42 protein-coding genes (2 of these 42 only partly in view) are annotated in these 57,671 nt (G+C 71.1%); 20 read left to right on the top strand and 22 right to left on the bottom strand.

Features of this window, described 5'->3' with window-relative positions:
* The 9 genes in view from ACFQVD_RS00735 to ACFQVD_RS00695 are tightly spaced (at most 59 nt apart) and all read right to left on the bottom strand, a layout consistent with a single transcriptional unit that may run on beyond the window.
* Nucleotides 1–1,724, bottom strand: partial view of an amino acid adenylation domain-containing protein gene (locus ACFQVD_RS00735; protein WP_343962129.1) — the 5' portion only. 1,414 nt of this gene lie to the left of the window's left edge; the window shows 1,724 of its 3,138 coding nt (coding positions 1–1,724); its start codon is at nt 1,722–1,724; its stop codon lies off the left edge, out of view.
* Nucleotides 1,721–3,565, bottom strand: coding sequence for a non-ribosomal peptide synthetase (locus ACFQVD_RS00730; protein ID WP_343962127.1), 1,845 nt, complete (start codon nt 3,563–3,565; stop codon nt 1,721–1,723). The genes ACFQVD_RS00735 and ACFQVD_RS00730 overlap by 4 nt, the downstream gene beginning before the upstream one ends.
* 59 nt (nt 3,566–3,624) lie before the next feature.
* Complete coding sequence (locus ACFQVD_RS00725) at nt 3,625–5,121, bottom strand: condensation domain-containing protein (protein WP_343962125.1); 1,497 nt, start codon at nt 5,119–5,121, stop codon at nt 3,625–3,627.
* The gene (locus ACFQVD_RS00720; RefSeq protein WP_386274118.1) at nt 5,108–6,622 is read right to left on the bottom strand and encodes a condensation domain-containing protein; all 1,515 of its coding nucleotides are present in this window, start codon (nt 6,620–6,622) and stop codon (nt 5,108–5,110) included. The genes ACFQVD_RS00725 and ACFQVD_RS00720 overlap by 14 nt, the downstream gene beginning before the upstream one ends.
* Nucleotides 6,619–8,217 carry a condensation domain-containing protein gene (locus ACFQVD_RS00715; protein ID WP_343962120.1) on the bottom strand — a complete coding sequence of 533 codons (1,599 nt, stop codon included), beginning with the start codon at nt 8,215–8,217 and terminating at the stop codon, nt 6,619–6,621. Before ACFQVD_RS00715 ends, ACFQVD_RS00720 begins: the two co-directional genes overlap by 4 nt.
* A gap of 8 nt (nt 8,218–8,225) precedes the next feature.
* Entirely contained in the window at nt 8,226–9,719 is a 1,494-nt protein-coding gene (locus tag ACFQVD_RS00710; protein ID WP_343962118.1) for a class I adenylate-forming enzyme family protein, read from the bottom strand.
* Entirely contained in the window at nt 9,716–9,964 is a 249-nt protein-coding gene (locus tag ACFQVD_RS00705) for an acyl carrier protein (protein WP_343962116.1), read from the bottom strand. The genes ACFQVD_RS00710 and ACFQVD_RS00705 overlap by 4 nt, the downstream gene beginning before the upstream one ends.
* Nucleotides 9,961–10,140 (bottom strand): MbtH family protein, encoded by a 180-nt coding sequence (locus ACFQVD_RS00700; RefSeq protein ID WP_030918650.1) that lies wholly within the window; start codon nt 10,138–10,140, stop codon nt 9,961–9,963. The genes ACFQVD_RS00705 and ACFQVD_RS00700 overlap by 4 nt, the downstream gene beginning before the upstream one ends.
* The gene (locus ACFQVD_RS00695) at nt 10,137–15,743 is read right to left on the bottom strand and encodes a non-ribosomal peptide synthetase/MFS transporter (protein ID WP_343962113.1); all 5,607 of its coding nucleotides are present in this window, start codon (nt 15,741–15,743) and stop codon (nt 10,137–10,139) included. Before ACFQVD_RS00695 ends, ACFQVD_RS00700 begins: the two co-directional genes overlap by 4 nt.
* Before the next feature lie 493 nt (nt 15,744–16,236).
* Between ACFQVD_RS00695 and ACFQVD_RS00690 the strand changes: the two genes are divergently transcribed.
* The 5 genes from ACFQVD_RS00690 (at nt 16,237) to ACFQVD_RS00670 (ending at nt 21,047) form a co-directional block, all read left to right on the top strand.
* Nucleotides 16,237–17,166 carry a thiamine pyrophosphate-dependent dehydrogenase E1 component subunit alpha gene (locus ACFQVD_RS00690; protein ID WP_343962111.1) on the top strand — a complete coding sequence of 310 codons (930 nt, stop codon included), beginning with the start codon at nt 16,237–16,239 and terminating at the stop codon, nt 17,164–17,166.
* Nucleotides 17,163–18,149 carry an alpha-ketoacid dehydrogenase subunit beta gene (locus ACFQVD_RS00685; protein WP_343962109.1) on the top strand — a complete coding sequence of 329 codons (987 nt, stop codon included), beginning with the start codon at nt 17,163–17,165 and terminating at the stop codon, nt 18,147–18,149. The genes ACFQVD_RS00690 and ACFQVD_RS00685 overlap by 4 nt, the downstream gene beginning before the upstream one ends.
* The gene (locus tag ACFQVD_RS00680) at nt 18,146–19,333 is read left to right on the top strand and encodes a 2-oxo acid dehydrogenase subunit E2 (RefSeq protein WP_343962107.1); all 1,188 of its coding nucleotides are present in this window, start codon (nt 18,146–18,148) and stop codon (nt 19,331–19,333) included. Before ACFQVD_RS00685 ends, ACFQVD_RS00680 begins: the two co-directional genes overlap by 4 nt.
* 98 nt (nt 19,334–19,431) lie before the next feature.
* Complete coding sequence (locus tag ACFQVD_RS00675) at nt 19,432–20,019, top strand: copper resistance CopC family protein (protein WP_343962105.1); 588 nt, start codon at nt 19,432–19,434, stop codon at nt 20,017–20,019.
* Complete coding sequence (locus ACFQVD_RS00670) at nt 20,016–21,047, top strand: copper resistance D family protein (protein ID WP_343962103.1); 1,032 nt, start codon at nt 20,016–20,018, stop codon at nt 21,045–21,047. Before ACFQVD_RS00675 ends, ACFQVD_RS00670 begins: the two co-directional genes overlap by 4 nt.
* On the opposite strand, the gene ACFQVD_RS00665 is transcribed toward ACFQVD_RS00670, so the two are convergent.
* Nucleotides 21,005–22,165, bottom strand: coding sequence for a hypothetical protein (locus ACFQVD_RS00665; RefSeq protein ID WP_343962100.1), 1,161 nt, complete (start codon nt 22,163–22,165; stop codon nt 21,005–21,007). The genes ACFQVD_RS00670 and ACFQVD_RS00665 overlap by 43 nt on opposite strands.
* Before the next feature lie 227 nt (nt 22,166–22,392).
* On the opposite strand from ACFQVD_RS00665, the gene ACFQVD_RS00660 reads away from it, so the two are divergent.
* Both ACFQVD_RS00660 and ACFQVD_RS00655 read left to right on the top strand, forming a co-directional pair.
* Nucleotides 22,393–24,999, top strand: coding sequence for an alpha/beta fold hydrolase (locus ACFQVD_RS00660; RefSeq protein WP_386274113.1), 2,607 nt, complete (start codon nt 22,393–22,395; stop codon nt 24,997–24,999).
* On the top strand, nt 24,996–25,904 hold the full coding sequence (locus ACFQVD_RS00655; protein WP_343962093.1) for an ABC transporter permease: 909 nt from the start codon (nt 24,996–24,998) through the stop codon (nt 25,902–25,904). Before ACFQVD_RS00660 ends, ACFQVD_RS00655 begins: the two co-directional genes overlap by 4 nt.
* A gap of 86 nt (nt 25,905–25,990) precedes the next feature.
* On the opposite strand, the gene ACFQVD_RS00650 is transcribed toward ACFQVD_RS00655, so the two are convergent.
* Nucleotides 25,991–26,173, bottom strand: a complete 183-nt coding sequence (locus ACFQVD_RS00650) for a hypothetical protein (protein WP_030918684.1) — start codon at nt 26,171–26,173, stop codon at nt 25,991–25,993.
* Between the two features lie 506 nt (nt 26,174–26,679).
* On the opposite strand from ACFQVD_RS00650, the gene iscB reads away from it, so the two are divergent.
* Both iscB and ACFQVD_RS00640 read left to right on the top strand, forming a co-directional pair.
* Nucleotides 26,680–28,035, top strand: coding sequence for an RNA-guided endonuclease IscB (iscB, locus tag ACFQVD_RS00645; protein WP_343962088.1), 1,356 nt, complete (start codon nt 26,680–26,682; stop codon nt 28,033–28,035).
* Nucleotides 28,035–30,149 (top strand): ATP-binding protein, encoded by a 2,115-nt coding sequence (locus tag ACFQVD_RS00640; protein ID WP_343962086.1) that lies wholly within the window; start codon nt 28,035–28,037, stop codon nt 30,147–30,149. The genes iscB and ACFQVD_RS00640 overlap by 1 nt, the downstream gene beginning before the upstream one ends.
* Before the next feature lies 1 nt (nt 30,150).
* Here the strand turns inward: ACFQVD_RS00640 and ACFQVD_RS00635 are convergent, their stop codons facing one another.
* Entirely contained in the window at nt 30,151–31,140 is a 990-nt protein-coding gene (locus ACFQVD_RS00635; RefSeq protein ID WP_343962083.1) for a 4-epi-cubebol synthase, read from the bottom strand.
* 372 nt (nt 31,141–31,512) lie between these two features.
* Between ACFQVD_RS00635 and ACFQVD_RS00630 the strand changes: the two genes are divergently transcribed.
* Nucleotides 31,513–32,421, top strand: a complete 909-nt coding sequence (locus ACFQVD_RS00630; protein ID WP_343962082.1) for a proteasome assembly chaperone family protein — start codon at nt 31,513–31,515, stop codon at nt 32,419–32,421.
* The gene (locus ACFQVD_RS00625) at nt 32,414–33,460 is read left to right on the top strand and encodes a Gfo/Idh/MocA family oxidoreductase (RefSeq protein WP_386274109.1); all 1,047 of its coding nucleotides are present in this window, start codon (nt 32,414–32,416) and stop codon (nt 33,458–33,460) included. Before ACFQVD_RS00630 ends, ACFQVD_RS00625 begins: the two co-directional genes overlap by 8 nt.
* Nucleotides 33,461–33,550: 90 nt before the next feature.
* Here ACFQVD_RS00625 and ACFQVD_RS00620 read toward each other — a convergent pair whose 3' ends face one another.
* Nucleotides 33,551–34,348 carry a tyrosine-protein phosphatase gene (locus ACFQVD_RS00620; RefSeq protein WP_343962078.1) on the bottom strand — a complete coding sequence of 266 codons (798 nt, stop codon included), beginning with the start codon at nt 34,346–34,348 and terminating at the stop codon, nt 33,551–33,553.
* A 160-nt stretch (nt 34,349–34,508) separates the two neighbouring features.
* Between ACFQVD_RS00620 and ACFQVD_RS00615 the strand changes: the two genes are divergently transcribed.
* The gene (locus ACFQVD_RS00615) at nt 34,509–35,381 is read left to right on the top strand and encodes a hypothetical protein (protein ID WP_343962076.1); all 873 of its coding nucleotides are present in this window, start codon (nt 34,509–34,511) and stop codon (nt 35,379–35,381) included.
* Between the two features lie 92 nt (nt 35,382–35,473).
* On the opposite strand, the gene ACFQVD_RS00610 is transcribed toward ACFQVD_RS00615, so the two are convergent.
* Nucleotides 35,474–38,038 (bottom strand): tetratricopeptide repeat protein, encoded by a 2,565-nt coding sequence (locus ACFQVD_RS00610; protein WP_343962074.1) that lies wholly within the window; start codon nt 38,036–38,038, stop codon nt 35,474–35,476.
* 171 nt (nt 38,039–38,209) lie between these two features.
* Nucleotides 38,210–40,258 carry a M6 family metalloprotease domain-containing protein gene (locus ACFQVD_RS00605; RefSeq protein ID WP_343962072.1) on the bottom strand — a complete coding sequence of 683 codons (2,049 nt, stop codon included), beginning with the start codon at nt 40,256–40,258 and terminating at the stop codon, nt 38,210–38,212.
* A 342-nt stretch (nt 40,259–40,600) separates the two neighbouring features.
* Here ACFQVD_RS00605 and ACFQVD_RS00600 point away from each other — a divergent pair, with 342 nt between their 5' ends.
* The 3 genes from ACFQVD_RS00600 (at nt 40,601) to ACFQVD_RS00590 (ending at nt 43,708) form a co-directional block, all read left to right on the top strand.
* Nucleotides 40,601–42,424 carry an ABC transporter ATP-binding protein gene (locus ACFQVD_RS00600; RefSeq protein ID WP_343962070.1) on the top strand — a complete coding sequence of 608 codons (1,824 nt, stop codon included), beginning with the start codon at nt 40,601–40,603 and terminating at the stop codon, nt 42,422–42,424.
* A gap of 82 nt (nt 42,425–42,506) precedes the next feature.
* Nucleotides 42,507–43,052, top strand: coding sequence for a GNAT family N-acetyltransferase (locus ACFQVD_RS00595; protein ID WP_343962068.1), 546 nt, complete (start codon nt 42,507–42,509; stop codon nt 43,050–43,052).
* Between the two features lie 179 nt (nt 43,053–43,231).
* The gene (locus ACFQVD_RS00590; protein ID WP_343962065.1) at nt 43,232–43,708 is read left to right on the top strand and encodes an NUDIX hydrolase; all 477 of its coding nucleotides are present in this window, start codon (nt 43,232–43,234) and stop codon (nt 43,706–43,708) included.
* Between the two features lie 47 nt (nt 43,709–43,755).
* Here ACFQVD_RS00590 and ACFQVD_RS00585 read toward each other — a convergent pair whose 3' ends face one another.
* Both ACFQVD_RS00585 and ACFQVD_RS00580 read right to left on the bottom strand, forming a co-directional pair.
* Entirely contained in the window at nt 43,756–44,004 is a 249-nt protein-coding gene (locus ACFQVD_RS00585) for a DUF397 domain-containing protein (protein ID WP_343962167.1), read from the bottom strand.
* A gap of 5 nt (nt 44,005–44,009) precedes the next feature.
* Complete coding sequence (locus ACFQVD_RS00580; RefSeq protein WP_343962063.1) at nt 44,010–44,864, bottom strand: helix-turn-helix domain-containing protein; 855 nt, start codon at nt 44,862–44,864, stop codon at nt 44,010–44,012.
* A 252-nt stretch (nt 44,865–45,116) separates the two neighbouring features.
* On the opposite strand from ACFQVD_RS00580, the gene ACFQVD_RS00575 reads away from it, so the two are divergent.
* Nucleotides 45,117–45,464 (top strand): hypothetical protein, encoded by a 348-nt coding sequence (locus ACFQVD_RS00575; protein WP_343962061.1) that lies wholly within the window; start codon nt 45,117–45,119, stop codon nt 45,462–45,464.
* A gap of 94 nt (nt 45,465–45,558) precedes the next feature.
* Nucleotides 45,559–45,864 (top strand): DUF5709 domain-containing protein, encoded by a 306-nt coding sequence (locus ACFQVD_RS00570; protein ID WP_343962059.1) that lies wholly within the window; start codon nt 45,559–45,561, stop codon nt 45,862–45,864.
* Between the two features lie 277 nt (nt 45,865–46,141).
* On the opposite strand, the gene ACFQVD_RS00565 is transcribed toward ACFQVD_RS00570, so the two are convergent.
* The gene (locus ACFQVD_RS00565) at nt 46,142–46,801 is read right to left on the bottom strand and encodes an HAD family hydrolase (RefSeq protein WP_343962057.1); all 660 of its coding nucleotides are present in this window, start codon (nt 46,799–46,801) and stop codon (nt 46,142–46,144) included.
* A gap of 164 nt (nt 46,802–46,965) precedes the next feature.
* On the opposite strand from ACFQVD_RS00565, the gene ACFQVD_RS00560 reads away from it, so the two are divergent.
* Nucleotides 46,966–47,649 (top strand): Uma2 family endonuclease, encoded by a 684-nt coding sequence (locus ACFQVD_RS00560; RefSeq protein WP_386368344.1) that lies wholly within the window; start codon nt 46,966–46,968, stop codon nt 47,647–47,649.
* A gap of 112 nt (nt 47,650–47,761) precedes the next feature.
* Here the strand turns inward: ACFQVD_RS00560 and ACFQVD_RS00555 are convergent, their stop codons facing one another.
* Together ACFQVD_RS00555 and ACFQVD_RS00550 are read right to left on the bottom strand one after the other, a co-directional pair.
* Nucleotides 47,762–48,793 carry a sensor histidine kinase gene (locus ACFQVD_RS00555; RefSeq protein WP_343962052.1) on the bottom strand — a complete coding sequence of 344 codons (1,032 nt, stop codon included), beginning with the start codon at nt 48,791–48,793 and terminating at the stop codon, nt 47,762–47,764.
* Between the two features lie 55 nt (nt 48,794–48,848).
* The gene (locus ACFQVD_RS00550; RefSeq protein WP_343962050.1) at nt 48,849–49,523 is read right to left on the bottom strand and encodes a response regulator transcription factor; all 675 of its coding nucleotides are present in this window, start codon (nt 49,521–49,523) and stop codon (nt 48,849–48,851) included.
* A gap of 181 nt (nt 49,524–49,704) precedes the next feature.
* Between ACFQVD_RS00550 and ACFQVD_RS00545 the strand changes: the two genes are divergently transcribed.
* On the top strand, nt 49,705–50,409 hold the full coding sequence (locus tag ACFQVD_RS00545; RefSeq protein WP_343962047.1) for an ABC transporter ATP-binding protein: 705 nt from the start codon (nt 49,705–49,707) through the stop codon (nt 50,407–50,409).
* Nucleotides 50,409–52,820 carry an ABC transporter permease gene (locus ACFQVD_RS00540; RefSeq protein ID WP_343962045.1) on the top strand — a complete coding sequence of 804 codons (2,412 nt, stop codon included), beginning with the start codon at nt 50,409–50,411 and terminating at the stop codon, nt 52,818–52,820. The genes ACFQVD_RS00545 and ACFQVD_RS00540 overlap by 1 nt, the downstream gene beginning before the upstream one ends.
* Nucleotides 52,821–53,006: 186 nt before the next feature.
* Here ACFQVD_RS00540 and hrpA read toward each other — a convergent pair whose 3' ends face one another.
* Both hrpA and ACFQVD_RS00530 read right to left on the bottom strand, forming a co-directional pair.
* Complete coding sequence (gene hrpA, locus ACFQVD_RS00535) at nt 53,007–56,900, bottom strand: ATP-dependent RNA helicase HrpA (protein WP_343962042.1); 3,894 nt, start codon at nt 56,898–56,900, stop codon at nt 53,007–53,009.
* A 219-nt stretch (nt 56,901–57,119) separates the two neighbouring features.
* A protein-coding gene (locus ACFQVD_RS00530) for a glycoside hydrolase family 6 protein (RefSeq protein WP_343962040.1) crosses the window boundary here: on the bottom strand, nt 57,120–57,671 show its 3' portion. 1,752 nt of this gene lie beyond the right edge of the window; 552 of the gene's 2,304 nt are visible here — the last part of the coding sequence; the start codon falls outside the window, past its right edge; it ends in the stop codon at nt 57,120–57,122.

Raw genomic sequence — 57,671 nt, 5'->3', positions numbered from 1 at the left:
GGGGTCGTGGGAGCGACGGCGACGCGGCCCGGCGGCGGTTCGCGCAGGGTGATCAGGTGGGTGGCCGAGCTGTCCGCCATCGAGAAGGCCAGCCGCTCGTCCGGGACGTCGGGGTCGAACGGCAGGTAGGCGGCACCCGCCCACCAGACGGCGAGCAGCGCGGTGATCGCCTCGATCGAGCGGGGCAGGCAGACCCCGACGACGTCGCCACGCCCGACCCCGCCCTCGCGGAGGACCCCGGCGAGCGCGCCCGCGCGGGCCAGCAGCTCGCCGTACGTGACGCTCTCCCGCCCGCAGACCACGGCGACGGCCTCGGGCGTCCGCCGCGCGGCCCGGCGGATCATCTCGGGAACCAGGATGTCCCCGGCGCTCCCGGCTGCCCCGGCGGGCAGGGCGCGGGGATCGGACGGCTCGCGGCCGCCGGAGCGGGACGGCCCGGCCGACAGGGTGCGGATGTCGGCGCGGTCGGCGTCGGTCCAGATCGGCAGCGCGGAGAGCGGGGTGTCGGGGCGGGCCGCGACGGATTCCAGGAGCAGGGCGAACCTGGCGGCCAGGCGGCCGACCTCCGCCGCCTCGAACAGGCCCGTGTCGTGGCAGAGGGAGAGCCCGAGCCCGTTCTCGTCGGACCACACCTCGACGAGGAGGTCCACCTTGGCCTGCCGGAACCCGGCGTCGATGTCGGTCACGGTCAGCTCGCCGAACGCCCGCCGGGGACCGGCGTCCTGGTTGTGCAGGATGAGCATGGAGGACAGCAGCGACTCCGCCGGGTGGCCGAGTTGCTCGAAGGGGACCGAGAAGTTGCCCAGCGCGGCGAGGACCTCGCCACGGCTGCGGCCAATCAGGTCGGTGAACGGCGGGTCTCCCGACAGGTCCCCGCGGAGGATCACCGTCTGGGAGACGTATCCGACCATCGGTTCCAGCTCGACCCGGTCCCGGCCCGCGACGACGGTGCCGACCAGGACGTCGGTCTGCCCGGTGTGCCGCAGCAGCAACGTCTGGTAGGCGGCGACCAGCACGGTGAACAGGGTGGTGCGCTGCTCGGCGGCCAGCCGTTCCAGCCTCCGCGCCGTCTCGGGCGACAACCGGACGCTCTGGAACTCGCCCCGCCCGCTCCCCGCCCCCTCCCGGCGGAACGGCAGCTCGACCGGGGGCGGCGCGGCGAGCCTCTCCCGCCAGTACGGCACGGCCCGCTCGGCCCTGCGCCGCTGCCAGCGCGCGTAGTCGCCCGCCTGGACCGGCAACGGGCGGAGCCGGGGTTCGGCCCCGGCGAGGCGCGCGGTGTAGCAGTCGGCCAGGTCGTCCAGGATGACGTTGAGCGACCAGCCGTCCGAGATGATGTGGTGCATCGTGACGCAGAGCACGTGCCGGTCGTCGGTCATCCGGATCACCGCCACCCGCAGCGGAGGCCCGGCCTCCAGGTCGAACGGCTCGTTGGTCCGCTCGGCCACCAGGCGTTCCGCGTCCTCGCGGCTCCCGGAGCGCAGCCACTCGATGCCGGGCGCCCCGGCCTCCACCACGGCCCAGGGGACGCCGTCCTCCTCGGTGAACCTGGTGCGCAGGCTCTCGTGGCGGGCCAGCACGTCGGTGAGCGCCCAGATCAGCGCGGCCTGGTCGAGGGGGCCGCGAAGCAGGCGTACCAGATACATGTTGTAGGAGGCGTCGTCCGGATCGACGCGCTGCAGGATCCAGAGCCGCTCCTGCGCCGGGGACAGGGGCGCCCTCATGCGCCCGGCCCCAGCTCGTCGAAGAGCGCCGCGAGCTCCTCGGCACCGAGGCCGTCGAGCCGCTCGCGCAGCGCGGCGATCTCGACGAGGTCCAGGTCGTCGTCCAGGCGGTCCAGCTGCCGGGCGAGCCCGGCGACGGTCGGATGCTCGAAGAACGCCACCAGCGGCACGGCGACGCCGAAGCGCGACCAGACCCTGGCGATGATCTGGGCGGCCGTCAGCGAGTGCCCGCCGAGCTCGAAGAAGTCGTCGTCGACCCCGACCGGCCGCTCGATTCCCAGCACCTCCTCCCACATCGCGGCGAGCTCGTCCTCCGCCGCACTCGACGGCGCCCGGTAGGGGGTCGTCGACGCCCGTGCCCTGTCGGGGGCCGGCAGCGCCGCGCGGTCGAGCTTGCCGTTGGGGGTGAGCGGCAGGGCGTCGAGGGTGACGAGGTGCGCGGGCACCATGTACTCGGGCAGGCTCGCCCCGAGCCGGGTGCGCAGCGCCTCCCACGCCCCTTCCGGTGCCGCTCCCTCCGTACCGGCCAGGTACGCCACCAGCGTGGGCAGACCGTCCGCTCCCCGATGGACGCCGACGGCGGCCTGGCGCACCCACTCCACCGAGCGCAGGACCGTCTCGATCTCCTCCAGCTCGATGCGGAACCCCCGCACCTTGACCTGGCCGTCGGCCCTGCCCAGGTACTCCAGGCGGCCGTCCGGGGTGCGCCGGACGAGGTCGCCGGTCGCGTACATGCGCGTCCCGGAGCCGGCCGCGAAGGGGTCGGGCAGGAAGCGGGCGGCGGTCAGGGCGGGCATGCCCCGGTAGCCGCGGGCCACCCCGGCCCCGCCGATGTGCAGTTCCCCGGCCTCGCCGTCCGCGACCGGCAGGCCGTCGTCGGCCAGGATGTACAGGGACGTCTCGGAGATCGGCTCTCCCAGCACGACCCGGGCCGGCGCGGGCGCCACGATCCCCGCGGTGGACCACACGGTCGTCTCGGTCGGCCCGTACACGTTCCACAGGCTCGTCCCCGGGGCGAGGAGCGCGTCGGCGAGGTCGCGCGGCAACGCCTCTCCCCCGCAGAGCCGGGTGCGGATCGTCTCCGGCACCCCGCCGGCCTCCAGCAGGATACGCCAGGTGGCCGGGGTGGCCTGCAGCGCCGTGATCCGCTCGGCGACCGCCAGCGCCCGCAACTCCCGGCCGTCGGCCGCCTGGCTCGCCGAGGCCACGACGACCCGCGCCCCGCACGCCAGGGGGAGCAGCAGTTCCAGGACGGAGATGTCGAACGACAGGGTGGTGACGGCGAGCCAGCGGTCCTCGGGCGTGAGCTTCAGCCGTTCGGCGAACGCGCCGAGCAGGTTCTGCACGGCGCGCCTCGGGACCTCCACCCCCTTGGGCCGCCCGGTGGAGCCCGAGGTGTACATCACGTACGCCAGGTCGCCCCGCGGTCCCCGCGGCGTGCCGCGGCGGGCGGTGGGGGCGGTGCCGTCCGGGGCGAGCACGAGGATCCGGGGGACTCCGGCCAGCAGGCGCCGGTCCACGCCGGCCTGGGTCAGCACCAGGCCGATCCCGGCGTCCTCGCGCATGAGCCGCAGCCTGTCCTCGGGGAAGGCGGGGTCGAGCGGGACGTACGCGCCTCCGGCGGCCCAGACCGCCAGGACCGCGACGACCATTCCCGTGGTGCGCTCCATGCACAGCCCGACCGGGACCTCGGGGCCCACGCCCCACTCGCGCAGCAGCGCGGCGAGGTCGTCGACCCGCCGGTGCAGCTCCCGGTAGGTCAGCTCGCCTCCCTGCCCGCTGACCGCCACCGCGTCGGGCGTCGTCTCCAGCCGGTCGCGTATCAGCTCCGGCACCGTCACCGTGCCCTCCCGGAGCGGGTCTGGTGCCGTGAGTCCCGGCTTTCGCGCCGGGGAGGACATCACCACGGTCGTACACCTCTCAGGTCGGACAGCCGGAGGCCCGGGTCGGCCCCGGCCCGCTCCACCACCTCGGTGAAGGTGCGGGCCAGGCGCCGCGCGGTTCCGGCGGAGAACAGGTCACTGCTGTAGTCGAGGACGCCGCCGAGGCCCTCGGGGCCCCGCCAGGCGTCCACGGACACCTCGGCCTTGGTACGGCCCGTCGCGGGGACGGGGTAGACCTCGGCCGACAGGTCGCCCATCGTGGTCCGCAGCAGGTCGTCCTTGGGCAGGTTGTGCAGGTTGAACATGGCCTGGAAGAGCGGCGGCCTGCTCAGGTCACGGGGCAGGCGCAACGAGGCGAGGATCCGCTCGAACGGCGTACCGGCGTGCTGGAGTCCCCGGAAGAGCGTCAGCCGGGCGCGTTTCATCAGTTCGAGGAAGGTGGGGTCGCCCGACAGGTCGGCGCGGAGCACGAGCGTGCCGGCGAAGTAGCCGATCAGCGGCTCGATCTCGGTGCGGTCCCGGCCGGAGACCGGCACCCCCACGCACAGATCCCGCTGCCCGGAGGCGAGTGAGAGGGTCGCCTGGTAGGCGGCGAGCAGCGCCATGAAGAGCGTGCAGCGCGCGCCCCTGGCGACGTCCTCCAGCCGGGTGACCACCTCGTCGGGCACGAGCAGGCTCTCCTGCCCGCCGCGCCCGCTCCAGCGGGCGGGACGAGGATGGTCGGCGGGGAGGTCGAGCGCCGGCACCCCGGCGAGCGTGCGGGTCCAGTGGTCGAGGTGGGAGGCGTCCTCGTCCCGTTCGGCGCGGCGCCTGTCCTCCTCGGCGAGCTGGGGGTACTGCGCCGGGAGCTCCGCCAGCGCCGGCGGCCTGCCCTCGCGGTGCGCGGCGTAGCACTCGGTCACCTCCCGCATGAGGACGTCCAGCGACCAGCCGTCGACGACGATGTGGTGCAGGACGACGCAGAGCAGGAAGTGCTCCTCGCCCAGCCGCAGCAGCGCCACGCGCAGCGGCGGGCCGCCTTCGAGGTCGAACGGCCGGTTCACGAACTCCACGACGGCCGGGGCCGGGTCGCCGGTGACGTCCGCCCGCTCCACCGGCACCGGCGCGACGGGCACGACGATCTGGACGGGACGGTCACCGGCCAGCCGGAACCGGGTGCGCAGCACGTGGTGCCGCTCGGCGACGCGGGTGAAGGCGGCGGCGAGCGCCCGCACGTCGACCCGGCCGCGCAGCCGCACGCACCAGGGGGTGTGGTAGGTGGTGTCGTCGGGGTCGAACCTGCTGAGGAACCAGAGGCGCTCCTGCCCGAACGACAGGGGCCACCGCCTGCCTCCGTCCCGCTCCCGCGCCTCCGCCAGCAGCGCCGCGCGCCGTTCCGGCGACAGCCGCGCCAGCCGTCCGAGCAGTTCCTCGCGCCGGTCCTGCGCCGGCTGCTCCGGTGTGGCGGGGTCCGGCGCGGGCTCCCGCACCGCGAGGTCTGTCTCCGCGGCGACGCGGGGGTCAGGCGTGGTCACCGGCCACCTCCCTGGATCTCACCGTCGGCGGGCTCTGCCCGGTCCGCACCGGGCCACCCTCCGGCGTACCGGGAAAGGCCGCCTCCCGGACGGCTGGGCGCTCGATCGGGACGATGCCGCACAGTCCGGCGACCTCGTCCAGCGCCACCTCCTCGGCCACGGCCCTGACCAGCAGCCTCTCCACCCCGCCCAGCAGCGCGTAGGCGGTGGAGCGCGGCAGGCAGGCGGTGTCCGTCAGCAGGTAGAGCTGGCAGGTGTTCGTGGCGGGACCGGTGGCGAAGAAGACCGTGGCGTCCACCGCGTCCCAGGCACCGACCAGGAAGAACCTGGTCCGCTCGGTGAGGGCGGCGACCGCGGCCGGGTCGCCCGCGGGTTCCACCCTGGGCAGGTTGGGCCAGTGGGCGGCGGTCCGCGTGTCGTTGAAGTAGGCGGACAGATCGACGGGAGCGCCGCGCTCCCTTCCGATCTCTTCGCGCAGCGCCATCATCCGGTACGGGTCGTAGTGCGCGTTGCGGTAGGCCGTCAGCGCCCGCCGGTGCCCGGCACGGACCACGTCGGCGAACGTCCCGTCCGGCAGGTCGAGGACGAGGAGCCCGTCCTGCACCGCGGTGCCGGCCATGGCCGCGGTCCTGGGGTCGTGCCGGTTGGCCACGATCAGCTGCATGACCACCCGGCGGTGCCCGGTGAGCACGCCCAGCAGCACCGCGCTCGCCGTGGTCAGCACGCTGGCCGTGCTCACCGACCACCGCTCGGCCAGGACCTCGGCGGCGGCGGCGACCGCCGCCGACTCCATGCCGACCCGGACGAACCTCGGTTCCTCCGCCGTGACGCGGGGGAAGTCGAACATGGTCTCCGGCGCCCTCGAAAGCTCGGCGCGGCAGTGGCGGAGCGCCCGCTCGCCGCGGGCCGCTCCCGTCCCCTCACGCTCGAAGGCGGCCTGGTCCAGCGGCTGCCATTCGGGAGCGGACAGCTCGTCCCCGGCCAGCAGCGCCCGCCAGTCACCCGCTAGCACGTCCAGCGCCCAGCCGTCCACCGCCAGGTGGGACAGTGCGAAGGCCACCGCGCGCGGGCGGCCGCCGACGGTCACGACGGCGCAGCGGAACGGCAACTCGACCGCGTAGTCGAAGCCCCTGGCGGCCAGCTCGGCGGACACCTTCTTGGCGGCGGCGAGTAGCCTGTCCTCCCCGGCGTCGACCACCTCGACGTCGAACCGGCCCCGGCTCGCCACCCGCTGGACCGGTCCGTCGGCGATCTCCTCGCAGGTGGTCCTGAGGGTCTCGTACCGCTCGACGAGGCCGCGCAGGGCGCCGATGACGGCCTCAAGGGTGTGCCTGCCGTAGACGGGCAGCACCCAGGGCATGTTGAAGTACGGGTCGCCGTCCTCAAGCCACCGGGTGATCCTCCAGATGGCCAGCTGGCCCCAGGTGAGCGGCGACTCACCGCCCCGCGCCCCGGAGAACTCGACGGTCACCGTCGACGACCGTCCGGATCGGGCCGTCATCGGGCCCTGGCTATCTCTTCGGCGACGCCCTCGACGGTCGGGGAGTCGATGAACACCTCGAAGGAGAGCTCGACGCCCATCCCGTCCCGGACGCGGGCGATGATCTGGGTGATCGTCAGCGAGTGACCGCCGAGGTCGAACAGGTCGTCGTCCGGCTGGACCGTGTCCACGCCGAGCACCTCGCACCAGATCGCCGTGACCTGCCCGAGGAGCTCGGCGTCCTCTCCCCCGGAACCTTCGCCGCCGGCACCTTCGCCGCTCGCGCCTTCGCCGCCGGAGACCGGAGCGATGACGGCGCCGTGATCGGCCTGACCGGCGGGAACGACCCGGCCGGCGGGGACGACCCGGGGAGGCAGGGGCAGCTCGTCGAGCGGGGCGCCGGGGCGGGCCGCGATGCCGGCGAGCAGGATCCGCAGCTGCTCGGCGACGTCCTCGCAGGCGGCGCGGTCCAGGATCTCGGGGTTGAACCGCAGACGGGCCTCCGCCCCTTCCGTGCCGTCGGCCTCGTCGACGACCTGCAGGTGCAGGGTGTTGCGGACCGCGCCGTTGGCCGCCATCCAGTCCACCGAGGCGTCCAGCCCCGCGAAGGAGGGGTCGCCGGCCGGGCGTTTGCGGTAGCTGACCGAGACGGGGGTGAGCGCGGAGCGCGGACTGATCCCGCCCAGTGCCCTGGCCAGGGGGACCTCGCGATAGCGGTAGATCGCCCGCAGCTCCTCCCTGATCGACAGGGCGAACTCGGCGAACGTCCCGGCCGGGCCGGACACCACGGGCAGCTCGTTGACGAACGCCCCCACGTGCTCGCGCGTCTCCTCGGTCCTGGTGGACAGGTCCACCGCCACCGTGACGCGGGTGTTGCCGTACCCGTACAGGAGCGTGTGCAGTGCGGCCAGCACCACCTCGAAGCGGGTCAGGCCCAGGTGGGCGGCGATGGCGGCGACCTCGCCGCCGAGGCGGAACTCCACGGTGTCGCCGGGCGCGGCGCGCAGCGAGGTGCGGGTGAGGCCGGGCAGCAGCAGGTCCTGCCCGTCCTGCCATCTCGGCCGCCAGAACTCCGCCGCCTCCTCCAGCGCGGCGGCGACCCGGCCCTGCTCGGCGCGGGCGATCTCGTCGCAGGAGGGCGTCAGGGGGGCCAGGGCGGAGCCCCCGTAGGCGGCGGCGATGTCACGGAGCAGCAGGTCCTTGGAGACGCCGTCGAAGACGGCGTGGTGGGCGACGATCTGCAGCAGGTGCCGCTCGGCCCCCAGCCTGAAGAGGGTGAACCTGGCCGGCGGACCCGACTCCAGGTCGAAGGGGCGGGCCACCTCGTCCTCAAGCCGGCCGGGCTCGGGCGGGGTCTCCTCGAAGCGGATCGACGGGGGCACCTTGCCGGGGAGCAGGCGGACCTCGCCGTCCCGCTCCGCCAGGACCGCGGCGAGCACGGGATGTCGCTCGACGGCCGCGGCACAGGCGGCGAGCATCGCGCCGGTGTCGAGCGGGCCGTCGAGCCGCAGGGTGAGCGGCATCGCGTAGACCCGGCCGCCGGCGCCCATCCGCTCGGTGATCCACATCCCGTGCTGGGCGAAGGTCGCCCGGTCCCATCCCGCTGTGAGCGACATCGACATTTTCACGTGCCTTCCGTCTGACCTGTCGCGGCGGCCTCGAACAGGCCCCGCAGCTCCCTTTTGACGACCTTTCCCGACTGGTTCCTGGGCAGGGCGTCGACGACGAGCACCCGTTCGGGGAGCTCGTGCCCGGCCAGGCGGTCCATCAGGAAGACCCGTAGATCCCCGCCGGAGGTCCCGGCGGACCGCAGCACCACCGCCGCGGCGAGCACGCTGCCGAGTACCGGGTGCGGGACGCCGAGCACCGCGGCCTCCGCGACGGCTTCGTGCTCGTGGAGCGCCGCCTCCACCTGGAGCGTGGAGACCTTGAACGCGCCCGACTTGACCACGTCGCTCTCCCGGTCGACGAGGTGGAGGTAGCCCTCGGTGTCCAGGCGGCCGATGTCCCCCATCCGCACCCAGCCGCCCCGGAACGCCTCGGCGCCCGCCTGCTCGTCCCGGTAGTAGAAGCGGGTGGCGGTGGGTGAGCGCATCCAGACCTCGCCGGTCTCTCCCGGGGGCAGCGGGTCGCCGTGCGCGTCGGTGATGCGCAGGGCCCCGCCGAACGCGGGCCGCCCCAGCGCCCCCGGCCTGGACGGATCGAAGATCATGATGGTCTGGGCGGGAGCGGCCTCGGTGGAGGTGTAGTAGTTGGCGATCGTCGCGTTGGGGAAGGCGCCGGCCAGCCGCGCGGCCACCGCGGGCGGCAGGGCCGAGGCGGCCGAGCCGAGCAGCAGGACGCTCGACATGTCGTGGCGCTCGTGCAGTCCCGCGTTGAGGAACTCGATGGCCATGGCGGGTACCACGAACACGGTGCCGACCCGGCGCGACTCGATCAGCCGGGCGAGACGGCCGGGGGTGAAACGCCCGAGGGTGAGCATGGCCGGACGGGCGTCCAGCGCGTTCATCAGCATCGTCTGACCGGCGTTGGTACCGATCGGGAAGGCGTGCAGCAGGTGGCGCGAGTGGCCGAACCTGCGGCGGTTGGGGCGGGTCTCGCAGCCGAAGGCCAGGTTGGCGTGGCTGGCGCCCACCCCCTTGGGCAGCCCCGTGGTGCCCGAGGTGTAGAGGATCTGGGCCAGGTCCCCGGGCTCGACCCGCACCCCGGGCGGCCCCGCCGTCCCACCCTCCAGGTCCGCGACGGCCGCGCTCCAGCGGTCGCCCTCCGGCGGGGTGAGGTCGCGCCCGCACAGCAGCCCCGAGGCCGAGCAGTGTTCCAGCATGTGCCGTACCTCGGCGGGCGCGAGCCGGTCGGAGAGCGGCACGGCGACGGCGCCGGCCTTCTGCGCCGCGCAGTAGGCGACGGCGAAGTCGACCCAGTCCCGGCTCCCGAAGAGCAGCCCGATCCGGTCGCCCTGCCGCACGCCGCGGTCGAGCAGCCCGTGCGCGACGTCGTCCGAGCGCCGGTCCCACTCGCCGAACGTCATCGACGCGACGCCCTCGACGATCACCGCCTCCTTCCCGGGGTCCTGCTCGGCGCGGAGCGCGAGCATCTGCGGCACGGTCCCCGGGCTCACGAGGTCCGCTCGCTCAGGTAACCGACCAGCAGCGGGAAGCTGTCGAGGTAGGCGGCGCCCCCGCCGAGGTCGAGGGCGACGTCGAACTCGTCCTCGACGGCGTCGATGAGCCGGAGCAGCGCCAGCGAGGTGACGCCCAGCGCGGACAGGGAGATGTCGGAGCCGACGATCTCGTCGGCGGTGAGCCGCCCGTCGCAGGCAACGGAGATCATTCCGGCGATCCTGGAGGCCAGCGGGTCGGTCATGCCCCCTCCCCGCGCGCGCTGAGCGGGCGCATGTCCGTCCACACCTCGTCGATGTGGGCGAGGCAGTCCTCCCTGTCCCCCTCGAAACCCTCGGCCCGCCATCCGGCGGGCAGCTCCCTGCCCGCCGGCCAGATCGAGTACTGCTCCTCGTCGTTGAGCACCACCAGGAAACTCATGACCCAACCTCCTCTTTCTCGCGGGTGCGGCTCCGCAGAGCCTCGAAACCGACCAGGTCGTCGGGGAGCGCGTCGGGTACGTCGGCGTCGAAGCGGGCCAGCACCCGCACGCGCATGGCGGCGAGCGCGATGGCGGCGATGGCCAGCCCGAAGCAGGCGTACATGAAGCCGATGCCGCGGCCCTCGCCGGTGCCGATCAGCAGGCCGACGGTGCCGGCCAGCGGCCCGTCGGGGGCGAGCAGCGGCTCGAACAGGGCACTGCCGTACGGCGCGACCAGGCCGAACCCGATCGGCAGCGTGGACCAGGCGATGAGCGTGTTGAGCGCGATGACCCGGCCGTGGAACCGCTGTGCCACCTTGACCTGGATGATCGTGGCGTAGACGCCGTTGAGCAGGGTCAGGCAGAACGACATGCCGAACGAGCCGACCGCGATCAGGGCGAGGTTCTGCTGGAATCCGGTGAGCACGCAGAACACCGCCAGGGCGAGCGTGGCGAGCAGCACCCCGTACAGGCGCCGCCTGCGGGGCCCGCCCCAGACGGTCATCAGCAGGCCGCCGAGGAAGACCCCGAGCCCTCCCGCGAACGCCACCCTGCCGACGTCGTCGAGCGTCGCGAACGACAGGACCAGCGGGGAGATCATCAGGAAGAGCGGCGACAGGAAGACGTTGAGCACCGCGAAGAACACGAGCATGCCGCGGAAGCCGGGGTTGCCCCACGAGTGGCGGATGCCGTTCGCCATCTCGGCCAGGACGCTCTCCCTGCGCCGCCAGGGCATGGCGGTCGGGAAGCGGACGAACAGCAGGACCAGCGTGGCGACCACGTAGCTGGCGACGTCGATGACGAGGATGCCCTCCAGCCCGATCGTGGCCATCAGCCCGGTCGCGATCAGCGGCACGACGAGCTGGGCGGTGCCCGTGGCCATCTGGACGACACCGTTGGCGTGGCCGAGGAAGCGCTTGGGGACCAGCTGCGGTATCGCCGAGCCGTAGGCGAACCGCTGGAAGGTCAGCGCGATCGACAGGCAGACGAGCAGCGGATATATGTGCCAGATCTCCAGGTTTCCGGTCCAGAGCAGCACGCCCAGCGCGAGCTGCGTGCTCCCGGCGCCGATGTCCCCGCACAGCATGACCCTGCGCCGGTCGTAACGGTCCACGATCGCTCCGGCGAGCGGCGCCACCAGCATCCCGGGCACCAGTCCCAGCACCGCGAACAGCGCGAACCTGGCCAGCGACCCGGTGGTCAGGTAGATCCAGATCGGGATGGCGAACTCGGTCAGCGCGGACCCGGTGATCGAGACCAGCTGCCCTACCGAGACCAGCAGGAACCGCCGCATGCCGGGTGGAGGCCCGCCGGTGGCGGGGGCGGTGACGGGGCCGGGTTCGCCGGGGCCGACCACCCGCAGGTCGGCCCGGTCGCCGGTCCGCGTGGCGCCGTCGGAGCCCTGCCCGGCGCCGGACTCGGGCACCAGGACGAGGGGGCGGGCGGGGGCCGGGGACGAGCCGGAGACGCCCTGAAGCCACCAGGTGGAGTCCTCGGTGCGCTCCAGTGGCGCGGTCTGTCCTCGGGCCAGGGCCAGGTGGGTGCCGGTGAGGATGTCGGCCAGTTCCCGCGCCCGGTACTTCACGAAGAAGTGCCCGGCCTCGTCCAGCACCACGCAGGCGGCGGTGCCGGACAGCCGCAGCCACTCGCGGTAGCGCTCCTGGTAGAACTCGGTCGCCGGGTCCCGCTCCCCCACCACCGCGATGACCGGTGCCGCGAAGGGCCGGGCGTCCTCCTCCTCGAACAGCCTGGTGAAGTAGCGCTCCGCCATGCGGGTGCCCTGGCGGCGGTTCTCGATGATCAGCCTGAGCTGGTCGCGCTCGAACTCCTCGACGTCCAGCCCCGCCGCGGAGAGCGCGTTGATCCTGCCCTGGTCGCTGGTCATGCGGTCCATCAGGGTGCCGAGCCAGCCCAGGCCGCGCCCAGGCCGGGCGAAGGGGAACACGCCACCGAGGTAGATCGCGTCGACCGGGCGGCCCGCCGCCTCCAGGTGCCGGGCGATCTCCACGATCAGCATGACGCCGAGCCCGCAGTGCCCGTAGAGCACCAGCGGCCCGCGCACCCCGGCGAGGATCTCCTCCGCGCACTCCCGGGCGACCTCGTCGAACGGCCGTGACCGCTCGCCGAGCTCGTGTCCCGGGACCGCGACCGAGTACAGCGCCCAGTCGGCGGGCAGCGCGTCGGCCAGCGGCTGGTAGACGACGGCGCTGCCGCCGCCGAACGGCACGCAGACCATGGTGGCCGTGGCGGCGCGGGGCGGGGTGAGCCGGTGCAGCAGCTCCCGCCCGCCGTCGCCGCCGGTCTCCAGCAGCCGGGCCAGTTCCCTGACCGTGCGGTTCTTGAACAGCTCCAGCACGGTCACCGCCCGCTCGGGGACCCGCGCGCGCAGCCGGGCGATCACCCGCATGGCGAGCAGCGAGTGGCCGCCCAGGTCGAAGAAGTCGTCGAGCGCGCCGACCCGCTCCACCTCCAGGATCTCGGCCCAGATCCCGGCGACCGTCTCCTCCAGCGCGGTCTCCGGCGGCACGAACCCCGCGGCCGAGACCTCGGTCGCGGGATCCGGCAGCTTCGACCTGTCGACCTTGCCGTGGGATTTCAGCGGCAGCTCGTCCAGCCACACGTAGCGAGCCGGGATCATGTAGTCGGGGAGCCGCTCGGCCAGCCAGGACCGCATCTCGGCGGCCTCCGGGCCGGCCTGCCCGACCAGGTAGGCGACCAGGCGCCCGCCTCTCAGGTCCACGACGGCGCCCGTCACCCCCGGATGCCCGGAGAGCACCGCCTCCACCTCCGCCGGCTCCACCCGGTAGCCGCGGACCTTCACCTGCAGGTCACGCCGGCCGAGGAACTCCAGCTCCCCGCCGGGCAGCCAGCGGCCGAGGTCGCCGCTGCGGTACATCCGGGCACCGGGGGCGCCGTACGGGTCGGGCAGGAAGCGGTCGGCGGTCAGCCCGGGACGGCCCAGGTAGCCCCGGGCCAGCCGGTCGCCGCCCAGGTAGAGCTCGCCGGGAACCCCGGCCGGGACCGGCCGCAGGTTGTCGTCGAGCACGTGTACCAGCGCCCCGGGCATGGGCGATCCGATGGGCAGCGCCGTCCCCGCCCCCGGAGCGGCCCCCGAGGCGGCCCGGAAGGCGAGGGCGGCGCCGTCCACCGCGGCTCCGGAAGCGGCTCCGGAAGCGGCTCCGGGCTCGACGGGGTAGGTGGTGACGCCGACGGTGGCCTCGGTGGGGCCGTAGTGATTGATCACCCGGCACCGCCCGGCCGCCGCGAGCTCCGCGGCCCAGGCGCGCGGTGCCGCCTCGCCGCCGAGGATCAGCAGCTTGCCGGGGAGCAGCTCGTCCGGGGTCGCGTCGGCGAGCAGCGCCGCCAGGTGGGATGGGGTGATCTTGAGATGGTCGACGCCGTGCCTGCGGAAGTAGGCCGCCAGTTCCGGTGCGGCCGTGCGCGGGGGGATGAGGTGCAGCGCGCCCCCGGTCATCAGGCACAGGTAGAAGATCGTCACCCCGAAGTCGAAGGCGAGCGACTGGAGCAGTCCGAACACCCCGCCCGGCTCGATCTCCAGCCGCTCCCGCACCCCGGCGAGATAGACCATGACCTGCCGGTGCTGCACGGCCACGCCCTTGGGCCGCCCGGTGGTCCCCGAAGTGTAGATGACGTACGCCAGGTCGTCGGGGGTCACGCCGCTCTCCACCGGCCCGGCGTCCGGCCCGATGTCCGGCCCGCCGGAGTCCTCAGCGCCTTCCGGGTCGCCTTCCTGGTCGCCCGGGGCGGGGACCAGGACCGTGGGCAGTCCCTCGGGCAGGCGGTCGCGGAGGTCGGACGCGGTCACGGCCGCCCGCGCCCCGGCGTCGGAGAGCACGTAGGCGATCCGGTCACCGGGATGGTCGGGCTCCAGCGGGAGATAGGCGGCGCCCGCCTTGAGCACGCCGAGCACCGCGACGGCCGTGTCCGCCGACTGCTCCAGGAAGACGGCGACCCGGTCGCCGCGGCCCACGCCGGCCCGCCGCAGCAGGCGCGCGAGCCGCTCCGCCCGCCCCAGGAGCTCCGCGTAGCCGAGCGAGGTGTCGCCCGCCACGACCGCGACGGCGTCCGGGGTGAGCCTGGCCTGCTCGGACACGACCTCGTGCAGCAGCCCGGTGCCGAAGGGGGTCACGGGGGTGGACTCGCCGAGTGCCAGGACCCGGCGGCGCTCGTCCGGCGGGAGGATCTCAAGCTCGGAGATCGGCGCGCCGGGGTCGGCGACGACCGACCTCATCAGGTTCTCGAAGCACGCGGCCATCCGCTCGGCGGTGCCGGGGTCGAACAGCGCGGTGCTGTAGGTGAGGTGGCCGGTGAGCCCGTGGGCGGTCTCGAACAGGTAGAGGGCCAGGTCGAACCGGCTGGCCGTGGCCTTCACCGGGTAGGGGGTCATGGTCAGGCCCGGGGTCTCCAGCGGGCTGGAGCGGTAGTTCTGCAGGGCGAACATCACCTGGAACACCGGTGACCTGCTGACGTCCCTCTCCACGCCCAGCTCGCTGACGAGCCGGTCGAAGGGGAGCTCCTGGTGGGCGTAGGCGTCCAGCGCCGTCTCCCTGACCCTGGCCAGCAGTTCGGCGAACGTGGGGTCGCCGGACAGGTCCGCGCGCATCGGCAGCGAGTTGACGAACACGCCGACCACCCGCTCCAGCTCGGGCAGGTCCCGCCCGGAGACGGGCGAGCCGACCGCGAAGTCGTACTGCCGCGAGTAGCGCGAGAGCAGCACCTCGAAGGCGGCGAGCAGGATCATGTACGGGGTGGCGCCGTGGGCGCGGCCCAGCGCGGCGACCGCCGCACTGAGTTCGGCGTCCAGGGCCACACCGCAGGCGGCGCCCTCCCAGCTCTGCTCGGCGGGACGCGGGCGGTCGGCGGGGAGCTCCAGCGGGGGCAGCCCGTCCAGCCGCCGCCGCCAGTAGCGGATCTCCTCGGCGTGGTCGCGCTCCCGCTGCCAGTGCGCGTAGTCGCCGTAGCTCACCGGCACCGGCGGCAGCTCCGGGTCGCGGTCCTCACGGTACGCGGCGTGCAGGGTGAGGAGCTCCTCCATGACGATGTCGCACGACCAGCCGTCGGTCATCGCGTGGTGCATGGTGAGCAGCAGTACGTGCTCGACCGGTCCAAGCCGGACCAGGAGCGCCCGCAGCGGCGGGCCCGCGGCGAGGTCGAAGGGCCTGGCCAGCTCCTCGTCGATCTCCGCGAGGTCGCCGCTGGTCCGCAGCACGGCCGCGGGCGCGTCGTCGACGACGACCGCGGGACCGCCGTCGGGGGTGGTGACCAGCCGGGTGCGCAGGCTCTCGTGCCGGAGGGCCACCTCGGTCAGTGCTCGGGCGAGTGCCTCGGCGTCGATCTCCCCCTCCAGCGTGGCCGCGAAGGCCACGGTGTAGGCGGAGGTGCCGGGGGCGTACTGCTCCAGGAACCAGAGCCGTTCCTGCGCCGGGGAGAGCGGGGGCACCGCCCCGGAAGGGCGCGGCGGAATCGCCGCCGCGACGACGCGGCCGCCCAGTCGCTGGGCGAGCAGTGCTTTCTTGGCCGGTGAGAGGCCGGTTCGCGTCAAGACACCTCCGTACTGGCGAAGAGGAACCCGTGAGCGTTCCCCCGCGGCGGGGAACGGGATCGCCCGAGTGTGCGATCCCATGTCGGCCGGCCGGATCGGCGCGGACCAGAGGACCTGCGCGGCGCGGAGTGACCCCGGCGCCGAAAGATGTGAGCGTTCGGGCGAGATGGAGGCGCCCGACCGGGCGCCTCATGTCACCGCGCGGCTGCACGGTGTCGTGGGAACGCTCCCACGGAGGAGGCTAGAGATCTCCCGCCGAATTCGTCAAGGTTACAGCGTTGTTTTCGAGCCCCATAAATCGAAACAAACCACCTTTTAGGCCCTTTTTGCAGATGAATGCACCTATTCTTCATTCCTTGAATATCTGTCATCCGCACAGTCATTGACTCTCATTCGTGCGCCTCCTACGCTCCGGATGGGAGCGCTCCCATGCCGCCTCCGCCCCAGTGGCCGAGCGTGTTCCCCAAGATCGTTCGATGCCAGGAGCGCACACGTGGTCGTCACCGCCCCAATCCCCCCGTGCCTGCGGCAGCCGCCGTCCCCGCCGCCGAGAGAGGACCTGGAACTCCTCCTGCTCATCCGGCACTTCGAGCTGACCCTGCTCAGGCTCTTCGAGGCGGGTGAGCTGAGCGGGACCACCCACACCTGTCTGGGCCAGGAGTACATCCCGGTCGCGCTCTCGCCGCTGCTCCACGACGACGACTTCGTCCTCAGCAACCACCGCGGCCACGGGCACTTCCTGGCCAGGTACGCCGAGCCGCACGGGCTGCTCGCCGAGATCATGGGTCGCGAGGGCGCACTCTGCGCCGGGGTCGGCGGCAGCCAGCACGTCTACCACCGCCGCTTCCTGTCCACCGGTGTCCAGGGCGAGAGCCTGCCCGTCGCGGTCGGCGTGGCCCTGAAGCTCAGGGAGACGGGCGCGCTCGCCTGCGCCTACGTCGGCGACGGCACCTGGGGCGAGGGGGCGGTCTACGAGGCGCTCAACATGGCACGGCTCTGGCGGGTCCCGCTGCTGGTCGTCGTCGAGAACAACGGCATCGCCCAGTCCACCCCGACGTCTGCGCAGATGGCCGGGAGCGTCGCGGCCCGCGCCGCCGCGTTCGACGTCGGCCACCACCGGGTGACCTCGACCGAGGTCGGCGAGATCCGCGCCGAGCTGGCACCTCTGCTCGGCGCGGTCCGCGGCGAGTCGCGCCCGCTGGTGGTCGAGTTCGTCACCCACCGGATCGGCCCGCACAGCAAGGGCGACGACACACGCACCCCCGAGGAGATCGCCCTGGCCGCCGGCCACGACTGGTACGCCCGCTACGCGCGGGACTTCCCCGAGCACTTCGCCGCCCTGGACCTGGCGGCCCGCGAGCGGGTCGAGCGGATCGCCGCCGAGGTCGCCGCCCGCCCCCCGTCGGTCTGGGAGCGCCCGTGACCCGCGTCTCCGAACACCTCAACCGGGCACTGCACGACCTGATGGAGGCCGACCCGCGGGTGCACCTGCTCGGTGAGGACGTCGGCGATCCGTACGGCGGGGCCTTCAAGGTCACCAAGGGCCTGTCCACCCGGTTCGGCCACCGCGTCCGGTCCACCCCGCTGAGCGAGGGGGCGATCGCCGGGATCGGCGCGGGCCTGGCGCTGGCCGGGGACCGCGCGATCGTCGAGATCATGTTCGCCGACTTCGCCGCGCTCGCCTTCGACCAGCTGGTGAACTTCGCCGCCAAGTCCACCTCCATGTACGGCAGGAGGGTCCCCGTCCCGCTGGTCGTCCGCTGCCCGTCGGGCGGCAACCGCGGCTACGGCCCCACCCACAGCCAGAGCCCGCAGAAGCACTTCATCGGTGTGCCCGGCCTCTCGCTGTTCGAGATGACCCCCTTCCACGACGCGGGCGAGCTGTTCGCCCTGATGTTCGCCCTGGAACAGCCCTGCCTGTTCTTCGAGGACAAGGTCCTCTACACCCGGCGCAGGTACGAGGGCGGTGTCGTGGACGACCTGTTCCGCTACGAACTGACCGGCGGCGTCGCCCGGGTCTTCGTGGACGGCGTGACCGAGCCCGACTGCACGCTGATCGTCCACGGCGGCATGACACACCGGGCGCTTGACGCCATGCGCGCCCTGCTGATGGAGGAGGATGTGGCCTGCGAGCTGCTGGTTCCCGCGCGGCTCTATCCGCTGCCCACGCTCCCCGGGCTCGACCGTGCCCGGCACGTGTGCGTCGTCGAGGACGGCTCGGAGGGCGGCACCTGGGGAGCCGAGGTGGCGCGGGTGCTCCACCCCCGGCTCTGGTCCACCCTGCGCCGCCCCATCAGCCTCATCAGCGCGGCCGACAGCGTCATCCCGGCCGCCCCCCACCTGGAGCGCGAGATCCTCGTCCAGTCCGGCCGGATCCGGCACGCCGTCGCGGAGGCCCTGTTGTGACCGAGGTCCGGGTACCCAAGCTCAACAACAACGACGCCTCGTACCTGCTGGTGGAGTGGGAGGCGAAGGACGGCCAGGCCGTACGGGCCGGGGAGCCGCTCGCGGTGCTGGAGACCTCCAAGGCGGCCGAGGAGCTGACCGCCGAACGGGACGGGACGCTGCGGCACCTGCTTCAGGTGGGCGCCGAGTGCTCTCCCGGCCAGGTGATCGCCCGCCTGCTGTCCGCCGGTGAGGACCCCGCGGCCGACCCCGCCCCCTCCCCCGCCGAGACGGGCGCTGGGCAGGAGGAGCTCGTCATCACCGCCCCCGCCCGGCGGGCCATGGCGGAGTACGGCATCTCCATGGACCAGGTCCGGGCCCTCGGCAGGAAGGTGGTCAGGCGGGCCGACCTGGTCCCGCCGCACACCCCGCACGGCGGAACGGGCGGCGCGGTGAGCGTCACCCTTCCGCCGATCGAACCGATGAGAGGCACCGTTCCGCTCACCCCGCCGGACCTGGACGACTCCCACCTGATCGAGCCGTCCAGGGCGCAGCGACGCACCGCCGAGGTGGTCGAGCGGTCGCACCGGGAGATCCCCGCCTCCTTCACGGTCATGCGGGTGGACGTGACGGACGCGCTGCCGTTCGCCCGAGCGGAGACGAAGCGGCTACGTGCTCTCATCGGCCTGCCCGAGCTGCTCGTCCAGGCGACCGGGCGGCTGCTCGACCGCTTCCCCCTCTTCTTCGCCACACCCGTCGACGGCCGCCGCGCCCGCCGCGCCACGACGGCGGAGGTGGGGGTGACCGTCGACGTCGGAGGCGGCATGTACGTACCGGTGGTGCGCGACGCGGGCCGCCGCCCGCTCGACGAGATCGCCCGCGACCTGGCAGGCTTCCGTAAGACCGCGCTGGGCGGCACCTTCAGGGAGCGTGACCTGGTGGGCGGCAACATCATGCTCACCCTGCACACCGACACCTCGGTGATCACCGCGATCCCGATCGTCTTCCCCGGCCAGATCTGCGCGCTCTCCCTCGGCGCCCCGCGCCCCGAGGTGGTGGAGACCCGCGAAGGCGCCTTCGTCACCAGGAAGGTGATCTCCCTCGGCCTCGCCTACGACCACCGCTTCGTCAACGGCCGCGACGCGGCGGAGTTCCTCGGCGCGCTCAGGTCCGCCCTGGAGAAACCGGGAAACGGCGACGTCTGACGCCCCGGCCGTCCCTGCCTCCGGGCGCGATTCCCCAGCGCGAGGTGAAGGTGGGAACATGTCGAGGTCATGAAGTACCCAACGGAAGGCCATGACCGGTGAGGCGGCTACTCACGGTCCTGTTGCTCGCGTGCGTCGCGCTGCTCTGCGCGGTCACCCCGGCTCAGGCCCACAACGTGCTGATCGACAGCGACCCCAAGGACGGTGCCGAGCTGGCCACCGGCCCCGAGACGATCACGCTCACCTTCGACCAGCCTGTCCGGCAGGGCTTCGCGCAGATCAGCGTGACCGGTCCCGACGGCACGCGGTGGGAGGACGGCAAGACGGCGGTGAACAGGGCGAAGGCCAGCGTCCGGGTGAAGGCCCTCGGCCCCGCCGGGGAGTACGTGGTGGGCTACCGGATCCTCTCCGCCGACGGACACCCGGTCTCCAGCAAGATCACCTTCACCCTGACCGCACCCGGCCCGGCCTCCTCGGCGCAGGCCACCGAGCAGGCGACCGCGGAGCCGGTCCCCGCGGGCCCGGCCCCCGCGGACCAGGGCCCCGATCTGGGCGCCCAGGCCGCCGAGGCCGCGCAGAACGGCGGGGCCGGGATGGCGGTGCTGTGGATCGCCGCCTCCATCGTCCTGCTCGGCGGAGCCACCGTCGTGGCGATGCGCCGTACGAAGGAGGGGGGCGCGAGATGACCGTGACCGTCGAGCGGGTCCCCGAGGCCGGCACCGCCAGGAGGCTGGTGGCCGGCGGGTTCGTGTCCGGGGGCGTGCTGGCCGTGCTGGCCGCGACCGCGTTCACCGCGCAGGAGGCGGTGCCGGGGATCGTCATCCCCGGGCCACTGGTGGAGTACGGCCTGCCGGTGCTGCGGGTGCTGCTGGACCTGGCGACGGTGGCGGTGGTCGGGCTGAGCCTGCTGCCGAAGATGCTCGGGTTCGACGACCCCGAGCGGACCGAACCGGTGATGCGCCGGGCGCGGCCGATGGCGGTGACCTTCGCCTGGGCGTGGGCGCTGCTGGCACTGCTCATCATCGTCTTCCAGACGGCCGAGCTGAACCCCGGCCTGATCCCCACCCCGTCGATGATCGCCGCGTACGTCGACGGCGTCGGTGCCGGGCAGGGCATGCTCTTCACCGCCGCCTGCGCGCTCTCCTACGCCGGGATCGGACTGCTGGCCGTGCGGTACGGCGAGAAGGTCCCCGCCGAACTGCGGATCGTGATCGCCTTCTTCGGGCTGCTGCCGATCCCGGTCACCGGCCACGCCGTCGACTCGGTCTGGCACGACCCCGTCATGATCTCGATGGAACTGCACGTGATGGGCGCGGCGGCCTGGACCGGCGGCCTGCTCACGATCATCCTGCTGGTCGCCGCGGACCGGGAACTGCTGGCGCGGGCGCTGCCGAAGTTCTCCAGGCTGGCCACCCTGGCACTGGTCCTGGTCAGCGTCTCCGGGCTGGTGACCGGGCTCGCCACAATGGCCCTCACCCCCGGGGTGGAGCTGCCGGGGGCGCTGCTGCGCGGTGAGTACGGCCCGCTGGTGGTGGCCAAGGTCGCCAGTGTGGCCCTGCTGATCCCGTTCGCCGCCCACATCCGCTTCCGCCTGCTGCCGCACATCGCGGAGCGGCGGGCGACGGCGGTCGTCGCATGGGCGGCGGCCGAGATCACCGTGATGGGACTCGCCTACGGGGTGGCGGTGGCGCTGACCACGGCCTCCCTGTCCTGAGCCCGGAGTGCGTAGCGACCACACGCCCATTCGACCGTCAGCCACAGGGCGGCTAGCCCCGCCCCCCCGATCAGCATGGTCGCGGGGGTCACCAGCGGGGGCGCCATGAACATCGCGTGCTGGAAGCGGAGCGCCTGGTCGACGACGAGGGTGACGCCGAGTGCGCCGACCAGCGCCCTGACCACGGGCATCCTGATCAGGAACGCCAGGTCGACGGCGAGTGCCCCGGCGATCAGGAAGACCGGCACCGCCGAGCGCGGGAAGTCGGCGACCGCGAGCAGGGGCCAGATCAGGGTGCGGTAGGCCACGTAGGCGCCGACCACCGCGGTGGCGGAGAACATCCGGCCGATCATCACCCGGGCGCAGACGGCCACCAGCATGGCGGCGATCACGGCGTAGAGCGGGTAGAGCTGGTCGGGAACGGGCAGCGTGAAGTGCAACGCCACCGCCCTGTCGTCCACCGGCAGGCCGATCTGGTCGGCGGCGAACCTGATCAGGATCGGCTCCGCGTCCGGCTCGCCCCTGTCCCAGGCGGCCAGGCCGTAGACCCCGTACTCCTGGTGCTGTTCCGGGAACCAGACGTTCTCGAAGAGGAAGACGAAGAGCCCGCCGAGGACCAGCGTGCGCGTCCGGCCGGGAGCCGCCCGGATGAACCAGCCCCAGGTCACGCCGCAGAGCATGAGGAGCGTGCCGATGTAGAGCATCATGTGGGACGGGCTCCACGAGGTGATGTCGAGCCCGTTGACCCGGTGGTTGATCAGGTCGAGCGGTACCGCGACCAGGAAGATCCCCGTACCCCAGGCGATGAGGCGCTGCGCGAGCTTGTCGACGCCGTAACCGGTGTAGATGTGGATGATCGTGAGCGCCAGGGCGATGGCGGTGCCGACACTGTTGAGCAGGTGCGGCGGGGCCAGGTCGTCACGGAGCCACTTGAAGTGCCAGGAGACGTCCCAGGACGCCCCGAGCACCTTGAAGGAAAAAGCCACCAGCCACCCGAAGTAGAGGAGCCTGAACAGGTCCTCCGGGGTCTCCCTGCCGGCCTTTCCTCGCGTCCAATACGGCAGAGCCCACTCGATGACCGGAGTGGCTCTTCTTCGGAGGCTTTCTACTGGCTTCACGTGTCGAAATGATGCCGCCCCTTCACCTCGGTCCGCAATCAGGGACATCCCCGAGCCATCGGGGCGACCGTCACCCTTCCGACACGGCTGATCACCCCTGCCCGGATGACCGGCCGGGATGCTCCTGAGAGTCGTCTCAGGAGCATTTCAGCTTGGATCAGTAAGCTCACGCCGTGACATCCCTCCCTCTTTCTCAGGGAGGGGATTCCCACGCTCAAGGAGAACCGGTGAAACGTGGGGCAAGGTGGGCCACCTGGATCGCGGTGGTCACCGTGCTGGCCGTCGGCGTCGTGGCCTGGCTGGTCTGGCCGTCCGCACCGGACGTACGGGCCCAGGAGCAGATGATCACAGTGCTCGACGGGCCGGGCGATGACCAGCGGGTCACACTGGACGCGAGTTTCTTCCCGCCCGCCGGAGGCGGCCGGGCTCCGGCGGTGCTGCTCGCGCACGGCTTCGGCGGCAGCAAGCAGAGCGTCAGGGACGCCGCGGTGCGGCTGGCCCAGGACGGTTACGCCGTGCTTACCTGGTCGGCGCGGGGCTTCGGCCGCTCCTCGGGGCAGATCGCGCTGAACTCCCCCGACTACGAGGTCAAGGACGTGCGCCAGTTGGTCGACTGGGTCGCGAAGCGGCCCGAGGTCCGGCTCGACGCGGCGGGCGACCCGCGGGTGGGCATCGCGGGCGGCTCGTACGGCGGGGCCATCGCGCTGATGGCCGCCGCCCACGACCCCAGGATCGACGCGATCGTCCCGCAGATCACCTGGTACGACCTGGCCGACGCGCTGTTCCCCGACGCCACCGGGCAGGGGCCCTTGAACGGGGTGTTCAAGCGCATGTGGGCCGGGCTCTTCTTCAGCAGAGGCGGCCCCGCACCGGCCGCCGCCGGCCCGGCCGCCCTCGGCACCGGCCAGGGGAACGGTGCGGGCGAGGAGCGGCCGCTCACCGCCGAGGAGGTGCGCTGCGGCCGGTTCCTCCCGGAGATCTGCGACATGTACCAGCAGGTGGCCCAGAGCGGCCGGGCGACGGCGAGCGCGGTGGAGACGCTGCGCAGGTCGAGCCCGATCTCGGTGCCCGGGAAGATCAGGATTCCGACGCTGCTGCTGCAGGGGCAGCGCGACTCGCTGTTCCCGCTGGGCCACGCGGACGCCAACGCCAAGGCCATCGCCGCCACCGGCGCCCCGGTGCAGGTCGCCTGGTTCGACGGCGGCCACGACGGCGGCAACGGCGAGGTCGACTGGCTGCACGAGAAAACGCTCGGCTGGTTCGACCGCCACCTGAAGGAGACCGGCGACGCGGCTCAGGCCGGCGGCGCCTTCACGGTCACCCGCGACGGCGGCCGCGATCCCGGCACCCGCCGCCCGGTCCAGCTGCACGCCACGGCCGACGGCTACCCCGGGCTGTCGGGCAGCGGCCAGACCTCCGTACCGCTCGGCGGTCCCGACCAGCCGGTGGCCAACCCGCCCGGCGGCTCGCCCTCCTCGATCTCCGCGGTGCCCGGCTTCGGCGGCCTCGCCGGTGGCTCAGGCGTGAACCTGTCCCTCGACATGGCGGGGCAGAGCGCCACCTTCGACTCCGCACCGCTGACCGCCCCGCTCCAGGTCACCGGCAGCTCGACGGTACGGGTCCGGGTGACCTCGGAACCCGCGCCCGACGCGCCGGCCGGGAGCGACCAGGCGAAGAGCACGGCGGGCGAGGTCACCCTGTTCGCCAAGCTCTACGACGTCGCGGGCACGACCCAGGCGCCGGTCCTGCCCGAAGGGCTCGTCGCCCCGCTCAGGATCGCGATCGGTGCGAACGGCTCGGGCGAGGCCACGGTGACCCTGCCCGCCATCGACCACAGATTCGACGTCGGACACCGGCTGCGGGTCGCGTTCACCACCACCGACCTGGGCTACAGCACCCCGGCGGCCCCGGCCGTCTACCGGGTCGCCCTGGCCTCGCCGGCCGTGACCGTCCCCACCCACGCCGCCCTGCGCACCCCCTCGACCAACCCCGCCTGGTGGATCTGGGCGCTGCCGCTGCTCTCCCTCGTCGTCGCGACCGTCCTGCTGCTCGCCGGGCGCCGCCGCAGCACCGACAGCCGCGATCCCGAACTGGCCTCCGTACCGCTGCGAATCAGCGGGCTGACCAAGGCGTACCGGAACGGCGAGCGCGCGGTGGACGACCTGTCGTTCACCGTGGAGCACGGCCAGGTGCTCGGCCTGCTAGGCCCCAACGGGGCGGGCAAGACCACCACCCTGCGCATGCTGATGGGCCTGATCCGGCCCGACGGCGGCGAGATCCGGATCTTCGGCCACCGGGTGGTGCCCGGCGCCCCGGTCCTGTCCAGGCTCGGTTCGTTCGTCGAGGGCCCGGGTTTCCTGCCGCATCTCAACGGCCGCGAGAACCTGGAGCTGTACTGGAAGGCGACCGGGCGGCCCGCCGAGGACGCGAGGTTCGCCGAGGCCCTGGAGATCGCCGGGCTCGGCAAGGCCCTGGACCGCGCCGTCCGCACCTACTCCCAGGGCATGCGCCAGCGCCTGGCCATCGCCCAGGCCATGCTCGGCCTGCCCGATCTGCTGGTACTGGACGAGCCCACCAACGGGCTCGACCCGCCCCAGATCCGCGAGATGCGCGAGGTCCTGATCCGCTACGCGGAGGCGGGCCGCACCGTCATCGTCTCCAGCCACCTGCTGTCGGAGGTCGAGCAGACCTGCAGCCACGCGGTGGTCATGCACCGCGGGCGCCTGGTCACGGCCGGGACCGTGAGCGAGCTGCTGGCCAGCCGCACCCCGGTCAACGGCTCGGGCACCCGCCTGGAGGACGTCTTCCTGGACCTGATCGGAAACAAGGCATGAGCGACTCCACCGCCGCCCTCACCACCCCGCCCGGCTCGACGGCCGGCGGCCTCGCGGAGAACGGCTCGGCGCGCGGGTACGCGCCGGGCCGCACGTTGCCGCTCACCGTGGAGATCGTCCGCCAGTTCAAGCGGCGCCGCACGCTGGTGATGTTCGGCCTGCTGCTCGCGCTGCCGTGGATCCTGGTGATCGCCTTCAAGGTCGGTGCCGGGTCGGGGCAGCCCGGCACCTCGCTGCGCATCTCCGACCTGGCCGTCGAGGGCGGCCTGAACTTCGCCGCGTTCGCCCTGTCGGTGTCCGCGAGCTTCCTGCTGGTCGTCGCGGTGGCCCTGTTCTGCGGCGACAGCGTGGCCAGCGAGGCCAGCTGGTCGTCGCTGCGCTACCTGCTGGCCTCCCCGATCCCGCGCGACCGGCTGCTGCGGCAGAAGCTGGTCGTCGCGATGGGCTACTCCGCGGCGGCGGTGATCTGCCTGCCGGTGATGGCGTTGCTGGCCGGCACCCTCGCCTTCGGCTGGAACGACGTCCGGGTACCGGGGACCGGCGAGACGATCGCCGCGCTGGACGTGCTGCCCCGGTTCGGCGTGGTGATCGGCTATGCCCTGGTCAGCCAGTTCGTGGTCGCGGCCCTGGCCTTCCTGCTCTCCGTCAGCACCGACTCCCCGCTGGGCGCGGTCGGCGGCGCGGTCGGCCTGGTGATCGTCGGCAACATCCTGCAGGCGGTCGAGGCGCTCGGCTCGCTCAGGGAGTTCCTGCCGACGTTCTGGAACAACGCGTGGCTGGACGCCCTGGCACCCCAGCCCTCGTACGAGGGCATGCTCAAGGGGGTGGCCGTCGCGGTCACCTACTCGGCGATCCTGGCCGCGTTCGCCTTCCGCCGCTTCCGGAGCAAGGACGTGGTCTCCTGAGCCCTGTCCCGCGCCTGCCGTAGTCGGGGCGGGGAGCCGCGGCGAGGCGCCGTCTGACCGACCGCGGTGGGCAAAGGGGACCGGATTCAGCCCCAGTGCGGGGGACGCTCCTCGATCAGGCGGGCGTCGTCGTCGGCCTCGCGCCACTCGCTCCAGCCGACGTCGGTGTCGTCGGCGGTCTGGTCGGGCAGGACCGGCAGGCCGTCGTCGGCGAGGTCGACGGGACGCAGGTCATCGGGACGCAGGTCATCGGGTTCGAGCACTGTCACACGCCCATGCTAGCCATCCGCCCCGCCCCTCTTCCCGCTCCGCGGAGAAGACAGGCCCGGCCTGTCCCTCCGCGGCCAGGAACGGCGGGGCTTGGCGCGACGCCGGGGACAGCCGAAAGCCCAGCGGGTACGATGCGAGGGCAGGTTTCCGCAACCCCCGTCAACGACCCCCTCCTGAAGGAGAGGGCTTGAGGCGCGGTAATGCGCTTCACAAGCCCCGCGTTGACCAGCCCTGGCCGTCATGAACTGGAAGTGCGATCCAGATGGCTACGTTGAACACAAGAGCGCAGACCGACCTTGGGGTGCTTCCTCAGCTCCAAGCTCTCGAATCCGTGGGAGCAGACACGCCCGGGGGTGGGCACGAAACGGCTCACGGACACCGCCTGGCGGCGGTATCTGGTGTTCAACCTGGGCGAGGGGAGACCGGTCCGGCCGCACCACCGGACCGGCGTCACCCCGAGGGCGCCTCGGCGCCGGAGGGAGCGAACCGTGAGGTTCACCCGGCCGTGTTCGTCCTGGACCGCCGCGGCCACCCGCTCGACCCCTGCCATCCCGCCCGTGCCCGCCGTCTGCTGGCGGCCGGGCGGGCGGTGGTTCACCGCCACACACCGTTCGTCATCCGTCTCAAGGACCGGTCGGTTGCCGACTCCACCGTGGCAGGCGTGCAGGTCGGTATCGACCCCGGCAGCAAGCACACCGGCCTGGCGGTGTTCACCGACCACGGCGGAAACCGGAGCGGGAGGTATGCGATTCAGCTCGACCATCGAGGCGCGGCGATCCGCGACAGGCTCAGCGCGCAGGCCGCGCTACGTCGGGGCCGCAGGTCACGCAACCTGCGGCACCGCGCCCCCCGGTTCCTCAACCGCACCAAGCCGCAGGGGTGGCTGGCGCCGTCGCTGCGCCACCGCGTCGAGGGCACCATGTCGTGGGTGGCGCGGCTGACCCGGTGGGCGCCCGTGGCCGCCGTCCACGTGGAAAGGGTCTCCTTCGACACTCACGCCCTCTCGGCGGGCAAGCCGTTGGAAGGCGTGGAATACCAGCAGGGCACCCTGGCCGGGTGCGAGGTCCGCGAATACCTGCTGGCCAAGTGGGGCCGGGCGTGCGCGTACTGCGGCGCCAGTGGTGTGCCGCTCAACCTCGACCACCTCCACCCGCGCAGCCGGGGCGGCTCCAACCGGATCAGCAACCTCGCCCTGGCCTGCGTCCGGTGTAACCAGGCCAAGAACGCCATACCGGTAGAGGTGTTCCTCAAGGCCAGGCCCGCATTGCTGGCGAGGATCCTCAAGCAGGCGAAGGCTCCGCTGCGGGACGCGGCGGCGGTCAACGCCACCCGGTGGGCGCTGTGGCGGGTCCTGGAGGCGACGGGTCTGCCCGTGTCCACCGCCTCCGGTGGCCGCACGAAGTGGAACCGGTCGCGCACCGGTGCCGCCAAGTCGCACACGTTGGACGCGCTGCACGTCGGCCATCTGGAAGGCGTCACCGCCTGGCCCTCGACGGTCCTGGTGGTCACAGCGACCGGGCGCGGCGCCTACGCCCGTACCCGCACCGACCGCTACGGCTTTCCCCGGCTACGGCTGCCCCGGACCAAGCGGGTCAAGGGGTTCGCCACCGGCGACCTGGTCCGCGCCGTCGTACCGAGCGGCAAGAAGACCGGGGTCCACACCGGACGGGTCGCGGTCCGCAGCACCGGCAGCTTCAACATCACCACCCGGCACGGCACCGTGCAGGGCATCGGCCACCGCCACGTTAACCTGCTCCAGCGAGCCGACGGCTACGGCTACACCACCCACCCAGAAACGCGGCACCGTGCCGCCTCTCCTCCCCCGCCCGAAGGCGGGGGTCTCCACGCTGGAGGTATCTGATGACAACGCCAGCAGGATGGCGGCGAGACGGCAATCTCCCCAACGAGCTGACCAGCTTCGTGGGGCGCACCAGGTTGCTCACCACGCTCAGGCAACGGTTGGGCGAGCACCGCCTGGTCACGGTGACCGGCATCGGAGGGGTCGGCAAGTCGCGCACCGCGCTGCGGATCGCGCATCTGATGCGCAGCCAGTTCAAGGACGGCGTCTGGTTCGCCGACCTGGCCCGCCTCCAGGACTCGGGGATGGTGCGCCACACGATCACCTCGGCCCTCGGGATCGCCGACCAGTCCGCCCGCTCGGCGGACGAGACGCTGATCGAGTGGCTCGGCGACCGTGAGATCCTCCTGATCATCGACACCTGCGAGCATCTGGTCGACGCGTGCGCCGCGCTCTTCGAGGACCTGCTCCGCAACGCCAGGGGCCTGACCATCCTGGCGACCAGCCGCCAGTCGCTGAACGCCAGGGGCGAGTACACGGTCACCATCCCGCCGCTGACCGTCCCCGGTGACTCCCCGGGCGAGGACGTCTTCACCAACGAGGCGGTTCAGCTCTTCGCCGCGCGGGCCGGTGCGGTGGTGCCCAACTTCATGCTGGACGAGGAGAACATCGGCCCGGTGGCCGAGCTCTGCCGACGTCTCGACGGCATCCCGCTCGCCATCGAGCTGGCCGCGGTCCGGATGCGCGCGCTCTCCGTGGAGCAGATCCTCGGCCTGCTGGCCGACCGGTTCAGCCTGCTCGCGGGGGCCAGCCGCACCGCACTGCCCAGGCACCAGACGCTGCGGGCCGCGATCGGCTGGAGCCACGAGCTGTGCGAGCCGGCCGAGCGGCTCCTGTGGGCACGGCTGTCGGTCTTCGCGGGAGACTTCGAGCTCGATGCCGCCCGCTACGTCTGCTCAGGGGACAGCCTCCCCGCGGAGGACATCATGGACCTCATCTCCAGCCTGGTGGAGAAGTCGATCCTGCTGAGCGACGGCACGCCGTCCGGGCACCGCTACCAGCTGATCGACACCCTGCGGCAGTACGGCGAGGAGTGGCTGGACAAGCTCGGCGAGCGCGACCGGATCAGGGAGAGGCACCGCGACTACTACCTGCAGCTGGCCTCAAGGAGCGAGGACGCCTGGTCGGGCGCCCGCCAGGTCTACTGGTACGTCAGGATGCGCCACGAGCACGACAACATCCGCGTCGCGCTCGACTACTGCCTGCGCACCCCCGGCGAGGTGCAGTCCGGGCTGAAGCTGCTGTCCTCCCTGTGGTTCATGTGGGTCGCCTGCGGGCTGGCCCGCGAGGGCAGGCTCTATCTGGAGAAGACCCTGGAGCTGGCCCGCCAGCCGAGCGTCGAGCGGTGCAAGGCGCTCTGGGTGCTGTCCTACATCAACAGCGCGCAGGGCAACATCAGCGGTGCCATCGAGGCCGCGGAGCAGTGCAGCTCGGACGCCGTCAGGGTCGGCGACTCGGGCGCGGTCATCCTGGCCACCAAGATGCTCGGCACCGCCGCCTTCCTCCAGAACGACCTGCAGAAGGCGAGCGCGCTGCTGGGCGTGGCGATCGAGTTCCACAAGAGCGGGCGGGAGCTCAACCCGGGTCTGCTTCCCTCGATCGTCGAGCTGTCCATGGTGCTGCTCATCCAGAACGAGCCGGCCGAGGCCGAGGTGCTGCTGCGCGACTGCATCGCGGTCTGCACCCAGCGTGGCGAGCTGTGGCTGCGCTCGTACGCCATCTACGCGCTCGCCAGCGTGTGCCAGGCGATGGGCCGCTCGCCCGAGGCCACCTCGAACGCCCGTGAGGCGCTCCGCCTCAAACGCTACTTCCACGACGTGCTCGGCATCGGCCTGGCGATCGAGGTGGTCGCCAGGCAGGCGCTGGAGGACGGCCAGCCGGTGCTCGCCTCCATGCTGATGGGCGGCGGTCAGGCCAACTGGCGGACCTTCGGGATGCCGCAGATGGGCTCCCCGTTCTTCAACTCCGAGCACGACCGCTGTGTCAAGGAGTGCAGGCGCATCCTCGGCGACGAGGCGCACGAGGAGGCCTTCTCCCGGGGCAGGAAGCTGAACCTGGAGGAGCTGATCGTCCTCGCGCTCGGAGACCACGAGGACGGTCAGGTGCTCTCCGGGTGAGTCACCCGGCGGACTGTTCCTCCCGCTGCCAGGCCGTCGTGTAGCGGGAGCTGGTCAGCGAGTAGTCGACGCTGCCGCTGATCCAGAACTCAAGGCCGCGCACGTAGGCGAGCACCGCCTCGGAGCCGAGCCTCTCCAGGGAGGGGCGCAGCGCCACCATGTCGGCGATGGCCCGGTTGCGCATGGCGCCGATCGCCTCCATCGCCTGCTGCCGGGAGTAGCCCCGGTGCCTGGCGAGCACGCTCACCAGGTTGTTGCGGGAGTTGACCCCCTCGCTCTCCTTGGCGTAGGAGATGAGGTCGTTGTCCCAGACCACGACGTCGTTGGCGCTCTCGGTGATCGCCTTGACGTCGGGGTGGCGCCACTCCTCGGGGGTGAGGGCGCGTCCGCTCGCGATGTCGATGAGGGCGAAGACGGTGAGCATGGCACCGGTGCGCCGCCGCATGAAGATGTAGTCCTCCACCTGCGGAACCACGTCGGCCTCGCAGTTGGCGGCCTCCCACACCTGGGCGAAGAGGTAGTCCTTGGTGACGGAGCACCAGCGGTCGAGCTGGTCGTCGTCTCCGTACCTGGCGATCCTGCCCTTGATCTCCAGGAGCGTCCTGGCGAAGACGTCGTCGACCTCCTGGCCGGCCTCCAGGTCGTCGAGGACGGTGAACAGCCGGGGCAGGGCGCGGGTTATCTCGCCCGCGCCGCGGCCCGACTCGCAGAAGGCGTCGTCGAAGGCGAACAGCCACACGCACCAGTCGGTCACCAGGCGGAGCGTGTGGTGCTCGGCGTAAGGGTACGTACGGGCCCCCAGCCAGCCGTACTTGGCTCGCCGATAGCGCTCCACGGTCTCGGCGTCCTCCAGGATGCCGGTGTCCACCAGCCAGTCGAGGGTCTCGGCGTTGACCCTTTCGACGTGTGGGCTGACCTCGCTGGGAAAGGGGCAGGGTAACGGGGGGACGCGAAGAGGTAGGCCTGACCTACGCGTAGTAGTAGTTCCCACTCCTCAAGGATGGCTGAAGGGCGATAGTTTTCCTATACATCGGTAAACACCTGGATATCGCAATTTTCAGGTTAACGACCGAACCATTTCCGGTATTCGTCCTGGCCGAACAGCCGGGCCAGGTCCGTCGCCGAGGGAGTTCCGGCATCCGGGCCGCGGCACCGGCCGACCCGGCACAGGCGCGGAGCGTCTCCGTCTCACCGGCTCCCGCCAGGTCGAACAGACGGGTTGCGAACTCCCCAGGCTCAGGGTCAGGCTGCGTGTGACCCGTTGTGCCCCGATAGGGTGCCTGTGACCGCCGAGGGCATCCGGAATTCAGCGGACCCCCCGCGGGTTGAGCTGAAGAGACGATCGACGAAAGGCTGGAAAACGGTGTTCGACCCGACGGATCTCTACCGGCTCAGCGGAGACGTCCCTGAGCTGACCGATCCGGTGCTGCTCTACCACTTCGACGGGTTCGTGGACGCCGGTGGCGCCGGACGGCTCGCCATCACCCATCTGCTCGACGAGCTGGAGCACCGGGTTGTGGCGACCTTTGACGTGGACCGCCTGCTCGACTACCGCTCCCGGCGGCCCACCATGACCTTCGACAGCGACCGCTGGGTGTCCGTGGAGAGCCCCGAGATCACGCTGCACCTCGTCCATGACCGCACGGAAACACCGTTCCTGCTGCTCAGCGGCCCCGAGCCGGACCGCGAGTGGGAGCTGTTCACCTCCGCCGTCGAAACGCTGGCCACCCGGCTGGGTATCGGCAGGCTGGTGACCTTCCACGGCATCCCGATGGCCGTCCCGCACACCCGCCCGCTGGGCGTCACCGGACATGCCAGCCGGTCCGAGCTCGTCGCCGGGCAGACCAGCGCCTTCGGCAAGGTCCAGGTGCCCGGCAGCGTGGCCGCGCTGATCGAGCTCCGGCTCGGCGCCAAGGGGCACGACGCCCTCGGCTACGCCGTGCACGTTCCGCACTACCTGGCGCAGGCCGAATACCCCTCGGCCGCGGTGACCGCGCTGGAGGCGGTCACCAAGGGCACCGGGCTGGTGTTCCCGCTGGAGGTCCTGCGCGAGGCCGCCGGAAAGACCGACGCCGAGATCGCCGAGCAGATCGAGGCATCCCAGGAGCTGTCCACCGCCATCACCGGCCTGGAACAGCAGTACGACGCGTTCGCCGCGGGCGCCGAGCGCGAGAGCCTGATGGCCGAGCCCGCGGAGATGCCGACCGGCGACGAGCTCGCCGCCCAGTTCGAGGCGTTCCTCGCCGAACGCGACGAACGTCGCGGTGACTGAGCTGCGCGTCGGCCTCGTCGGGTACGGGGTGGCGGGGGCGTTCTTCCATGCCCCGCTGATCGCCGCGACCCCCGGTATGCGGCTGTCCGCGGTGGTCACCGGTGACCCCGGCCGGGCCGCCGAGGTTTCGGGGAAGTACGGTGCGCGGGTGGTCGGCGACGCCGCCGACCTGTGGAACGGCGCCGACCCGGTCGACCTGGTGGTGATCGCCTCCCCCAACCGCACACACGTTCCGCTGGCGGAGGCCGCCCTGAAGGCCGGTCTGCCGGTCGTGGTGGACAAGCCGCTGGCCGCGACCGCCGGACAGGCGCGCGGCCTGGTGGAGCTGGCGCGCGCGAGGGGCCTGATGCTGACCGTGTTCCAGAACCGGCGCTGGGACGGCGACTTCCTGACGCTCGGGCGGCTGGTCTCGGCGGGCGAGCTCGGCGAGGTCACCCGGCTGGAGTCGCGTTTCGAGCGCTGGCGGCCGGTGCCGAAGGGCGGCTGGCGCGAGACGGGCGGCACCGACGAGGTCGCCGGACTGCTCTACGACCTCGGCAGCCACCTGGTGGACCAGGCTCTGCGCCTGCTCGGCCCGGTCGTCGCCGTCTACGCCGAGTCGGATGTGCGGCGCCCGGGGGTGAACGCCGACGACGACACCTTCATCGCCCTCTCCCACTCGGGCGGGGCCCGTTCCCACCTGTGGGCCGGCGCGGTCACCCCCCGGCTGGGCCCCCGATTCCGGGTGCTCGGCTCGCGGGCGGGCTACCTGAAGTACGGGCTGGACGTGCAGGAGGAGCAGTTGCGCGCCGGTCTCACCCCCGCCTCTCCCGGCTTCGGTGCGGAGCCTCCGGAGCGGTGGGGCACCCTCGGCACCGACGACGACACCCGCGTCGTTCCCACCGAACCCGGTGCCTACGCCGGGTTCTACCCGGCCGTGGCCGCCACTCTGCGCCAGGGCGCTCCGCCGCCGGTCGGCCCCGAGGAGGTCGTCGAGGCTCTCACCGTGCTGGAGGCGGCCCGGCGCTCGGCCGCCGAGCGCCGGGTCGTCACCCTCTGACGAGACCTCATGACGCGGCACCGCTCGACATCCGGGTGCCGCGCCTCCGTACCGGAGGCGCGGGCCGGTCGCACGACCTGAGGGGGGACCTCAGTCGCGCAGGCGGGCGCGGAGGAGGCCGGAGTCGTTCTCGCTCCAGCCGTGCGAGGCGAGCCATTCGAGCGGGCCGCCGAACCGGTTGTCCAGGACGTGCAGGAACTGCTCGATGTACTCGGGCCTCGGCCGGTGGTCGTCGGCCGGCCGGTTGTCGAGGTCGTCACGGTAGGTGGCGCTGGAACGCAACCGGGCCAGGATGCCCTCCAGGCGGTCGCCCGTGGCGACGTAGTCGGCGACGATCGCCTCACGGGTGGCACCGGCGACCTCCAGCGCGAGGGCGCTGACGACACCGGTGCGGTCCTTGCCCGCCGCGCAGTGCACGAGGGCCGCGCCGTCGTCGCGGGCCATGGCGCGCAGGGCCGCCAGGACCGAATCGGGACGGTCGCGGAGGTAGGCGTAGTAGTAGCCGGTCACCCGCAACTCAGCGAGGTCCTCCTCGTCCCGCGCCGTCCAGGGCAGCACCCTGTCGCCCTCGATGGTGTCGGCCTCGACGTCGGTGTACCTGCCGCCCTCGGCGAACAGGGTGAGGTGGTGGATGTTCACCTCCGGCACCCCGGTGAGCGGTCCCGGCCCCTCCAGGCGCACCTCGGGACCGGAGCGCAGGTCGACGACGTTGCGGAGCTTCAGGTCGGCGACGAGCAGCTGAATGTCCCGCTCGGTCAGCCCCTGCAGGTTGTCGGCCCGGTAGATGCGGCCGAAGCGTGTGGTCCCGCCGTCCACCGTGGCGAGCCCGCCGAGGTCGCGTACGTTGACGGCACCTTCAAGATCAATCCAACGTGTGAAGTCGTTCATCGCCGTCAAGTTTATACGCCCCTTTACGTATGGCCAGTTAACGCATAGGACCTATTTCCGTAATTGCCGATGTCCATGTACCGCGTCCGTAAATGCACCACATTTTTCTCGATGAGTAAGAGTGAAGGTGCCCGCCTGTGTCCCGACGCGAGGAGGTCGCGTGGACCCGAGGAGACGCCCCCCGCATCCACTGATCGATCCGGCTCTGCCCGACTCGATCTCCTCGGTCCTGCGCGCCGACCCGCAGGCACTGCGCGCGGCCCGGCTGGGGCAGGTCCCCGAGGCCAGGAGACCCGATCTCGTCAAGTCGTTCGCGATCGCCGGGCTCCTGCTGCTCATGGCGGTGCTGAGCAGCACGGGAGGCATCCTCGCCGCCCTCATCCTGATCTTCATCGCCGTGCTGCGCGGCCTGAGCGACGACCCCCGGAGCCTGCGCGAGCGGCGGCGCGTCCGGCTGGCCGTGGAGCACGGCGACCGGTTCATCCTGCCCGAGGATCTCGACGCCGACTGCGGCGACCTGCTCCGCCGCGCGCAAGACGCCACCAAGACGGTGCTCGACTCCCGGATCAACCAGGCAGGTCTGCTCGACACGATCGACAACATGGTGACGCTGCCCGCCCAGACCTGGCAGATCGCCACGAGACTGGTGCGGTTGTCGAAGCTGAGGGCCGAGCACCACCGGCTCGTACCGGACGCGCCCCCGCCGGAGGTGGCCGAGGCGTTCACCCCCTACGTCGGGGCGCTGAAGGCCGCCGAGAGCTCGCTGACCAGGCGGATCCGCGCGCTTGAGGAGTACGCCAGGCAGGTCCGCAGGGCCGACGGCCTCTACCTCGCCCACCGGCAGCTTCAGGTGCTCGCCGAACGGACCCCGCAGTACGAGGCCCTGGTCGCCGAGACGGCGGAGGACGCGCCGGCCGTTCCCGACCTGGAACGCCTGACCGAGCAGGCCCAGCAGATCAGAAAGTTGTTCCACAGGAGCATCGACGAGGCCCGCGACGCCGCCAGGCACCTGCTGACGGCCGCCGACCCCTGACCTCGCCGGACGCGGGCTCCGAGCCTCCGTCGGCCGTTGTGACCGAAGAACCCGGCGCGGACCCCGAGCCGCCGTATTTCCCCAAAGAACGCTCAGCCCTCCGCGCGGCGCAGGAGTTCCAGGGTGCGGCCCATCCCCGCCTGGTTGCCGAGGCTGCGGTAGATGTCCTGGGCCTGGCGCAGAGCGTCCACCGCGGGCTGCCGCTCCCCCGCCTCCAGATACGCCTCCCCCAGGTAGCGCAGGCTCCTGGCCATCCACCAGCGGTCACCCAGCTCCTCGAAGTCGCGCACCGCCCGCAGCAGCGACTCCTGCGCCTCTCGCGTACGGCCGAGCCGCCCGTGGGCGCGTCCCGCCGACAGCTCGGCCCTGGCCACGCCCCACGAGTCGCCGAGCGCGGTCAGCATCTCGGTGGCCCGGCGCACGTAGGTGAGCTCTCGGAGCGCGTTGGCCGGGTTGCCGACCTCCCCCGCCGCGCGCAGGCACCTGGCCTCCTCCCACAGCTCGCCGCGGAGCCGGAACATCTCGGCCGCCCGGTCCAGGCTGAAACCGGCCCTGGCGAAGTCCTCCTCGGCGGCCCGGCGATCACCCGCGGCGTGCAACCCCCTGGCCGTCACGCCGAGCACCTCTCCGTAGGCGCGCAGCGTCTGCGCCTCCGAGTAGCGGTTGCGGTCGTGCTCGAACACCCCCAGGGCCTCCTCCAGCAGTTCGCGCGCCTCCTCGGGCCTGCGCTGGGCGAGCCTGAGCTCCGCGAGGTTGCGCCGGGTCCTGGCCGTCCACCAGCGGTCCTCCTCGCCCTTGAAGGCGGTGACCGCGCCGATCAGGTAGCCCTGTCCCCGGTCCAGGTTGCCGTTGTTGAACAGGGTCATGCCGACCGTGCGCATCGCCCGCGCCGCCCACCAGGACTCGCCGAGGTCGGTGAAGATCTCCAGGGCCCGTTCGGCGTCCGCCGCGGCGCTGTGATGGCCGCCCTGGCCGCCCGCCACCGCCGCCCGGTCCAGCAGCGCGATGCCCAGTGCCCGCCGGTCGTCCATCCGCTCCGCGGCCTCGCACAGGATCTCGGCGACCGCCCGCCAGTCGGACCAGTAGGCCCGCAGCGAGTGGCAGAGCGAGCAGAAGGCCCGGCCGAGTCCCCAGGCCAGCTCCCACATCTCCATGCCCCTGGCCTGGCCGATCACGGCGACCAGGGTCAGCCGCTCGGCGTTGAGCCAGTCTGCCGCCGAGACCTGGGCCTGCGTCACCGCTCCCGGCCCACCGGGCCTGCCCCTGCGGCCCCAGTCCTGTGGCCAGCGGGCCACGGCCGCCGCCTCCGCGCGGCGGCGGTAGCCGGACAGGACCCGCTCGATGGCGGCCCGGCGGTGACTCTCGTCGTCGTCGGAGAACGCCAGCTCGCGGGCGAAGATCCTGACGAGGTCGTGCAGCCGGTAGCGCATCACCCCGGAGAGGTCGGTACCCGAGCACTCGGCGAGCTGGGCGTCGATGAGCGCCTCCAGCTGGTCGGCGCCCTCGGGTTCCGAGGTGGCGAGCAGTTCCCCCGCCACCCAGCCGGGCACGTCGGGAGCGCTCAGCAGGCTGAGCAGGCGCAGCAGGCGGCGCTGCAGGCCGGTGCAGTCGTCGTAGCTCAGCTGGAGGGAGGCCCGCACGCTCTTGTCCAGCCTGCGGGCGAGCTCAAGCTGATCCAGGCGGCGGCGCTCGTCCCGCAGCCGGTCGGCGAGCCGGCGCAGCGTCCAGTTCTCCCGGGTGGCCAGGCGTCCGCCGCAGATGCTGATGGCCAGCGGCAGGTGGTCGCACATCCGTACGATCTCCTGGGCCGACTCCAGGTCGGCGGCGACCCTGTCGTCCCCGGCCAGCCGGGCCAGCAGCTCGACACCCTGCGCCTCGCTGAACACCGACAGCCGCTTGTCGTAGGTGTTGAGCAGGAACAGCGGCTGCCTGGAGGTGATCAGGACCGCGCACCCGGGCTCGGCCGGGATCAGGTCCTTGACCTGGTCGCCGTCGTGGGCGTTGTCCAGGCAGATGAGGATGCGCCTGCCCTTGGTCCAGGTCAGCCAGAGCGCGCGGAGCTCGGCGAGACCTCCGGGGTCGGTGGTGAGCCGGACGCCGAGCGCGCGCAGGAAGCCGATCAGCACCTCCTCGGGGCCGACCGGAGCCTCCACCTCGCCGCGCAGGTCCGCGTAGAGGCGGCCGTCGGGAAAGCTCCCGGCGATCTCGTGGCCGAACCTGGCGGTGAGCACGGACTTGCCCACCCCGCCCCTGCCGTACACCGAGACGACCAGCGGCGAGGCGTTCTCCGCGTGGTCCCTGGAGCGGCGGCGCGCGGCGAAGACCTCGCGCAGTTCGGCCAGCGACTCGGTGCGGCCGGTGAAGTGCGCGGAGACCGGCGGCCACTGGTCCGGCGGGCGCGACGCCGTCGTGGCGGTCGCGCCCCGCTCCTCGGCCTGCTTGCCGGTCGTCGCCCAGGTGAGCAGCCCGACCAGGAGACCGGCGACCGCGGTGGCACCGATCTTGGCCTCGGTGGGCAGCTCCCACACGTCCAGCGAGGTCGCCAGGACGCTGGCCACCGCCGCGGCGATCCCCGCCACCGCGGGCGCCGCCAGTGGGATCCGGCGTCTCGGCGCTCTGGAGCCACGCCGATCAGGCACGTTCGACGGCCCGGCCATTCACACTCCTCGCAGGAAGACCACGACACGCCCTGGAGTCGATCGTCCGGTGGCCGGACGATCGACTCCATTCGATCACAAGGGACGCTCCGCGCGCCCTCGCGATGGACACTTCCGTGTCACCCCGGCGTCACCCCGCCGGGGTGACGCCGGGGTGACACAGTCCGGGCCTCAGCGCCCCAGCACCTGACAGGTCGCCTTGGCGGTCTTGGCCGGGTCGCTCTCCGAGGTGGCGGTCAGGGTCACCTTCGCGAGGTGGCTGCCACCCGCCGCCCGCAGGGCGTTGACGGCGACCAGCGTGCTCTTGCCCGAGCCCGCGGTGGCGAGCTCGTTGGGCAGCGAGGCGGTCCAGCCCCGGCCCTCGACCTTCACCGACAGCCGGTAGACGTCACTCTTGAGATAGGCGCTCACATCCTCGGGGTGCCGCCCGGCGGCCTGGGCGGCCCTGCCGGTGTTGACCAGCGGGAAGCGGCAGGTGGAAAGGCCGTCGCCGGACGGGAGGCCGACGGACGGGAGCACCTTCACGCCGCGCCTGTTCGGGCCGGCGCCGTCCAGCGAGCGGATCGCCACCGTGTAGGAGAGCACGCCCTTGCGGTCGCGCTTGAGATCCAGGACGTAGAAGTGCAGCCGGTTGGCCTCGTCCACGTACTCGAACTCGGAGCCCGAGCCGGTGCCCGCGTGGAACAGGGCGTCCGACAGCTGGCGGTAGTCGCCGATCGTGATGGGCACGGCGGTGCCGTCCGGCAGGACGTAGTCGGTCATCCCGATGTCCTGCGGGTTGGCGTCGATCACCCACTCAAAGGGCGCCTGGTCGGCGTTCTTGGTCTTGGCCAGCAGCACCCCCGAGTCGGGCGTGAAGGAGTCGGCGCCCATCCTGTCCACGACCTCGAGCGTGTAGTTCTGGTATCCGCCGCCGTCGCAGAGCGGGTCGGTGCGCACGTCGCAGGCCGGGCTGCGGTCGCCGTCGCCGAAGGCGATGTTGACCCCGGACAGGCCGGCCGGTCCCGGCTGGATCACCCGGGCGGTCACCTCCGCCACGACGACCCCGGACTCGGCCAGCGCCTCACGGGACAGGCGCAGCACGTTGTTCTCGTCCACCATCTCAAGCTTGATCTTGTTTCGGAGCATGTGCTGGGCTCCCATGGAGCCACCCGAGGTGGGCGGGATCAGCCAGCGGCTGTGCGGGCCACCCGGGCCGTTGAAACTGCCCCGGCTGAGCATCTCCCAGATCCCGGTGTACGCCCGGCGCGGCGGTACCCCGAACGGGTTGTTGTAGTTGTCGCCGATGCCGAGGATGTGACTGAGCTCGTGGGCGTAGACGCCCTGCCCCGAGCTCTCCGCCTGGGTGGAGGACCCGCCCCCGGCATTGGGCCAGATGGAGGCGGCCGAGGCCCAGGACGTCCACTCCACGTAGCGGGTCCTGGCCCAGTTGGGCAGGGCCGGGTCAGGCGGGCCGAAGTCGTCGGTCACCGCCTCCTTGGTGGGGAACTTGATCGAGCCGAACTCCTGCCAGGTGGCCGACTCGTCCTGTCCCGCGCTCAGGTAGAAGACGAAGTCGAAGCCCGCCGGAACCTCCTGGCCGACGTCGCCGATCCACGCCGCCCGCGCGTCGGTCCTGATGTTGCGGTTGCAGGCGTCACCGGCCGGGCAGGCGGTGCCTCCCTGGAACTCCATGGCGTACTCGTGTGACTTGCCCGGCATCTGGTAGGGGCCGAACGCGGTCAGCTCCACGCCGTAGCGGCCCTGAGAGTCCTCCATCCAGTACTCGTGGATGGTGTGGCCCCGGTTGAGGTCGTTGGGGGTGTTGAGGAAGTCCCGGTAGAAGCCGGCGACCTGGTCGCGGGGGATGTCGTGGGCCTCGGCACTGGGGTTTTTGAAGACCGTCGAGCCCTTGGGCTGGGTGACCACGAACGGCTGGTTGGGATAGTCGGCCAGGACGAGCGCGCCGCGGAAGGTGCGCTTGGACCCCTTGACCGCGGGGTCGGCCCAGTTGGTGCCGGGTGGTTTGCGGTAGTCGGCCCACGTCATGTGGTCCGGGTTCTTCCAGTTCTGCGGGTCGATCGGTGCCGGGCCGGCGGGCTCGGCGCGCCGTGCGGCCGAGTCCTCGGGGGCGTCCCGCTGCCAGGGCTGGGTCTGGGGCCACTGCTCCAGGCGCCAGGGGTGCTCCGGGTCCGGGGCGGGGTCGGCGGAGGCGGGCAGGGAGGCGAGACCGATGGGCATCAGTACAACTGCGGCGATCAGTACTTTAAGCAACTTGGGGGGACGAGTCACGCTAAATGACGTTATAGATCACTTTCGGATAGATCAACGATCCGCCGTCAGGAAAGTTGCCGGTTCCTCCCCGGCGCCGAAGCCGGGAGATCCCCACCCGCACGGGCCGGGCCTCCCGGATGAACGGCCGTTTCGAGTCCGGTTCTCTCCCGCCGGGTGAACTCCTCGACGAGCCGACTGCCCAAGGAGGGGTCTGACCAGCACAGTAATCTCTTCTAGTCCGAGCAAACTTCAGATGGGAGTTCCGTGACGGAACAGACCAGGAATGCCGAACGGCACGAAACCCCTAACATGACCGACGATCCCCGCGCGGACGAAGCGCCTTCCAAAGACACGGCGTCTCCCGGCGATGAGGCACCTGCCGAAGACGGACCACTCCCCGCGAACAGCGAGCCCCGCGCGCCCCTGCGGCGCGTCGTCGGCCTGTTCCGCCCCTATCGGGGCCGGCTGGTCGTCGTGGGCGCCCTCATCGGACTGTCCTCGCTCGTCTCGCTGGCCTCGCCGTTCATGCTCCGCGCGGTGCTCGACGACGCCATCCCGCACGGCAGGACCGGCCTGCTGACGCTGCTCGTACTCGGCATGGTCGCGGTCGCCGTCGTCACCAGCGTGCTCGACGTCATCCAGATGCTGATCTCCAACGGGGTCGGCCAGCGCGTCATGCACGATCTGCGCACCGCCGTCTACGGCCACCTGCAGCGCATGTCCATGGCCTTCTTCACCCGCACCAGGACCGGCGAGGTGCAGTCGCGCATCGCCAGCGACATCGGCGGCATGCAGTTGGTGGTCACCTCCACCGCCGCCGCGATCGTCTCCAACCTGACCACCGTGATCGCGACGGTCATCGCGATGCTCGTGCTGGACTGGCGGCTGACCGTGGTGTCGCTGCTGCTGCTCCCGCTCTTCGTCGGCATCAGCCGCAGGGTCGGCCGGGAACGCAGGAAGATCACCTCCGAGCGGCAGCGGAAGATGGCCGCCATGTCGTCGATGATCCAGGAGTCGCTGTCGATCAGCGGCATCCTGCTGGGCCGGACGATGGGCCAGGGCCCCGAGCTCGCCAGACGGTTCTCCGCCGCCTCGGACGAGCTGGCCGTCCTGGAGCTCCGCTCCAGCATGGCCGGGCGCTGGCGGCAGTCCACCATCCAGATCATCATGGCGGCCATGCCCGCGATGATCTACTGGGCCACCGGACTGACCTCGGCGATCTCCATCGGCACCGTCGTCGCCTTCACCACCCTCCAGCTGAACCTGTTCCGCCCCTCGGTGTCGCTGCTCCGGCTCGGCGTCGACGTGCAGAGCTCCCTGGCGCTGTTCGCCCGGATCTTCGAGTACCTGGACCTGACCGTGGACATCCACCCCGGCACCCACACGCCGAAGACGGTACGCGGCGAGATCCGCTTCGAGCACGTCGACTTCTCCTACGGAGAGACCCCGACCCTGTCGGACATCGACCTCGTCGTTCCCGCGGGCACCACCCTGGCCGTGGTCGGTGAGACCGGCTCGGGCAAGACCACGCTGAGCTACCTGCTGCCCCGGCTGTACGACGTGACCGGCGGGCGGATCACCATCGACGGGGTGGACGTGCGCGAGCTGACCTTCGAGGCCCTGGCCGAGACGGTCGGCGTGGTCTCCCAGGAGACCTACCTGTTCCACTCCTCGATCGCCGACAACCTGCGGTTCGCCAACCCCTCGGCCACCGACGAGGAGATCGTCTCCGCCGCCCGGGCCGCCCGGATCCACGACCACATCGCCTCGCTGCCCGAGGGGTACGACACCGTGGTCGGCGAGCGCGGCTACCGCTTCTCCGGCGGCGAGAAGCAGCGCCTGGCCATCGCCAGGACGCTGCTGCGCGACCCGCCCGTGCTGGTCCTGGACGAGGCCACCAGCGCCCTGGACACCCAGACCGAACGCGCCGTCCAGGAGGCGCTGGACACCCTGTCGCGCGGCCGGACCACCATCACCATCGCCCACCGCCTGTCCACTATCCGCGACGCCGACCAGATCGTGGTCCTCGACCGGGGCCGTATCGTCGAACGCGGCGGCCACGACGACCTCCTCGCCGCCGGCGGCCCCTACGCCGCCCTGGTCAACCGCGACCGCTCCCTCACCACGGCCTGACCGGGGTGAGCGGCGCCCCCCTCGATTAGATTCGTTCCACGGCATCGGACGCCTCGCCATCCCCTGTTGAAGGACAACACGCATGAACAGCCCCTCGCGGACCGCCCAACCGACCTTCCGCGCCGCCACCGACGCGGACGTCGTCCCCCTGGTCTCCCTGGTCGAGTCGGCCTACCGGGGCGAGTCGAGCCTGGCCGGTTGGACGAGCGAGGCGAGCCTGCTGGGCGGGCAGCGGACGGACGCCGGGGGCGTGGCCGCCGCGGTGCTGAACCCGGACGGCCAGGTGCTGGTCGTGGAGTCGAAGGGCGAGATCATCGCCTGCTGCCAGGTGGAGCGCCGGGACGGGCACGCCTACTTCGGGATGTTCGCGGTACGCCCCACGCTGCAGGGCGGCGGCCTCGGCAAGGCGGTCCTCGCCGAGGCCGAGCGTCTCGCCCGCGACGAGTGGGGGGTGGACGAGATGCGCATGACGGTGATCTCGGTCCGCGAGGAACTGCTGGCCTGGTACGTGCGCCGAGGCTACGTCCGCACCGGCGAGACGGCCCCCTTCCCCTACGGCGACGAGAGCTTCGGCCTGCCGACCAGGGACGACCTGGAGTTCGAGGTGCTGGTCAAGAAGCTCGGCTGAGCAGAAGGATCGTCCACCGGGGCACCTGCCGTTGGGGAGGGCCGAGGAGGGGAGCACGCCGGCTTGGGAGACTCGACCGAGCGGCGGCGGTGACGCCCGGCCTTCCGGATGTGAGCGACCGATGACGCCTCGGCGGGCCTTGCCAGGGACGGGCGGCTCGTGGCGGTAGCGTGGCGAAAGTGAGCAAGCCCTACCTCGACCCCGTCACCTGGTACGCCACCCTGCCCACCGTGTTCGTCTGCGCCTGCCTGCTGATCACCGACCCCGAGGGCCGGGTGCTGCTGGTCAAGCCCAACTACCGGCCGACCTGGGACTTCCCCGGCGGGGTCGTGGAAGAGGACGAGGCGCCCCACGAGTGCGCGAGGCGCGAGGTGACCGAGGAACTCGGCGTGCCCGTCGAGGTGGGTGACCTCCTCGTGGTCCACTGGAGCCCCCCGTCGGGGGAACGCCCCCGCCCGCTGATCAGCTTCGTGTTCGACGGCGGCGTGCTGAGCGATGCCGACCAGATCACTCCGGAGGCCGAGGAGCTTGACGAGGTGGCGTTCCTTCCGTGGCACACCGCCGTCACCCTTCTATCGGGGAACATCACCACCCGCCTGCTCACCGCCCGCCTCGCCCGGCACGAAGGACGTCCCATCTACCTGTCGGACGAATGACCGGACCGGGCCTGACGGGCCCCGTCGCCGTGTTCAACCCTCGCGCCTCAACACGAGGTGTCGGGGAAGTCGAACTCCCCGTCCTTGACACCACCGATGAACGCCTCCCACTCCGCGCGGGTATAGACGATCACCTCACCACCAGGCCGACGACTGTGCCGCACCGCCACCCGCCCACTACCATCCGCCAACGGCCCGGCCTCCACGCAACTTCCGCCGCCGTTCTCGCTCTTCGTGCTGATGTGCCAGGCCACACTGGTCAGTTCAGCGGAGCTGGGCTTGCTGTGCTCTTGCATCGCGTTCACCGCATTTCTTTCGCTATTGCGGAGATGAGTTCGGCCGAGTCTCCGGGGCCGAGGGCGAGCTTCCGCAAATTATCGTACGTCAGCACGAAGCTTTCAGCGTCGGGTGATTCCACGTAAATAGCGCCCTTCGGAGTCTCCGCATAGGCGACCTCAGGATAGGGATTCCTCATCGCCAGTATTCGGAAAGCACCTGTCGGGCTGGCATGCGCACCAGCGCTGAACGGGAGCACTCGGATCTCGATATTCGGCCGGGCTGCGCACTCGATCAGATGGTGTAGCTGCGCCATCTGACATTCCAGACCACCGACCTCACGGTGCAACACCGCCTCATCGATGATCGCTGACAGGCGCGGAGGGTCGTCACCTCGGAGGATCTCCTGACGAGTCATGCGCAACTCGACCCATCGCTCGATCTGCTGTTTTTCGGCACCGAACTCTGCCGCCGCGATCACCGCCCGCGCGTACTCCTGCGTCTGAAACAACCCGAGAAGCAGTGTGTTGTCAAAGGAGCGGATCTCGGCTGCTCGGGACTCCAGCCACACGTAGTCGACGAACGCACCGGCGACCTCGTTGGCATACCCGTCCCACCAGCCCTTCTGCCAGACCTCCTGGCTGAGTTTCATCAGGCTCTCGCGTCGCCTGCCGTCGGCCACGCCGTACAGATCAAGGAGTGCCAGCAGGTCCGGGCGTCGGATCGGATACTCCCCCGATTCGAAGCGACCCGCAGTGGACGGGTCTCGCTGGAGATACTCGGCCACATCCTTGAGCAACAGAGAGTTGGCCTCACGTAACTCACGGAGTTGCTGGCCGAGCCACTGCGCTCGGAGCGTCACCCACTTCGGAGCAGCCATATCCACCTTCCAGGCTGGGCTGTACAGGCCAGAGCTTCGCCAGCCTGGCAAATACAGCTTGTGAACTTCAGTAACCGTGTGTCACTATACCCAACGTAGCCACCCGCTCACAGAGCGCGCAAAAAATGGCAGCGTGTGACCACGGGACGGTCACGTGGTCACACGAACATCAGGGAAGAGAAGGAGCCCGGGGCGGGCTTCGCTGACAGGCCACGCCCACCCCGGTCCCGATGCCGGAAGGAAGCACCCGAGATGGAGCACTTCAACGGTTCCGACTACCCGACTGTTTACCACGGCATGGGCTCGCGGCGCGGTGAGACCGGAGACCGCGAAGGCGGTTTGTGCTGGCAGTCCGATTCGCCGCTCAGCAGGGAGGAGGTGCGGGCACTGGCCGGAGGGTTGCCCCGCGTGTTCGCGCTGGTCCGCGAGGCCGAGGACGAGGAGATCACGGCGCGGGTGGTGGCGTACGGGCTGACCCTGCCGGGCGGCGACGCGGCCACCGTCGGCGCGACCAGGGGATTCGGCCGGTGGACGAGCGCGCGGAGCGCCGCGTACCGGCTCGGCTCCGACCTCGTCTGGCTCGGCGACGGCGACAGGTAACCGTACCCGCGCGGCATGGCTCGGCGGCCGCCGAGCCATGCTCTGACCTGTGGGTTTTCGGGCATAAAACGGGTATGGCCGGAATATGAGTCAAATGCCCCCGGACCGTAAAGGTCTAAGCGACGAGCAGGCCGTTGAAGTCGAGGAGTGGACCGATGACCTCGGTCTGCACCACGAGATCCTTCCGGACGACCCCGAACATCGGGACACGCTTGACGAACGTCTCTGGCGTGAGGCCCCGAACCACGAACGGCGGCCCCCCCGCGAGGAGGACCGGCTGGTGGCGCCGGATGAGGGCCTCGGCCCGGACGAGACGTCCGAGGAGTACGCCCGGGATGTCGGCCCGGACAGCGGAGACCTGTCAGCCGAGGAACGCGCCATCCACATCGAACCCGACTGATCCGGCTCGTTAGTGCTCCGTTCCTCATTGGAGGTTGCGAACGCGCGGCGGGGAGGCCGGGATCGCCGGTCCTGCCTTCCTGATGCCAGGACCGGGGTGGATCTGTACTTCCGGTGAGGAACATCGCATTAGGGAGGTCCTTCGCGGTGTCCTCACCGAGGACGCCGTCGGAGCCATGTGTCCGGCTCCGCGAAGTATCCACGACCGGGTAACCGATTCCGCGTAGGCACGTGGCCTGATGTGCGCGACCCCGCCCTACTCCGCGAGCGGTCCGCGATCAACTGGCGGCCCTGCCTCCCAGGGCCGCGACGAGGCCGGGGAAGTCGTCGATGACGTGGTCAGCCTCGGCCGCCTCGGGGCGGGCGGCATGCAGGTGACCCCACGGGCCCCGGCGGATCAGCGCGGTCCACATTCCGGCTGCGCGGGCGGGCCGGACGTCGTTGTCGAGCCGGTCGCCCACGTAGAGGATCTCGCCGGCCTCGCGCCCGGACACCGCGACGACCTTCGCGAAGAACCCCGGATCGGGCTTGGAGACACCCCAGCCGTCGGAGGTGTGGATCGCGTCGACGGGCAGATCCATCGCGGCCAGCGCGTCATATGCCTGCGGCGGCTGGTTGCCCGCGATGATCAGCTCGTATCCGAGCCCGCGCAACGCGGCCAGGCCGGGCCGTACGTCCGGATAGAGGTCGTCGGCGTCGAAGTTCACCCGGAGCCCGGCGGGGTCGTCCCGCTTCCACGCCTCCTGCTCGGCATCGACGTCGAACCCGGGCCGTAGCAGCCGGAACGCGTCCTCGAACGACCGGTCGAGCGCGGCCATGCCGCCCAGCACGCCGAGCATGGTGAACCGGGTGACGCCGAGCCGGTCGGCCCAGCGCGACCAGATCCGCGTCTCGTCGATCAGCGTCTCACCCACATCGAACACCAGCGCCTTGACCACGCCGCCCCCTTCCCAAGCCCGTCCGATCGTAACCCGCCCCGGCAAAACGGACACCCGGGGACCACTCCAGAGCGAGCCCCCCGTACGAACGCGCCTGAACACCGGCATCACTCCCGGCCGTGCCGCAGCCCACAGCCGATCCATGGTCGCCGCGCATTTCTCTCATGACCGACGACACCCCATGGAACACTGAGAGTGCATGTTCGGACACGAAGGGATACAGGCCGATGGTGATGACAGTGTCTCAGCGACCCGCACCGCGCACCGCGCCCCAGCCGCCCGCCGCACCTGAGGACCGTCCACTACCTCGCACCCCGAGGGAGATCTTCGAGGCTCTTCCCCCAACCCTGTGCCTTCGCGCCGAGATCATCGACGGGAACCTCATCGTGAGCCCATCTGGCATTCCCAAGCACGGCCGGATCGCCATGCGCCTCGCCTTTGCCTTGCAGCCCATCCTGGAGAAAAACGACTGGGAGAGTTTTGCGGGAAATGTCGATATCTGCATCGAGGGGCCACGTGACACTCTGGTCCCCGATTACTGCCTGGTCCCCGTGGACGCTCCGCTCTGGGGCGATCGGGAGATCCTCTCCTCGGGCCTGATCCTGGTGGCGGAGATCGTCTCGCCCGGCTCCATGGAGATGGACCGTGCCACGAAGCCCCGGATCTACGCGGGCTGCGGCATTCCGATCATGCTGATCGTCGACCCCGTCGCCTCACCGCCCGCGGTGACCGTCCTCAGTGATCCCGAGGACGGCAGCTACCGGACCATGACCCACACCGAGATGGGCAAACCGCTCCGGATCCCCTCCCCCGTCGACTTCGACCTGGACACCTCGATCTTCCTGTAACGACACCGACTCGACCTGCCCCACCCAGCGAGGCGTCGGCACCGGGATACGGCACGACGGAGCCACCAGCCGGTGAACACGTCTCGCTCCTGTCCGATGTGCCGGTGGCACCTCAACCTGACTTTTTGGCTGTATGTGGTGGTGGGGTGGGCAGTTGAATGACGATACGGAGTCCGCCCGCAGGACGCGGGACGATAGTGAGGGACCCGTCGTGCGCGTGGGTGATGCTCTTGACGATTGCCAGGCCGAGTCCGACGCCTGCGTGGTCGTTGCGTATTCTTCCCGTGCCGCGCTGAAACGGTTCTGTAAGTGCAGGGACCACCTCTGGGGACAGCTTCTCGCCGGTGTTCTCGACGGTGAGCGCCTCGGGGCCGATGCCGGTCTTGATCCACACGGTTCCCTGTACGGGCAGGTTGTGCACGATCGCGTTGTGCACCAGGTTCGTCGCCAGTTGCAGCAGGAGCGCCTGCGACCCCTCAACCGGGGTGATCTCACCTGAAGTCTCGATGGTGACACCGCGTTTCTTTGCGAGCGGGAACAGTGTCTCGACGGCCTCTTCCACCACCAGGGACAGGTCGACGCGTTCCCGTGCGAAGGATCTCTGGTCGGCGCGGCTGAGCATGAGGAGCGCCTCGGTGAGGTCGATCGCCCGGGTGTTGACGGCGTGAAGGCGTTCGACGAGTTCGCCGATGTCACGGTCGGGATCGCGGCGGGCCACGTCGAGAAGCGCCCGTGAGATCGCCAGCGGGGTGCGGAGTTCGTGTGAGGCGTTGGCCGCGAATCGCTGTTGCTCGGCGACGTGTGCTTCGAGCCGCACGAGCATGGCGTCGAAGGCGTCAGCGAGTTCGCGGAACTCGTCCGCGCGGCCAGGCAACCGGATCCGGTGGGAGAGCGATCCGTTCGCGGCCATGCGCGTGGCGTCGGTGATACGGGTCAGGGGGGCGAGCATGCGTCCGGCGAGAATCCATCCTCCTAGCAGGCCGAACACCAGTAGGAACGCCATCACCGCGGCCGCCGCAGGGGCGAAGGCGCCCAGGAGGAGGATGCGGTTGGGCGCCACGTAGAGAAGGGCGGGCCAGCCGTCGGGTACGTACCGCAGGAGGAACACCCACACGGCGGCGAGCAGCAACGCGCCCGCGAGCATGAGGAATCCGGCGTAGCTGAGGGTGAGCTTGAGCCGGACGCTCATCCCGCGCGCCCTATCCACCCTCGCCTCCTGCGTCGATGCGGTAGCCGACGCCGGGCACGGTGGCGATGAGCCACGGTTCGCCGAGCCGTTTGCGCAGCGCCGAGACCGTGATGCGGACGGCGTTGGTGAAGGGGTCGGCGTTCTCGTCCCACGCCCGCTGCAGGAGTTCCTCCGCGCTGACGACACCGCCTTCGGCGGCGACGAGGACTTCGAGCACGGCGAACTGTTTGCGGGTGAGCGCGACGTAGCAGCCGTCGCGGTAGACCTCGCGGCGGAACGGGTCCAGGCGCAGGCCGGCGATCTCGCGTACGGGCGGCCTGTTGTGCGCGCGCCTGCGGTCGAGTGCCCGGAGGCGGAGCACGAGTTCCTGGAGATCGAAGGGCTTGGTGAGGTAGTCGTCGGCCCCGAGCCCGAACCCGGAGGCCTTGTCGTCGAGCCGGTCGGCGGCGGTGAGCATGAGGATGGGCATGCCGCTGCCGGAGGCGATGACGCGTTTGGCGATCTCGTCGCCCGAGAGGCCGGGGATGTCGCGGTCGAGGACGGCGATGTCGTAGGCGTTGACGCTCAGCAGCTCCAGAGCGGTGTCGCCGTCACCTGCGATGTCTGCCGCGATCGCTTCCAGGCGTAGGCCATCGCGGATGGCTTCTGCCATAAAGCGTTCGTCCTCAACGATCAACACACGCATGCTCCGAGGCTACGAGCCGGCGCATATCGTCGGCATATCGAAAACCACATACGTGCTGGCAACACCACGCTGCCTTGACTGCAGGCATGACCTACAGCGAGCCAGCACGAACAGCAGCCCGCCCTACACGATCGACGATCCTCATGGCTCTCCAGCCTGGTCCCCCGGAAGCCTCTACGCCATGACGACCACCACCCGGCAAGCCACTCAGGAAACCCTGGCCGCCAGCGCGCGGGACCTGACCAAGACCTACGGCCGGGGCGAAGCCCAGGTGCATGCCCTGCGCGGCGTCGACCTCGACCTCCCACGAGGCAGGTTCACCGCGATCATGGGGCCGAGTGGATCGGGCAAGTCCACGCTGATGCACTGCCTGGCCGGACTCGACCAGGCCGGCGGCGGCACCGTCACCGTGGCCGGTATCAACCTCGGATCACTCGACGACGACGCGCTCACGATCTTCCGCCGCGAACACGTCGGCTTCGTGTTCCAGTCGTTCAACCTGCTGCCGATGCTCACTGCGGGAGAGAACATCATGCTCCCGCTTGAGCTGGGCGGTCGCCGGGTCGACGACGCGGCACGGGAGCGCGTGCACACGCTCGCCGATGTCCTCGGCGTGGCCGACAGGCTCGGCCACCGGCCCGCGGAGCTGTCCGGCGGCCAGCAGCAGCGGGTCGCGATCGCCCGAGCCCTGGTCACCCAGCCGGACCTGCTGTTCGCCGACGAGCCCACCGGAAACCTGGACAGCACCACGTCGGCGGAGGTGCTGGACCACCTGCGCCGGTCGGCGCGCGAGCTCGGCCAGACCGTCGTTATGGTCACCCACGAGCGGGACGCGGCGGCGTACGCCGACGACGTGGTCACCATGCAGGACGGGCGGATCGTCTGATGCGTACCGTCTTCCTCGCGTCGCTGCGCACCCACCTCCGCAGGTACGTCGCAGCGGTGGTCGCGGTCGCCGTCGCCGTCGCCTTCGTCGTCGTGGTCGGTGTGCTCACGTCCGGGGCATACAGCGGACTCATGGACGGCCTGGGGGCGCCGTACCGCAATGCCGACCACGTGGTCTCGGCGGCGGGGTGGCCATCGTTCGAGCTGGACCCGAAGGCCGCGATCGCATTGACCGAGCGACACGGTGAGAACGCGGCCGCGACCGGCCGGGCAACGCTGCCGGCGCGCGTGAACGGCCGGCGGCTCTCCGAAACGACCGTGGGGCCGATCGCCATCTTGGAGGAGTGGCGCTGGCAGGAGCTCAGCTCGGGGCGCTTCCCAGCGAGCACGGGCGAGGCGGTGGTGGACGTGTATTTCGCCCTGGCCGAGAATATCGCGGTCGGCAACCGGGTTCGGATCGGCGAGGGCGCCGCCGCGCGCGACGTACGGGTGGTCGGTCTGGTGGAGTCGCCCTCGCCCCCGGCCCAGGCCTCGATGTACGTCACCTGGCCGCAGTTGCTGCGGTGGCGCGACCACCTCCATCTGAACGCGGTGGCGGTGCGCGGGGAGGTAGGTCAGCTCCCGGAAGGCGCGAAGGCGCAGTCGCCGGAGGGTTTCGCCGCGGAGCGGCTGACCTATGTCCAGAACAGGGTGAACAGCTTGTCGGTGATGCTGCTGTTGTTCGCCGGCATCGCGCTCTTCGTCTCGGTCCTGGTCATCGCGAACACGTTCTCCATCCTGTTGGCGCAACGACTCCGCGACTTCGCACTGCTGCGCTGCGTCGGCGCGACCCAGCGGCAGGTGGTGCGTTCGGTACGCCGCGAGGCGGCCGTCGTCGGGGTGCTCGCGTCACTGGCCGGGACACTGGTCGGTATCGGTCTCGGCTACGGGCTGATCGCCCTGATCAGCGCCCTCGCGCCGACCGTCCCGATGGGTGCCGCCGAGCTACCCACGCTCTGGCTGCTGGGCGGGTTCGCCATCGGCCTGGCGGTCACCATGGTCGCGTCCTGGTTGCCGGTCCGGCGTGTGGTCCGGGTGAGCCCGCTGGCGGCGTTGCGCCCGGATGCCGCGGTCGACGTACACACGGCCACCGGCCTGGTGCGGCTGGCGCTCGCTACGATCCTCCTGGTCACCGGGCCGGCCCTGCTCGGGGTGGCGATGGTCCAGGGCAGTACGGCGTTGATGCTGGCCGGCGGAGGATCGGTGTTCGGCGGCGTACTCCTCTTCGGGCCGGTGCTCGTTCCCCGCCTGGTCCGGATCACCGGCGCGCTGCTCGGCCCCGCCGGGCGGCTGGCGACCAAGAACGCTGTGCGCAATCCGCGGCGGACCGCCACCACCACCGCCTCCCTGCTGGTCGGCGTCACCCTGACGACCGCCGTACTCACCGGGATGACCACGTGGCGTTCGTCGTTGGATGAGCAGATCGGTAGGGACCACCCCATCGATGTCGCGCTCACCTCGCCCAAGGAGCCGGTCACCACTGACCTCCTCAACCGGGTACGTCACACTCCCGGTGTGGAGCAGGCCGTTTCAATGGACGGCGCCGTGGCCCGAGTGGCCGGGCTCGACGAACCGATCCCGGTTGTCACCGCACCGGCCGCGGCGCAAGTGGCCCGCGACGGCGGGGCGTTCGCCCGGGTGGAGCCGGGGAAGATCAGACTCGATTCCGAGGCCTTCGGCAAGAGCCTGAGTCTCCGGCCCGGCGACCGGGTCACGGTGCGCGTCGGCGACCGGCGAGCCCAGTTGCAGGTCGCCGTCGGCACCGGCTGGGGCCGGGCGGGCGTGGTCGCGCCCGAGACGCTGGCGACGCTCACCGACGCCCCCGAGCCACATGCCATCTGGATCCGCGCCTCCTCCGGCGCCGACCCGGCTCGACTCGGCAGTGACCTGGACGAGCTGGCGGATCCGGTTGGCGCGACGATCGAGAACGGGTTGCGGACCTGGGAGTCGCTGGACCAACAGCTGGGAATCTACACCTGGTCAGCACTCGGCCTGCTCGGCATCGCCGTCGTGATCGCCCTGATCGGGATCGCGAACACCCTGGGGCTCTCCGTACTCGAACGCGCCCGCGAACACGCGATGCTGCGCGCGCTCGGGCTCACCCGCAGGCAGCTGCGGCGGATGCTGGCGACCGAGGCAGTGCTGCTGTCGGTGGTGGCCACCCTGCTCGGCACCGTGATCGGCGTCGGGTTCGCCTGGGTCGGCTACGAGACGATTGTGAAGCGGGCTCTCAGGGACGCCACCATGCAAGTCCCCTGGCCATCACTCGGCGTCGTCGTCCTCATCTCCGCCCTGGCCGGACTCCTCGCCGCTGTTCTCCCGGCACGCCGGGCCGCCCGGGTGACTCCGGCCGCAGGGCTGTCCCTCGACTGAAACCCCTCGTCAATCGCTTGGCCGGCGGCTGAGGAAGTCCACCGTGCGCGGCACTGGGTACGCGACGTGTCCATGCTCGGGTGCATAGACGAGTCCCTTCTTGATCAGTAGGGACCCGCTGAAGACGAACGCGTTGCGGTGCACAGCACTGTGGCACTACAGCACAGCCCCGGCGGGCGAACCGGCTCATAGTTTCTCCATCGCCTTGCGGATGCGCTTGTCGGAGATCGAGTACGGGGTGCCGAGGGTCTGCGCGAAGTAGCTGACCCTGAGCTCCTCGATCATCCAGCGGATCTGCCGGACGTCGTCGTCGGAGCGGCGGGCCGGAGGAAGCTTCTCCACCAGTTCGTGGTAGTCGTCCTCGATGTCGTGCACCTTGCCCATCCGTTCCCCGTCGCGGAACGCGTCCTCGTGCACCTTCTCCAGCCGCCGTTCGGCCCCCTTGAGATAGCGGAGCAGGTCGGGCAGGCGCTTGTAGCCGGTCTCGGTGACGAAGCCCGGATAGACCAGGTTGGCCACCTGGTCGCGGATGTCCTCGATCGCGGGCGTCGAGCGAGACTCGGGCAGCAGCGTCGAGACGGTGTGCCAGACCTTGAGGATGCTCTCCACGCGAGCGACCGTCTCGGCCGTGGTGTCGAAGAGTTCGGCGCGGACCGCCTCGTGCAGGGCGGTGAAGGCGGACTCGTCCCAGACCGGCCCGCCGTGCTCGTTCATGAGGTGGTCGGCGGCACAGGCGATGCAGTCGTCGAACAGGGCGACGGCACCGGCGTGCGGACTCCGGCTCAGCGCCAGCTTGGACTGGTTGCCGAGGCGGCCGAGCACCCATTTGGCCGGGGACGGGGTGTTGAGCAGCAGCAGCCTGCGGGTGCCCTCCCACATGGCCCGGCGCTGCTCGGCCTCGGTCTCGAACATTCGTACGGCCACGGTGGCGCCCTCGTCGGCGAGCGCCGGATAGGCCTTCATCCTGCGCTGCTCGAACGTCTTGGGCAGCGCGCCCACGGTCCACCCCGTCAGGCCGGTTCTCTCCAGGCCGTCGGCGGCCTTGGAGAGGGTCTGGCGGAGTTTGGGGGCGAGACGCCGCTTGAGGTCGGCCAGGTCCTTGCTCTCGGCCAGTTTCTGCCTGCGGCCGTCCGTCACCCTGAAGGTGATCTTGAGATGGTCCGGGACCAGGTCCGGTTGCCAGTTCTCGCGCGTCACCTGGAAGCCGGTCAGGTTGAGCAGCTCGCGCTCCAGCACCGCGAGCAGCGGCTCCTGGGTGGGTTTGGCCTGCTCCAGGATCCTCTTGGCGTAGTTGGGGGCCGGGACGAAGTTACGCCGGATGTTCTTGGGCAGGCTGCGGATGAGCGCGGTGAGCAACTCCTCGCGCAAACCGGGGATCTGCCAGTCGAACCCCTCGACGTTGACCTGGTTGAGCAGCGCGAGCGGGATGTGCGCGGTGACGCCGTCGGCGTCGGTGCCGGGCTCGAACTGGTAGGTCAGCGGGAAGCGCAGGCCGCCCTGGCGCCACACGTCGGGGTAGTCGCGCTGGCTGACGTCGCCGGCCGACTCGCTGATCAGCATCGACTTCTCGAAGCTGAGCAGGTCGGGCTGGTCGGCGCGGGCCTTCTTCCACCAGGAGTCGAAGTGCCGGCCGGAGACGACGTCCGCGGGAACGCGCTGGTCGTAGAAGTCGAACAGGGTCTCGTCGTCGACGAGGATGTCGCGGCGCCTGGCCCGCTCCTCCAGTTCCTCGACCTCTTCGAGGAGCTTGCGGTTCTCGGCGAAGAAGGCGTGGTGGGTCTCCCAGTCGCCCTCGACCAGGGCGTGCCGGATGAACAGCTCCCGGCTCAGCTCGGGGTCGATGCGGCCGTAGTTGACCTTGCGCTGGGCCACGATCGGCACCCCGTACAGGGTGACCTTCTCGTACGCCATCACCGAGCCCTGCTTCTTCTCCCAGTGCGGCTCGGAGTAGGTGCGTTTGATCAGGTGCGCGGCGAGCGGTTCGACCCACTCCGGTTCGATCTTGGCGTTGACCCGGGCCCAGAGCCGGGAGGTCTCCACCAGCTCGGCGGACATCACCCAGAGCGGCTGCTTCTTGGCGAGCGCGGAACCGGGGAAGATCGCGAACCGGGCGTTGCGCGCGCCGATGTACTCGGTCATCGGCCTGCGCGGCTCGTTCGTGCCGCGGCGGGCGCCGGGCTCCGCGGTCTTCTTGTCGATGTCCTTGACGCCGACGTGGGAGAGCAGCCCGGAGAGCAGGGAGATGTGGATCTTCTGCTCGTCGCCGGGGGTGCTGTTGAGGGCGACGCCGAGGGTCTTCGACATCTGGCGCAGCTGGCCGTAGACGTCCTGCCACTCGCGGACCCGCAGGTAGTTGAGGAACTCCGCCTTGCACAGGCGCCGGAACGCGCTGGAGGAGAGCTCCTTCTGCTGCTCCTGCAGGTAGTTCCACAGGTTCAGGTACGAGACGAAGTCGGACTCCTTGTCGGCGAACCGGCGGTGCTTGTCGTCGGCGGCCTGCTGCTTGTCGGCCGGACGTTCGCGCGGGTCCTGGATCGACAGGGCGGAGGCGATGACCATGACCTCGCGGACGCAGCCGTTGTGGTCGGCCTCCAGCACCATGCGGGCCAGTCGCGGGTCGACGGGGAGCCCGGCCAGCTTGCGGCCGAGCGGGGTCATCTGCCGCCCCTGGTCGAAGGCGCCCAGTTCCTGGAGCAGGTCGTAGCCGTCCCTGACCTGGCGCTGGTCGGGCGGCTCGACGAACGGGAAGGCCCCGATGTCGCCCAGGCCGATCGAGGTCATCTGCAGGATGACCGAGGCGAGGTTGGTACGGAGGATCTCCGGGTCGGTGAACTCCGGCCGGGTGACGAAGTCGTCCTCCTCGTACAGCCGGATGCAAATGCCGTCGGAGACCCGGCCGCAGCGGCCCTTGCGCTGGTTGGCCGAGGCCTGGGAGATCGCCTCGATGGGGAGGCGCTGGACCTTGGTGCGGTGGCTGTAGCGGGAGATGCGGGCGAATCCGGGGTCGACCACGTACTTGATGCCGGGCACGGTCAGCGAGGTCTCGGCCACGTTGGTGGCCAGCACGACCCTGCGCCTGGTGTGCCGCTGGAAGACCTTGTGCTGCTCGGCGGCGGACAGCCTGGCGTACAGCGGCAGGATCTCGGCGTCCTTGCGCTTGGCGAGCGCCTCGGCGGTGTCGCGGATCTCCCGCTCGCCGCTGAGGAAGACCAGGATGTCGCCGGGTCCCTCGGCGCACAGCTCGTCGACGGCGCTGCCGATCGCCTGGATCTGGTCGTCGTCCTCGGCGATCGGCCGGTAACGCACCTCAACGGGGTAGGTCCGGCCGGAGACCTCCACGATCGGCGCGTCGCCGAAGTGCTTGGAGAAGCGTTCGGGGTCGATGGTCGCCGAGGTGATGATCACCTTCAGGTCGGGGCGGCGCGGCAGGAGTTGCTTGAGATAGCCCAGGATGAAGTCGATGTTGAGGCTGCGCTCGTGCGCCTCGTCGACGATCAGCGTGTCGTACTGGTCGAGGTCGCGGTCGTTCTGCAGCTCGGCCAGCAGGATGCCGTCCGTCATGACCTTGACGAGCGTGCCGTCGCTCACCTGGTCGGTGAAGCGCACCTTGTAGCCCACGGTGTCGCCGAGCGGGGTGTCGAGCTCTTCGGCGACGCGCTCGGCCACGGTACGGGCGGCGATCCGGCGGGGCTGGGTGTGCCCGATCAGCCCTCTGACGCCCCGGCCGAGCTCCAGGCAGATCTTCGGCAGCTGGGTGGTCTTGCCCGAGCCGGTCTCACCGGCGACGATCACGACCTGGTTGTCGCGGATCGCCTCCAGGATGTCGTCCTTGCGCCGGCTGACCGGCAGCGCCTCCGGATAGGTGATCGCGGGAACGCCGGCGCGACGTCGGGCGACCCGGCGCTCGGCCCGCTCGATGTCGGCGGTGATCTCGACGGTGATCTTCTGCTGCGCGGCCCGGTTTCTGACCTTGCGAGCCCCGTCGAGCCTGCGTCGTAGCCGCCGCTGGTCACGGAGCGTGAGCTCGGGCAGGCGCGTGTGCAACTCGGAGAGCGGAGATGTCAAAGGAGGCGTTCCCATACTGAAACCCAGGATACTTTCGGCCCGCGCCTGACGGCTCACGCGTGCCCTTCGAAGGCCCCCGTGTGAAGCCCCAACCGTTCATGCTGCCCGACCCGCCGCCTCCCCGCATCCCAATATCCGCCCCTGCCGGAAAAGAGAACGGCTCCGCCGCCCCCGACGGGGGCGGCGGAGCTTCGCAGGTCGGGTCCCGCGGGGGCGGGACCCGGGTTCAGCGGGCTACGGGAGCGCCGGGTAGGCGTTCTGCAGCAGCTGACGGAACTGGGCGGAGAACCACTGGCCGGAGATCGGCGCGTCGGCCAGGGCGCCGCTCATGTTGTTGCCGTTGCGCTCGTTGCCGGTGTAGGTCGGGTCGCACATCCGGTCGAAGCCCTTGCCCTCGTTGTTCGGGATCTCCTTGCTGGAGCCGTCGGACTCACCCGGGGGCTTGATCCAGACGTAGGCGTCCAGACCGGCGGCGGGGCTGGCCTGCGGACGCTCGCCCAGACCGGCACCGCTCTGGTTGCACCAGTTGCCGGCGTGGATCCTGCGGTCCACCCTCGACTCGTTGACGAAGGTGTTCAGGACGGTGGAGGTGCTGGCGGCGCCCGGACGGGCCGAGCCTCCCCAGCCGTTGCGGGAGGTGTCGATCAGCATGCCGATGTTCGACTTGAAGCCCTTCTGGATCAGCGTGTTCCGGAAGGCCTGGGCAAAGGAGAGCTCGTCGACGTAGAAGTTCCAGTCGATCCAGCTGGACTGGCGGACGGTCTGGCCGTTGACCTGGGTGTTGAT

This window comes from Streptosporangium amethystogenes subsp. fukuiense (assembly GCF_042665875.1).
Lineage (GTDB): Bacteria > Actinomycetota > Actinomycetes > Streptosporangiales > Streptosporangiaceae > Streptosporangium > Streptosporangium fukuiense.
Note: the sequence above shows the minus strand (reverse complement) of the source record. Positions and strands in the feature narration are given on the sequence as shown.

Bases quoted from the DNA above. Each gene is read 5' to 3' on its own strand.
- ACFQVD_RS00720 (WP_386274118.1), bottom strand. From the start codon at position 6,622: ATGACGGCCCGATCCGGACGGTCGTCGACGGTGACCGTCGAGTTCTCC.
- ACFQVD_RS00715 (WP_343962120.1), bottom strand. From the start codon at position 8,217: ATGTCGCTCACAGCGGGATGGGACCGGGCGACCTTCGCCCAGCACGGG.
- ACFQVD_RS00705 (WP_343962116.1), bottom strand. From the start codon at position 9,964: ATGACCGACCCGCTGGCCTCCAGGATCGCCGGAATGATCTCCGTTGCC.
- ACFQVD_RS00700 (WP_030918650.1), bottom strand. From the start codon at position 10,140: ATGAGTTTCCTGGTGGTGCTCAACGACGAGGAGCAGTACTCGATCTGG.
- ACFQVD_RS00670 (WP_343962103.1), top strand. From the start codon at position 20,016: ATGACCGTGACCGTCGAGCGGGTCCCCGAGGCCGGCACCGCCAGGAGG.
- ACFQVD_RS00655 (WP_343962093.1), top strand. From the start codon at position 24,996: ATGAGCGACTCCACCGCCGCCCTCACCACCCCGCCCGGCTCGACGGCC.
- ACFQVD_RS00640 (WP_343962086.1), top strand. From the start codon at position 28,035: ATGACAACGCCAGCAGGATGGCGGCGAGACGGCAATCTCCCCAACGAG.
- ACFQVD_RS00620 (WP_343962078.1), bottom strand. From the start codon at position 34,348: ATGAACGACTTCACACGTTGGATTGATCTTGAAGGTGCCGTCAACGTA.
- ACFQVD_RS00610 (WP_343962074.1), bottom strand. From the start codon at position 38,038: ATGGCCGGGCCGTCGAACGTGCCTGATCGGCGTGGCTCCAGAGCGCCG.
- ACFQVD_RS00605 (WP_343962072.1), bottom strand. From the start codon at position 40,258: ATGCCCATCGGTCTCGCCTCCCTGCCCGCCTCCGCCGACCCCGCCCCG.
- ACFQVD_RS00600 (WP_343962070.1), top strand. From the start codon at position 40,601: ATGACCGACGATCCCCGCGCGGACGAAGCGCCTTCCAAAGACACGGCG.
- ACFQVD_RS00595 (WP_343962068.1), top strand. From the start codon at position 42,507: ATGAACAGCCCCTCGCGGACCGCCCAACCGACCTTCCGCGCCGCCACC.
- ACFQVD_RS00585 (WP_343962167.1), bottom strand. From the start codon at position 44,004: ATGCAAGAGCACAGCAAGCCCAGCTCCGCTGAACTGACCAGTGTGGCC.
- ACFQVD_RS00580 (WP_343962063.1), bottom strand. From the start codon at position 44,864: ATGGCTGCTCCGAAGTGGGTGACGCTCCGAGCGCAGTGGCTCGGCCAG.
- ACFQVD_RS00575 (WP_343962061.1), top strand. From the start codon at position 45,117: ATGGAGCACTTCAACGGTTCCGACTACCCGACTGTTTACCACGGCATG.
- ACFQVD_RS00570 (WP_343962059.1), top strand. From the start codon at position 45,559: ATGCCCCCGGACCGTAAAGGTCTAAGCGACGAGCAGGCCGTTGAAGTC.
- ACFQVD_RS00560 (WP_386368344.1), top strand. From the start codon at position 46,966: ATGACCGACGACACCCCATGGAACACTGAGAGTGCATGTTCGGACACG.
- ACFQVD_RS00555 (WP_343962052.1), bottom strand. From the start codon at position 48,793: ATGCTCGCGGGCGCGTTGCTGCTCGCCGCCGTGTGGGTGTTCCTCCTG.
- ACFQVD_RS00550 (WP_343962050.1), bottom strand. From the start codon at position 49,523: ATGCGTGTGTTGATCGTTGAGGACGAACGCTTTATGGCAGAAGCCATC.
- ACFQVD_RS00545 (WP_343962047.1), top strand. From the start codon at position 49,705: ATGACGACCACCACCCGGCAAGCCACTCAGGAAACCCTGGCCGCCAGC.
- ACFQVD_RS00540 (WP_343962045.1), top strand. From the start codon at position 50,409: ATGCGTACCGTCTTCCTCGCGTCGCTGCGCACCCACCTCCGCAGGTAC.
- hrpA (WP_343962042.1), bottom strand. From the start codon at position 56,900: ATGGGAACGCCTCCTTTGACATCTCCGCTCTCCGAGTTGCACACGCGC.